The sequence below is a fragment of the Phytobacter massiliensis JC163 genome, assembly GCF_000321045.1.
GTDB lineage: Bacteria > Pseudomonadota > Gammaproteobacteria > Enterobacterales > Enterobacteriaceae > Phytobacter_A > Phytobacter_A massiliensis.
In genome coordinates, this window is the sequence record NZ_HE578949.1 from 43,662 (window position 1) to 85,651 (window position 41,990).

The following is a 41,990-nucleotide window of genomic DNA, read 5'->3' on the forward strand; positions in this document are numbered from 1 at the left end:
CGGCTGACGAGGCCTTTAAGACTGACAGAAGTCCATCAGGGGGCACATGCGCGCCACACCGGAGTGAAGAGTAGCAAGCACCGAATCCCTCACCCCTTCACCCCAACCTAAACGTATCCGCATCCTGCCATGCCGGGAACTTCTCCCGGTACTCGCGCAGCGCGGCCAGCGACAGCTCTGCGTCGATACGCGTTGCCTGGTGCGCCTCGGCGGTGGCGATGATTTCGCCCTGGGGGTTGATGACCCGGCTGTCGCCGCGGTAATGATGACCGTTGCCGTCGGTGCCGACGCGATTGCAGCCCGCCACGTAGGCCTGGTTTTCAATGGCGCGGGCGGTCAGTAGCGCCTGCCAGTGTAACGAGCGGGGCGCGGGCCAGTTGGCGACGTACAGGGCCAGGTCATAATCGTTGCGGTTACGCGACCAGACCGGGAAACGCAGGTCGTAGCAAACCAGCGGTAAAATGCGCCAGCCGCGAAACTCAAACACCACGCGCTCCTTGCCTGCTGCGTAATGGTGATGCTCATCGGCCATGCGGAAAAGATGGCGTTTGTCATAAACATGAACCGCCCCGTCTGGCTCCACCAGCAAAAAACGGTTTACCGGGCCGCATTCTGTCTGTAGCGCGGCGCTGCCCGCAATCAGCGCGTTAGCCTGCAACGCTTTCGCGCTCATCCACGCGACCACATCCTCTTGTGGAAGAGATTGTGTTGCCGCCTCCATGGCGAAACCGGTCGTAAACATCTCCGGCAGAACAATCACATCACGCCCGGTGATACCTTCAAGTTGACGATCGAAATGGCGCAGATTCGCCGGACCATCCATCCAGACGAGAGGTTGTTGCAACAGGGTAATTTTTAAGCCAGGCACGATTTAAACTCCACTCACACAGCATTTTTACACTGTAGCACGAGAAAAAGAGAAAATGTGGTAATAAAAAAGCCCCGCGCGAAGCGGGGCTCAGGGCTGTTTTTACCGTTATGCCGCCTGTGGTTTAGGCAGCTTCTCCTGCGGCTTTACCGGCTGTGTCGCCAGCTCTTCCGGGTCGAAATCGTCCACGTTAATACTGCGCAGGCGGCTCACTTCCGCTTTATTAAGCAGCGCAGCTTCCTCTTCATTAATCAGGCCGCTGGCCAGCGCCTCTTTCGCCAGCGCATCCAGACGGGTGAACGGCAGGTTTTTACCCAGCTCTTTACAGATACGCTGATGAATCGGGTCGGCGGCCATCACATCAACCAGCGCCTCTTCCAGCAGGCCCACCGGGTTATGCTTGCTCGGCTCCAGATACTGGCCGCGGCCAATACGTGAACGCGCGGCGCATGGGGTTTGCAGGATCTTCGCCACCTGATGATCCAGACGGTCAGACGGTGCAAGGTAGTGGCGTCCGGTCGGGAAAATCACCGCGCGCAGCAGACCCGCGACAATACGGTTCGGGAAGTTAGACAGCAGGTCATCCATTGCCTGCTCCGCCTGCCAGAGCGCATCCTGCACGCCCCAGTGCACCAGCGGCAGATCCATCTCATTACGCCCTTCATCGTCATAGCGTTTCAGCACCGCCGAGGCGAGGAAAATCTGGCTCAGAATATCGCCCAGGCGCGCCGAAATACGCTCACGACGCTTCAGGCTGCCGCCCAGCACCGCCATCGACACATCGGAGAGCAGCGCGAGGTTGGCGCTCAGACGATTCAGGTGCTGATAATAGCGGCGGGTGGAGTCACGGGTCGGCGCGGCGCTGGTCAGCCCGCGTGTCAGCCCCAGCCACAGGCTACGCATCTCGTTGCTGCCGACGTGGCCGATATGTTTAAACAGCAGCTTATCGAAGGCGTTGAGATCGTTATTCTGCGCGGCGGCCATCTCTTCCAGCACGTACGGATGGCAGCGAATGGCCCCCTGACCGAAGATCATCATGCTGCGGGTGAGGATGTTCGCCCCTTCCACCGTAATGGCGATAGGCGCGCCCTGGTAAGCACGGGCCAGGAAGTTGCCTTCGCCGAGCATAATGCCTTTACCGCCGGCGATATCCATCGCGTCGATAAGCGAACGCTGGCCGCGGTGGGTACAGTGATACTTCACGATAGCGGACAGCACCGCCGGTTTTTCGCCTTGCATAATGCCGTAGGTAATAAGCGAAGCGGCGGCGTCCATCACATAGGCGTTGCCCGCGATACGCGCCAGCGGCTCTTCAATCCCTTCCATCTTACCAATCGCCACTTTGAACTGGCGACGAATGTGGGCGTAAGCGCCAATACCCAGCGCTACGGATTTCAGGCTGCCCGTCGAGTTGGAGGGCAGGGTGATACCGCGTCCAACAGAAAGACATTCCACCAGCATACGCCAGCCCTGTCCGGCCATTTTCGGCCCGCCGATGATGTAATCAATCGGCACGAAGATATCCTCGCCGCGGGTCGGGCCGTTCTGGAACGGCACGTTAAGCGGGAAGTGGCGACGGCCAATTTCCACCCCTGGGGTTGAGGTCGGGATCAGCGCACAGGTAATGCCCAGCTCCTGTTCACCGCCAAGCAGTCTCTCAGGGTCGGAGAGTTTAAACGCCAGCCCCAGCACGGTGGCGACGGGCGCGAGGGTGATATAACGCTTGTTCCAGGTCAGGCGCATGCCCAGCACCTGTTCGCCCTGCCAGTTACCCATGCAGACGACGCCGGTATCGGGAATTGCCCCCGCGTCAGAACCCGCTTCCGGGCTGGTGAGCGCAAAGCAGGGGATCTCCTGCCCGCGCGCCAGACGCGGCAGATAGTGATTTTTCTGCTCTTCGGTACCGTAATGTTGCAGCAGTTCCCCCGGCCCTAACGAGTTAGGTACGCCGACGGTGATAGCCAGAATCCCGGAGACGCCGGAGAGCTTCTGCAGCACGCGAGACTGGGCGTAAGCGGAAAATTCCAGCCCGCCGTACTCTTTTTTGATGATCATCGCAAAGAAGCGGTGCTCTTTCAGGAATGCCCACAGCTCCGGCGGCAGGTCGGCCATCTCGTGGGTTATCTGGAAGTCATTCGCCATACGGCAGGCTTCTTCAACCGGCCCGTCGATAAACGCCTGCTCTTCGGCGGTCAGGCGCGGCTGCGGGTAGTTATGCAGCTTTTTCCAGTCGGGATTGCCGCGAAACAGGTCGCCTTCCCACCAGGTGGTCCCGGCGTCGATAGCCTCTTTTTCCGTGCGCGACATCGGCGGCATCACTTTACGGAAACCGCGAAAGACCGGGGCGGAAATCAGCGCTTTACGCATCGGCGGGAAGTTAAAGGGGATAAGAATAATGGCCAGCGGCACCAGTATCCAGATAGACCACAGGCCGGACGCGCCGAGAAGGGCTGTCCATGCCAGCAGGATGGCGCTGCTCAGCAGCAGGTTGACCCGGTGATAGAACAACGCGCCGATTAGCACTAATGTTGCGACAATACTCAAAATCATCATAGAAAAAAGCTCCCTTGCTTGTAGGAGGTCTGACCACTTGTGATGATATGGTTGTAGTGGATGTTATTTCTTTTAGCAATGCGTTTACAAAGTAATTACAACCTGGTTCACAATGTTGAGCTTTTCGTCGGCACGAAAAATCAAAAAGCCCGCGCTTTCGCGTGGCTTTGGCTTCTCGCCTGGGGCGCTTTTCGGTAAACTCGCTCAGTTATCTCCATTACTGAAGGATTATCCTCATGTACCAGGATCTTATTCGTAACGAACTGAATGAAGCGGCGGAAACGCTGGCTAACTTTCTGAAAGATGATGCCAATATCCACGCTATCCAGCGCGCGGCGGTCCTGCTGGCAGACAGTTTCAAAGCGGGCGGTAAGGTACTCTCCTGCGGCAACGGCGGCTCCCACTGTGACGCCATGCACTTCGCCGAAGAGCTAACCGGCCGCTATCGTGAAAACCGTCCTGGCTACCCGGCAATTGCCATTTCCGATGTCAGCCATATCTCCTGCGTCGGCAATGACTTTGGCTACGAGGCTATCTTCTCCCGCTACGTAGAGGCGGTCGGGCGCGAAGGCGATGTGCTGCTGGGGATCTCCACCTCCGGGAACTCCGCGAATGTGATCAAGGCTATCGAGGCCGCGCGGGAAAAAGGGATGAAAGTCATCACCCTGACCGGTAAAGACGGCGGCAAAATGGCGGGAACGGCGGATATCGAAATCCGCGTGCCCCATTTCGGTTATGCTGACCGTGTTCAGGAGATTCACATTAAAGTCATCCATATCCTGATTCAGCTCATCGAAAAAGAGATGGTTAAATAAGCGAGCGCTGGCAAATCCGGGGTTCCCGGGTGCGCTGCGCTTACCCGGGCTACAACTGCGGGTAGCCCGAAAAACCTGGTCAGTATCTTCGCCGGAGGTGACCTATGTGCGAACTGCTCGGGATGAGCGCCAACGTGCCGACCGACATCTGCTTTAGCTTTACCGGGCTGGTACAGCGCGGTGGGGGAACCGGGCCGCATAAAGACGGCTGGGGCATAACCTTTTACGAAGGCAAAGGCTGCCGCACATTTAAAGACCCCCAGCCCAGCTTCAACTCACCCATTGCCCGGCTGGTGCAGGAGTATCCGATAAAATCCTGCTCGGTTATCGCCCATATCCGCCAGGCCAACCGCGGGCAGGTGGCGCTGGAGAATACCCATCCGTTCACCCGTGAACTGTGGGGTCGCAACTGGACCTACGCCCACAACGGCCAGTTGACCGGCTATAAGACGCTGGAGACGGGCAATTTTCGTCCGGTAGGCGAAACCGACAGCGAGAAAGCGTTTTGCTGGCTGCTGCATAAGCTTACCGAACGCTATCCGCGCACCCCCGGCAATATGACGGCGGTATTTAAATATATCGCGCAGCTGGCAGGTGAGCTGCGGGAAAAGGGCGTGTTCAATATGCTGCTGTCGGATGGGCGTTACGTGATGGCCTTCTGTTCGACCAATCTTTTCTGGATAACCCGCCGGGCGCCGTTTGGGGTGGCAACGCTGCTGGATCAGGATGTGGAAATCGATTTTCAGACCGAGACCACACCCAATGATGTGGTCTCGGTCATCGCCACTCAGCCGCTAACGGGCAACGAAACCTGGCAAAAGATTATGCCAGGCGAGTGGGCTTTATTTTACCTCGGGGAGCGTATAGTTTGACGCCAGCTGCGGGTGAACCACTTCGTGGCTCAGCGGCTTGCTGACCACGTAGTTGCCGTCCACTACCGAGACAACCGGCGGTTTACGCGTCTGCTGGAAGAAGTCGTAACCCGGTTTCAGCTGCTGCCAGAATTTAGCGTAGGTCGAATACTTATGGCGCTGCATATTGGCGTCGGTCATGCGGAACGGGTAGATGCTCAGCTGCACGGAAGACTGGCCAAACACCAGCGCGCCGGTAACAAACTGGAAAATCTCATCAATCTGCGAGTCCGTCATGGCGTAGCAGCCCACGGAGACGCAGGCGCCGTGGATCATCAGGTATTTGCCTTCATAGCCGTGGGCGCGATCGTAGGCGTTAGGAAAACCGATGTTAATCGCTTTATAAAAGCGGCTGTCCGGTTTTAACTGGCTGCGCTGAATAGAGTAGAACCCCTCCGGGCTTTTGAAATCGCCCTGGCGCTGTTTCGGCCCCAGGCCGCCGGAGTAGTTACAGATCTTGTAGCTGTCCAGCAGCTGATACTGCTCGCCCATTTTGACATACAGATCGAGGGTGCGTTCTTCTTTGAAGATCTGGATATAGACCGGGGAGCCCATCAACTGCTGCTTATATTCTTTGCTGACCGGCGTGGTGGAACTGTCACTGCTGAGCAGGCCAGCAAACGAGACGCACGGCATCAAAAGCATCGCAATAAATAATGCGATTTTACGCATACTGCTTGTTTCCTTGATAAAACGATTACACGGCCAGGACGGCAAAGGATCCCAAATCGGACTAATCTGTATTTGGTGCGCTCACATTAGCACCACGAAAGTTTTTCGCAAGTGTCTCGTGGCGCGTTTACAAATATCCTTTTAGCGGGTATGGATTAACAGCCTGATCTAACAGGGTTAATTAATTAATAATCTATTATTAAGCCTGTCGGGCAGTCGCGGGCGCTACACTGCGGCTCCGATTGTCGTCAGGTTTTTGGTTATGCCTTTTTCACGCACCCCGCGCCCTTTTATTGCGGGCCTGCTGATATGCACTCTGCTTATTCCCGCTACGGCGTCTGCCAGCCATTCTTCCTCACACCGTGACCCGAGCTATGCCGCTCGCCTGCGAATGCGTAACCGTGCGCGCCTGTTGAAAAGCTATCACGCGCGGGTGGCTAAAGAGGCCGCCTTGATCGTCAAAGGCGATGCGCAAAGCCGCAAAGCGCTGCGACAGCACAACCGCGAACTGATTAAACAGCATCCTGAGTGGTTCCCCGGCCCGCTGAAAGCCAGCGATGAACGCTGGCAGACGTTAGCGAAAAACCATTCTTTCCTCAGCAGCGACCATTTGCATAACATCACCGAAGTGGCCATTCACCGGCTTTTGCAGCAGGTGGGCAAACCCTATGTCTGGGGCGGCGTCGATCCGGACCAGGGCTTCGACTGCAGCGGGCTGGTGTTCTACGCCTACAACAAAATTCTGGCGGCCAAACTGCCGCGTACCGCCAATGAGATGTACCACTACCGGCGGGCGAAGGTGGTCTCGAACCATGATTTACGCCGTGGCGACCTGCTGTTTTTCCATATCCACAGCCAGGCGATTGCCGACCATATGGGCGTCTACTTAGGCGACGGGCGTTTTATTGAGTCGCCCCGTACCGGAGAGACCATTCGGGTCAGCAATCTGGCCGATCGGTTCTGGCAGCAGCATTTTCTGGGCGCTCGCCGTATTCTGACCAACGAGACCATTCTTTAATAAATCATCAGCGCCAGGGTAATAAACAGAAACAGCAGCGCGCTGGCCAGCAGCAGATCGACGACGTCAATCAGCGGCGCAGGCTTAGTAGGGTGATTCTCTTTGCGTCGCTTTCTGCGGCACGCTTTGCTTTCATGGGGGCGCAGGCCTTTCTCTTCCTGGCGATGGATAAACTCCATGAAAGTGAGCCAGCGGCGGTTCGGGTGATAACGTTCAGGCAGGTTTTTCTTGCGCATAAATCCCTTTACTCCCCAGCTCTCAAACCGTTGTGCTGGTTTACGCCTGTTAAAGGCGGCAGCGAGAAGGTGAACTTAAACGCTGCCGCCTTTAACTTAATTCAACGAGCCGATAATTTTTAACTCCAGCTCGTCCGCGACCTCGTTATAAGAGAGCACATGCAGCCCCGGCGCAAAAAGCCGCGCATAGCGGGCCAGCAGCGGGCGCAGCTGCGGCGCTACCAGCAGCACCGGCTCCTTGCCCGCCGCCTTCATCTGCTCTTTCACCTGCGGCATATTGCTCTGGAACTGGTTGAGCATGTTCGGGTCCACCGGCACGCTATCGAGCATCACCTTCCCGGCCTGCTGCGCCTGGTTCACCACGTTCGACAGCAGGTTCTCCAGCTCGTTATTCAGGGTGTAGACGGCCAGCTCGCCTTTGCGCACAAACGGATGGGTGATGCTGCGGCGCAGGGCCAGCCGCACGTCGGCGGCAAGTAGAATGTGGTCTTTGGTTACGGCGCTGCTTGCCACCAGCACCGTAGCGATGGTGACGATATCCCGCAGGGAAACCCCTTCGGTCAGCAGCGCTCTGTACACCTTCAACAGCTGGCTGTAGTTCAGCGCGGCGCTGAGGTCTTCCGCCAGCCGCGGGGCCATAGAGGAGAGGCGGTTATGCAGCTGCGTAATATCATCATAATTAAACAGATCCGGAATAAAGTTACGCACCACCTTATTGACGTGGGTGGCGATGACGCTGGCGCTGTCGATCACCTGATACCCCATATTCAGCGCTTTCGCCTTCTGCGCGGGCTGGATCCAGGTCACCGGCATACCGTACGCCGGGTCGTTACCCAGAACGCCGTCAATCTCGCCGTAGGTTTCGCTGGAGGGCAGCGCCATCAGCTTATCAGAGGGAATATCCGCCTCGTCGGCTTTAATGCCGTTAATGAAAATCGCGTACTGACTGGGCTTGAGGCGGAAGTTTTCCCGAATACGGATCTCCGGCAGCAGCACGCCGTTGCCGTCGGAAATGACCTGCCGCACTCCGCGAATACGCTGGGTCAGGGGGTTGCCTTTCGCTTTATCCACCAGCGAAACCAGCTTATAGCCAAGGCTCAGACTAATGGGCTCAATCAGCGGGATAGTCTCCCAGCTAACCTGCTGCTCCGGGGTTTCGGCGATGGTCCTCGTTAGCGTTTCAAGGTTCTTCTCTTCCGCCTCGGCGGCTTTGGGCCGCTTGCTCATGCGCCAGGCGGTAAAGCCCAGCAGGCCGCTGAAGACCAGGAACGGGAAGTGCGGCATCCCCGGCACCACCGCCAGCACGAACATAATGGTGGTGGCGGTATACAGCACCGACGGGCTGGCCAGCAGCTGGCTGCGCACATCCGATGCGATATCGCCGTTATCACTGACGCGGGTGACAATGATCGCCGCGGCGGTGGAGAGCAGCAGGGAAGGGATCTGCGCCACCAGTCCGTCGCCGATGGTCATCAGCACGTATTGCTGGAAGGCGGCTTCGGCGCTGAGATCGTATTTAAAAATCCCGATGCACACGCCGCCTATCAGGTTGATCGCCAGGATCATCATCCCGGCGATGGCGTCCCCGCGGACGAATTTCGACGCGCCGTCCATCGCGCCGTAAAAGTCGGCCTCGCTGGCGACATCTTTACGCCGCGCCTGCGCCTGCTGCTGATTGATAAGGCCGGCGTTAAGGTCGGCGTCGATGGCCATCTGCTTGCCCGGCATGGCGTCCAGGGTAAAGCGGGCGGAGACCTCGGAGATACGCTCGGCGCCTTTGGTGACCACAATAAAGTTGATGATCATCAGGATGATGAACACCACGAAACCGACGACGAAGTTGCCGCCAATAACCACCTGACCAAAGGATTCAATCACCTTACCGGCAGCGCCCGCGCCCATATGGCCATGCAGCAGCACCACGCGGGTGGAGGCGACGTTCAGCGTCAGGCGCATCAGGGTGGTGATCAGCAGAATGGTCGGGAAGAGGCTGAATTCCAGCGGCCGCTTCGCCGACACCGCCACCAGCAGCACCATTACCGCCAGCACGATGTTAAAGGTAAACAGAATATCCAGCAGCGCCGGCGGCAGCGGCAAAATCACCATCGCCAGAATACAGAGTATCACCAGCGGCACGCCGATATTGCCGCTACGCAGCAACGCCGTGAGTTGTTTAATTATTTTCGGCATCCAGTTTAAGCACCTCTTTGGGAATGGAAATATGTCTGTTCAGTGAAGGGCGCGGCTGCGAACCTGCGCGCCAGTGTTTCATCTGCAATACATAGGTCAGCACGTGGGCAATCGCCCGGTAGAGCTGATAAGGGATCTGTTGATTAATCTGCGTGGTGTAGTAAACGGAGCGCGCCAGCTTCGGGAACTCGACGACTTCAACCTGGTGTTCCGCCGCCACCTGGCGGATATAAAGGGCTATCTCGTCGGTGCCTTTCGCCACCACAAACGGCGCGGCGGCGCGCGACTGGTCATACTGCAACGCCACGGCATAGTGGGTGGGGTTGGTTATCACCACGTTGGCTTTTGGCACCACTTTGCGGATCTGTCCCATCGCCATCTGACGCTGCAGACGGCGCACGCGGGCTTTAACTTCCGGTTTCCCCTCCTGGTTTTTGTACTCTTCCTTGACCTCCTGTTTGGTCATCTTCAGCCCTTTGGTGAACAGTTTTTTCGCCAGCGGCACATCCACCAGGGCAAAGAAAATAAACAGGATGACGAAGTTACGCATCACGCTGCTGTAGAGCGCCAGCCCGTCGCTGACCGCCTGTTTAAACCACAGCGCCTGCAGGCCAAGAAAGGCGGAAAAATTGTTGCGTACGCTCAGCCAGAGCATCACCAGCACCACCACCGCCTTCACGGCCATTTTGCCGGTCTCCACCAGGTGCTCAGCCGAAAAGAGGCGGCTGATGCCCTTCAGTGGGCTTAGCTTGCTGAAATCGGGCAAAATTTTCTTCGGCAGGAACAGCCAGCCGCCGGGCACCAGCGACGCCAGCAGCGCCGCGGCAGGCATTGGCAGCAGGGTCAGGATAAATTTCGCCATGATCAGCAGGTGGTGCTGGAGAAACTGGCCGATAACGTCCGGGTCATTAATGTTCTGCGCGTACTGGTGCACGCTGATAAAACTTTCGCGCACGAACTCCTCATACCAGGGAAAACTGCTGGAGATCACCATAAAGGCGGCAAACAGGCTGGCGGCCAGCCCCATGTCCTTCGAGCGGGGTATCTGCCCCTCTTCCCTGGCCTTACGCAGCTTTTGCGCCGAGGGCTTCTCTGTTTTTTCTTCGCTGCCGCTATCCGCCATAGTGTCCCTTTAGCGCATCAAGCTGCTTTAAAACGAAGTTCGCCAGGTGCAGGTAGTGGTCAGGCAGGTTGTAGAGCAGGGTGGCGAAACAGATAAGGCCGGCCAGCATGTTGATGGGAAAACCCAGCGAGAAGAGGTTGAGCGGCGGCGCGATGCGGTTGAGCAGGCCGAAGCAGCCCTGAACCACCAGCATGATAAAGGTGGTGGGCAGCGCCAGCAGCATCGCCGAGCCGAACACCCAGCTTAAGGCCAGCGAGACGGTACGCAGCGTTTGCGGATGCAGCGCATTGCCGATGGGCCAGTAAGTGAAGCCTTTATACAGCACGCTCACCAGCAGCAGGTGGCCGTCCATCGCGAAGAACAGAATCACCGCGTAGATGTTGATCATCTCCGCCAGCACCGTGGTAGACGCGCCGCTGCTGGGGTCGTTCATCACCGCCATGCTCATCCCCATATTAAAGGAGAGGATCTGCCCGGCCAGCTGCAACGCCAGAAACAGAAACTGAAACATCAGGCCGAACAGTACCCCCCACAGGATCTGCTCGGCGGTCAGAATCAGGCTGTTCATCGACAGCAGGCTCTCCGGCACCGGGTGTGGGATCATCGGGGTAATAATAATGGCCAGCGCCAGCGACAGGATAATGCGCACGCGCATGGTCAGGGCGGCGTTATCAAACACCGGCACATAGCGCATAAACGCCATGATGCGTACAAAGGGGAACCACAGTCCCAGCACCAGGTGGGTGAGCTGCGTGATATCGGTTTCGCGCATCTCAATGCACCAGAATGGCAGCCTGGGTGAATAGATGAATACAGAGATCGTCCAGCTGGACAATCATCCATTTTCCACAAACCCCCAGTACCGCCAGGGTGACAATCAGGCGCGGTAAAAAGCTGAGGGTCTGCTCGTTAATCTGCGTCACCGCCTGGAAGATGCTCACCAGCAGGCCGACCAGCAGGCTGGGCACGACCAGCAGGCACACCAGAATAATCACAACTTTTATGCCGCTGGCGACGATATCCGCCGCTACATCGATGCTTAACATAGTGGCCTCGCTTAGCCCAGTCCAAGGCCGCGGATGCTGGTGGTCAGCGTGCCGACCGTAAGCGACCAGCCGTCAATCAGCACGAACAGCATCAGCTTAAAGGGCAGGGAGACAATCAGCGGCGACAGCGTCATCATCCCCATCGCCATCAGGACGCTGGCGACGATCAGGTCGATCACCAGGAACGGGATGTAGATCATAAAGCCAATCTGGAAGGCGGTTTTCAGCTCGCTCAGGACATAAGCAGGCACCACGATCGACAGATCCTGATCGGCGGCTTCGCCTTTGGCATCGGCGATGGTCATGATCTGCGCCATCGCTTTTTTATTGGTTTGCGCCAGCATAAAGCGCTTTAGCGGCTGGGCGGCGGTACTCAGCGCGTCCGGCAGGCTTAGCTGGTCGTTTTCAAACGGCACGACGGCATGGTCGTAGATGTTGATCCAGATAGGGCGCATCACCAGCATCGTTAAGCACAGGGCGATGCCAATCAGAATGCGGTTGGGCGGGGTCTGCTGTAGCCCGAGCGCCTGGCGCAGCAGTGAGAGCACGATAATAAAGCGGGTAAAACAGGTCATCATCAGCACCAGCGTCGGCAACAGTCCGACAAGGGTCATCAGAATCAGCACCTGAATCTTAACGCTGTACTCCTGGCTGTTGCCGTGAGTGACCACGTTGAGCAGGGTAATATCGCCCCCCTGCGCGCAGGCGACCGGCGAGAGAGCGAGCAGCGCGAGCGCAAGCGTAAGCGTTAAAGCTGACGAACGTTTCATGGCGCCAGGTCGTTAATATCGTGAGCGTTGAATTCCAGCACGCGCAGGCCGTACTTTTCGTTGACCACCACCACTTCGGCCTTGCCGAGCAGGATATTATTGACCTTAATGTCCAGCGGTTCTCTGGCAAGCTTGTCCATCTCAATCACCGTGTCGTCGTCGATGTTCAGCAGGTCGGAGAGCATGATTTCCACCGAGGAGACTTCCAGCGTCAGGGTGACGGGAATACGCTTGAGCAGCGTCATGGATTCCGAAAAGCGGTCTTCCAGGCGCGTTACCAGCGACTCTGCATTTGCTGTCGCCGGTACGGCCGGGGTGTCATTAAGCTCAAAACCTTGCTCTAAAATATCTTCTTGCTTACTCATGGGATGTCTCTGTCTTACTCTTTAATTCGGATAAAAACAGCTTGTCTTTATCCTCGACAATCAGGGCGTTGAATAACTCGGACTTACCGATATAGACCGGAAAACTGTCAGGTATCGAGACCGGTAAAATATCGCCGGGCTTAATGGCGGTGAGATCCGCCACGTTAAGCGCCAGTTCGGCAATCTTGACGTTCATGGTCAGCGGCAGGGTGTGAATGATCTCCTGGAAAAGCTGCCTCTTATCGGTGCCTGGTTTTTCAATATCTTGTTTTTTCTGGTTATGTTCGCTGCGGCGAATTAAGTTGAGAATGTAATCCGTGTGCGCGTCATCCAGTAAAATGCGAAAGCCGCAGCTCTCGTCATCGCCAAGAACAAATGTGAGCTGATAGGCCCAATGGGTCAGCACCGTGCTGCTATCCAGCTTTAACGTCAGCGGAACGCCGGAGGTGCTTTTATTAAAAACCAGGTTGCCAATATCCAGCGCCAGCCTGCTCTTAAGCCGGCTTTCAGTCTTTGTGGGCAGGTTGTCCGTGGCGTGGTTATCCGTAAGGGAACTTTCCAGGCCATAAAAATTCGCCAGCAGCATGAGCAGCAGCGACCTGTCGATATCGAACGCCAGGTGGCCTACCTGCGAAACCATCAGCTCAGCGCTTTTATTGGTGACATCCATCTCGCAGTGAATTTTTTTCAGCGAAATATTCGTGCGATGTTTTTTTAAAAAATAGTTTCCAAGATGTGACTCAAGGATGTCGAAATTCCCCGTAAACATTGCTGGCAGCCGGTGATAGGGGCGTCCAAGCCTGTTGCCTTCAAGTTTGAAAATGCCGGGAGTTTGACTGTATTTCAGCATGGTACGCATTCTCTGCTGTCAGGTTTTGGGGCAGAAAGAGGGTTAGCACGTCGTCCGCTCAATAAATATTGTCGGTGGCTACTTAATAAAATACTCATCCCTGTCGCTATTCTCATATTGTCGAATCCGTTCTCCGTGGCGCTGTTCGTCTTTTCGCTACGCATCAGGGCGTGTTATTTAATTACCTGTGCGACTTTCCTGCAAATTATTAATCAGTGATGGCAATTATTAAAAAATAATCCTACCGCTTACTGTCCAGTGACTTTACTCTTGATAAACCATTTAAGCGCCGTTTTTCTGTTGTGATTTTCGTGTATCACGTTGTTTTTTATAGAGTAATTTTTTTATAACTGTTTAATTCGCAAAAGTTAATCTACCCGGTGGTAATCTCGCATCAGATTAATCCTAATAGCGTTTGACGCCCGGCGATAAGCCTGATGTCGCCAGGCGCTAAAACGGAACAGGGAACCAACAGGTCAAGGATGAAACTGCCATATCGCTCATTTTCGCCGGGCAAATTTTTGCTTCTCATCCACGATCGTTAATTTAATTACTGCTAAGTGTGACATAATTATGTATGAGCTAATTGCTGAATCCGCTTCCAGTATAAATGCATTTGCACTGGCCCGGCGGATAGCCTCTTTTAATGTTCCAGTTTTAATTCAGGGCGAGACCGGCACCGGTAAAGAGTGCGTGGCGAAATTTATTCATGCCGTCGCTTTCGATAAAAATGAAAGCGCGCCTTATATTGGCGTGAACTGCGCGGCAATCCCCGAAAATATGCTGGAAGCGACCCTGTTTGGGTATGACAAAGGGGCGTTTACCGGCGCGGTGGCAAGCGTGCCGGGGAAAATGGAGCTTGCTAACAACGGCACGTTATTGCTGGACGAAATTGGTGATATGCCGCTGGCGCTACAGGCGAAGATATTACGTGTTTTGCAGGAACAGCAGGTAGAGCGGCTGGGCAGCAACCGGCAGATTAAACTCAATTTCCGCCTTATCGCCTGCACCAATAAAAACCTGGAGCACGAGGTGGCCGCCGGGCGCTTTCGTGAAGATCTCTATTACCGGCTGTCGGTTATTCCGGTCACTATCCCGCCGCTGCGCGAGCGTACAGAAGACATTATCCCGCTGGCTGAATCCTTCATTAAAAAATACGCCACGACGCTGGTGAAAAATATCCGCCTTTCTGAATCGACGCGCCGCGCGCTGCTGAGCTACGCCTGGCCGGGCAATGTTCGCCAGCTGGAGAACGCCATCCAGCGGGGAATGATCCTCAACCGCGACGGCATGATTTACCCGGATACCCTGGGCCTGCCTGTCGTAAACGCCTGCGCCGATGCTGAGCCGCAATGGCAGGCATCGGCGGCAATACCGGTTTCCGAAGGCAACCTGGGGCAGCATGGCCGCAGCGCGCAGTACCAGTACATTGCCGACCTGATGCGCAAATATCAGGGCAACAAAAGCAAAATCGCTGATTTATTAGGGATAACACCTCGCGCGCTCCGTTATCGGCTGGCGTCAATGCGTAAGCAGGGTATTGAGGTTTTCTCCTAAGTCGTCCCGTAGCACACATCCATTAAGAGTAGGTCATGAGCATAACCAACATAAGCCCCGCCGGTACGATGCAGGCGCAAATGCTGCGGGAAATGCAGCAGATGCAGGCTGTCGCCCACGCCCCCGTTCTTTCTCCCATGCAGATTAACGCGGCGGGGGATACGCAGGCGGCCTCTGCGGTCTCCTTCGACCGCGTCCTGCAAGGGGCGCTAAGCCATGTCGACCAGTTTCAGCAGGTGGCGGAGCAGAAACAGACGGCTGTTGATATGGGGAAAAGCGACGATCTGGCCGGGGCGATGATCGCCAGCCAGCAGGCCGCGTTGTCGTTTTCGGCGCTGGTGCAGGTAAGAAACAAAATTGCCACCGGGTTCAACGACCTGATGAGCATGTCCATCTAACGCTATGAATGAACTGATTAAGAAGTTAACGCAATCCTTCCCGGCGCTCTCTTTCAGGCTGGATGGCAACAAGCGGTGGGCGCTGCTGGCCGCGGGCGCGGTGGCGGCAACGGCAATTATCGTCAGCCTGCTGTGGAACAGTAATCACGGCTACGTTTCGCTGTACGGTCGCCAGGAAAATCTGCCCGTTTCGCAGATCGTCACCGTGCTGGACGGCGAAAAGCTGGACTACCGCATCGACCCGCAGAGCGGCCAGATTCTGGTGCCGCAGACGGCGCTGTCAAAAACGCGTATGACCCTGGCCGCCAAAGGCGTGCAGGCGACGCTGCCCAACGGCTATGAGCTGATGGATAAAGACGAAGTGCTCGGCAGCAGCCAGTTCGTGCAGAACATCCGCTACAAACGCAGCCTGGAAGGCGAGCTGGCGCAGAGCATCATGACGCTGGATTCGGTGGAAAGCGCCCGCGTGCATCTCGCCCTGAACGAGGAGAGCTCGTTTGTAGTGAGCAATGAGCCGCAGAACAGCGCCTCGGTGGTGGTGCGGTTGCATTACGGGGCAACGCTGAATATGGATCAGGTGAACGCTATCGTGCATCTGGTGTCCGGCAGTATTCCAGGCCTGAAAGCATCAATGGTCAGCGTGGTCGATCAGACCGGCAACCTGCTGACGGACGGTATCGCTTCCGGCGAAGCGGTCTCCGCCGCGACCCGTAAGCATGACCAGATCCTGCAGGATATCCAGGATAAAACCCGCCAAAGCGTCGCTAACGTACTTGACTCGCTGGTGGGCAAAGGCAACTACCGCGTCAGCGTGATGCCGGATCTCGATCTGAGCAATATCGATGAGACTCAGGAGCACTACGGCGACGAGCCGAAGATCAATCGTGAAGAAAATATTCAGGACAGCGATACCAACCAGATTGCGATGGGCATTCCCGGTTCGTTAAGCAACCGTCCGCCGATCGCCCCTAATCAGGTGACGAATAACAACACGCCCGCGCCGAAAAATGAGAGCCAGCCGCAGGCGCTGTCGAAGCACAGCGAAAACAAGCGCGACTACTCCTATGACCGCAGCGTGCAGCACATTCAGCATCCGGGCTTTGCGGTGAAACGGCTGAACGTGGCGGTGGTGCTCAACCAGGCTGCGCCCGCGCTGAAAAACTGGAAGCCGGAACAGACCACCCAACTCACCGCGCTGCTGAACAACGCCGCCGGGATCAACACCCAGCGCGGCGACAACCTGACGCTGTCGCTGCTCACTTTTGTGCCGCAGGAGACGCCGGTCGAGCCGGTCATTCCGCTGTGGAAAGACGAGAGCGTGCTGGCATGGGCGCGGATGGCGGGCTATGGCCTGCTGGCGCTGTTGCTGCTGCTGTTTGTGGTGCGTCCGGTCATCAAACGCCTGACCGCCGTACGCGAGAAGCCGCTGATGCCTGCGCTGGAAGCGGCACCTGCCAGCGAGCCGCATTTCTCCGGGGAAGAAGAAGAGCGTAAAAACGCTGAACTGCCTTCATTCCCTGGCGATGACAGCCTCCCTTCCCAGAGTTCCGGCCTCGAAGTGAAGCTGGAGTTCCTGCAAAAACTGGCGATGAACGATACCGATCGCGTGGCGGAAGTTCTCAGACAATGGATTACCAGCAATGAGCGAATTGACAACAAATAACGGCAGTACCAACAGCTACCTTGAGCAGGCCGCGATTCTGCTGCTCTGTCTGGGGGAAGAGGCGGCGGCGACGGTGATGCAAAAGCTCAGCCGCGAAGAGGTGGTGCGCCTGAGTGAAAATATGGCCCGCCTTTCCGGGGTGAAAACCAGCATGGCGCGCAGGGTCATCAACAACTTTTTTGAAGAGTTCCGCGAGCAGAGCGGCATTAACGGCGCGTCGCGCTCTATGCTGCAGGGCATCCTCAACAAGGCGCTGGGCACCGAGATCGCCAGCAGCGTCATCAACGGCATTTACGGCGACGAGATCCGCTCGCGGATGGCGCGCCTGCAGTGGGTGGAGCCGCGCCAGCTGGCGATTTTAATCTCCGAAGAGCATCTGCAACTGCAGGCGGTCTTCCTGGCCTTTCTGACGCCGGAAATCTCCGCCACCGTGCTCTTTTATATGAATGAGTCGGTGCAAAACGAGATCCTCTACCGGGTGGCGAAGCTCAGCGACGTCAACCGTGACGTGGTGGATGAACTGGATCGGCTGATCGATCGCGGGCTGTCGGTGCTGTCTGAACACGGCTCGAAGGTCAAAGGCATCAAGCAGGCGGCGGATATCGTCAACCGCTTCCAGGGTAACCAGCAGGTTATCCTGGATCAGCTGCGCGAGCGTGATGAGAGCGTCCTCGAACAGCTGCAGGATGAGATGTATGACTTCTTTATCCTCAGCCGCCAGAACGAAGAGGTGCGCCGTCGTCTGCTCGACGAAGTGCCGATGGAAGACTGGGCGGTGGCGCTGAAGGGCACCGAAGCGATGCTGCGGCGTTCTATTTACGCCGTGATGCCAAAACGTCAGGCGCAGCAGCTGGAGTCGATCACTGCCCGTCTGGGACCGGTGCCGGTCAGCCGCATTGAGCAGGTTCGCCGGGAGATCATGGCCATTGCCCGTGAGCTGGAAGAGGCTGGCGATATCCAGCTCCAGCTCTTTGCCGAACAGACAGCGGAGTAACCTATGGCGATCGAAACATTGCGCGGCCGCTACCGCCTGCACCGTTTTCCCCCGCGTCAGCGGGCCATGCAGAGCGAACAGCTTTCGCCTGGTATGTCCCCTGCGGAGTATCAGCGTCAGCTGATGGAAGGCTTCCAGGAGGGGCTGCAAAAAGGCTTCGAGCAGGGGATGGGCGAAGGTCACGAACAGGGCTTTCAGGAGGGGCTGCAAAAAGGCTTCGACGAAGGACGCCGTAAAGGTTACACCGAAGGCAGCCTGGCCGGGCAGCAGGAGGGGCGTAAAACGTTTGAGCTGGCCGCCCAGCCGCTGGAGGCCATCTCCGGCAAAGTGAATGACTACCTGGCGCACATTCAGCGTAAACAGCGGGAAGATCTGCTGCAGCTGGTGGAGAAAGTCACCCGCCAGGTGATTCGCTGCGAACTGGCGCTCCAGCCGACGCAGCTGCTGTCGCTGGTGGAAGAGGCGCTCTCGGCGCTGCCCGCTACCCCGGAATCACTCCAGGTGCTGCTGAGCAACGAAGAGTTCAACCGCATTAAAAACGCCGCGCCGGAGAAGGTCAGCGAGTGGGGGCTGACGCCTTCGCCCGACCTGCAGGCCGGGGAGTGTCGGGTGATTACCGATAAATCGGAACTGGATATCGGCTGCGAACACCGCCTTGAGCAGTGCATGACCGCGCTGCAAGAGACGCTGGCGCCGGAGGCGCAGAGTGAGTGACTTTTCGCTCTTTGATAACGCGCTGCGTTCCATCGAGTCGATCCCGCTGGCCCGCGTCGCCGGGCGGCTGGTGCGCCTGAACGGTATCCTGCTGGAGAGCGTTGGCTGCCCGCTGGTCACCGGCCAGCTGTGCCGGGTCGAAAGCGCCGATCGCACCCTGATAGACGCCCAGGCGGTGGGCTTTAACCGGGACATCACCTACCTGATGCCCTTTAAACACCCCGTTGGCCTGATGGCCGGGGCGCGGGTCTTTCCGGAAGAGAAAGCGCAAGAGATCCTGATTAGCGACAGCTGGCTGGGCAGGGTCGTGAACGGCCTTGGCGAGCCGCTGGATGGCAAAGGCCGCCTGAGCGGCAATGACGTCCTGCCCCCGCAGGCGCCGTCCATCAACCCGCTCACCCGCCGGGCGGTAGAGGAGCCGCTGGACGTAGGGGTAAAGGCGATTAACGGCCTGCTGACCATCGGCAAAGGTCAGCGCGTGGGGCTGATGGCGGGCAGCGGCGTCGGCAAGAGCGTGCTGCTGGGGATGATCACCCGCCAGACCAAAGCCGATATCGTGGTGGTGGGACTGATCGGCGAGCGTGGCCGGGAGGTAAAAGAGTTAATTGACCACTCGCTGGGGGCCGAAGGGCTGGCGAAGTCGATCATTGTCGCCGCCCCGGCGGACGAATCGCCGCTGATGCGCCTGAAAGCCACCGAACTTTGCCACTCCATCGCCGCCTGGTTCCGCGACCGCAGCCATCACGTGCTGCTGCTGGTGGACTCTCTGACCCGCTATGCGATGGCGCAGCGGGAAATCGCCCTGTCGCTGGGGGAACCGCCCGCCACCAAAGGCTATCCGCCGTCGGCCTTCGGCATGATCCCACGGCTGGTGGAGAGCGCGGGCAACAGCGAAAGCGAAGGCTCAATGACCGCGATTTACACGGTGCTGGCGGAAGGGGACGACCAGCAGGACCCCATCGTCGACTGCGCGCGCGCGGTACTCGACGGCCACATCGTCCTGACCCGCAAGCTGGCGGAGGCGGGGCACTATCCGGCCATTGATATCGGCCAGTCGATTAGCCGCTGTATGACCCAGGTCACCAGCCGCGAACATCAGCAGGCCGCCCGTTTGCTTAAGCAGAACTACGCCACCTGGATGGAGATCAAACCGTTGATTCCCCTCGGCGGCTATGTGGCGGGCGCCGATGCAGGCGTCGATAAAGCTGTCAAACTCTACCCGGCGATTGAGCGCTTTCTGCGCCAGGAGGTCAGCGAACCCGCCTCCCTGGAGCTGGTGCTCAGCCGTCTGCAAAGCCTGTTTCCGGCCGGAAGAAAAAGCGAAGGTAAATAACGATGCGGCAAATCATTGATACCCTGGCGCAGCTGCAGCGCCTGCGGGACAAAGCGGTGAAGGATATGACGGCGCAGCTGGCAAAGCAGCAGCAGATCTGCGTCGGCTACGAGAACAACATCAAGGCGCTGGGCTACCTTGTCCAGAAAACCTCCGCCGGAACCGACGCCCCCTGCGTCGAATCCCTGAAAAACGTCTCCGGCTATAAGGGCACGCTGCGCAAAGTGATTGCCTGGCAGGAGCAGGAAAAGACGCTGGCGAAAATCAAAGAGGGGCGACTGCAAAAAAACCTCGTCGCCGCCGCCTGTAAGGAGAAGGTGGTTGCCATGACCCTCGACGAAAAGCGCCATGCCATGCAGTACGACGCCGACACCAAAGAGCAGAAAGCGGTGGATGAAATAGCGACCCGCTGCTGGCTGCGGCAAAAGAATTTAACGTGATTTGACTTGAGACAAGAGCCTGGCGATGAGCACCATAGACTGGAGTTACATTGATAAAGTTGTGTATATCAATCTGAAACGGCGGAGCGACCGTAATTATCGCATTAAAAAACAGCTCCAGTGTGTTGGCGTTGAGCCAGAAAAAATAGTTCGCTTTGAGGCCATTGAAGCGCAGCCTGGCTATATCGGCTGTACGCAATCGCACATTGCCGTGCTCGAAATGGCGATAAAAGCGCAGTGGCGCAACGTGCTTATTCTGGAGGATGACATCGCGTTTGTTCAGGACAGCGACGCCGTTGCCCGCACCAATAAATTCCTTACCGCGCTTGGCCGGGTTCCGTGGACGGTCGCTTTCCTTGCGGCCAATTATGCCGCTTTTACGCCGTTTAAACATATCGACTATATCGTCAGGGCGAATAAAGCCTGGTGCGCCTGCGCCTATCTCGTTAATAGCACCTATTTTTCTGCGTTATTAGACAATTACAAACAGGGATTAGCGTTTCTCCAGCAAACCAACTTGCAGCATAAATTTGCGCTCGATGTTTACTGGCAAAGCCTGATGGAGCGGGACTGTTGGCTGGGTGTTTATCCCAATATTGGCTATCAGACGCCGGACCGCAGCGATATCGAAAATAAATTTGTTGATTATAAGAAGCTGTTTTTTAAGTAAATCACGCCGCGGTGTCTGTTTGTAGCCCGGATAAGGCGAAGCCGCATCCGGGAATCCCGGCTCCACCTTATAATCCACCACTTACGACAGCCAATATTCCTCAAGCTTAGCGCTGTGGTTGAGAAACTGTCTGGCGATATCGGTTGGCACCGGCTCCTGCGCGCGGGTTTCGATGCCGGTAAACAGATAGTGATGGATGTATTTTTTCACCTCTTCATAGCTCAGGTTTTTGTAAAAGCAGCGTCCCAGTATTTCCAGCGGCTTTTTATAAAGCAGTGCTTCCAAACCCACCGTGGAGTTGATGGTGATCACCTTGCTGGCGCCCTTGATTAAATCGAGCGTATTTTCATTGCTGATCAGGAAACGATACCGTTGCTGAAGTTGAACAATCTGTTTGATTTCCCCTAGCTGGGTTTCCGCCGGATGGATTTTGACCACCAGGGGGATACTGGACTTTTTCGCTGCTGCGCAGGCATGCTTAATCGCCTCTTCATTGCGGAGATCGGCGTTAATCCACAGCTGGGTATCATAGGAAACCTGGAGCGGCAGGAAGAGGTAATCTTTGCCGCTGGCGAGGATCTTAGCCGTCGAGGCTTTGTTGATAAGCCCGGCGCAGGGGTTATTCAGCGCCTGCAGCGGCGGGTTTCTCTTTTCACGTTCATAGTCGACCATCCAGCGGCGATGAAACAGTTCATCCACCGCGGGCAAACGTTGCAGAATAGCCGGGTCTGCCGCCAGTCTGGAGAGCGCATTCGACCCCTGCGTATCAATGAACACTTTATTCGGGAAATTCGCCAGCTCAATATAATCGGTATCGATATTATTGATTTTACAGAAAAGCGACACCGGCTTCTCCGCCAGGCCATTCCCCGAACACATCACTATCTTTTTGATGTTCTTGAGAATGCCCGTGCGCATGATATTACCCAGTATGGCTAAATAGACCGACCAGCACTTTTCATAGGCGGTTTTTTGTACCAGATACTCCCGGCTATGTTTGATGTCATTATCGATGGCGTTAAATAGCGCGGCTTTGGCCTTTTTCATATTCTCCGCCAGCGGGATTTTTTCGCTATCCAGCACCAGATGGTGGCGGCAGAGGGGGTTGGCCGTTTCGCTGTAATTTTTGATATGTGTCCAGGGGGTGAGGATCAGAATCTCCTTCTGTTCCTGCGCGGGCAGGGCATTGATTATCCTGCTGTAGAACCTGGCGTTTTCTATGGTTTCCATATAAAAGCATAGCGTTTCGTCGCCGCTGACAGGTGTCTCAGGAAGCGGGGCGGATTTGGGCGTGATTTTATTAAAATAAGCGCCGATATTATCTGTTATGCAGTGTTCAATATCGCTATAACCCGCCCGCTGGTAGCTGAGACTCGGATAGCAGGCCAGCCATTTCCCCTCGCGCAGCAGCGGTTGCCACTGGCCTTCAGGGGTGTCGCAGGGGTCACGCTGCATCTGCTGCGCCAGGGTGGCGTAGTAGGCGCTATTCACCAGATAAGCGCACACCTTCTGGCAGTCGCGGGCGTGAATCATCCCGTTCAGGCTTTTTAGCACCGTCCCCTGCTTAACCTCACCGCCCAGGATCACCACCTCCCAGGGTAATTTCGCCAGCCCGTTCAGAAGCCGGTTCAGCACATTGATGTGCTTCTCCTGCTTGAGGATCACCGCGTCATCTTCCAGCAGCAGATAGTTGCGCCAGCCCTGCTGCTGCGCCAGCTCAAGCGCCCGCAGGTGGGACCGGCGTCGGCCCAGGCGACCATCGTTCTCTTCACTGGCGGCCAGGCGGGTGATCTTTTCCGCCGGGAATTTCAGCTGCAATAGCTCCTGCTGGATCTGGCTCAGGCGATCCGGGCGCTTGTCGAGGTTAATGATAATGGCCTGATCGACAATATCCCACTGCACCGGCCGGTGGTGCGTCGCGTTATGCAGGCTCAGATACCAGTTGCGCAGCAGCGGATCGGTAACGATCTGGTCAAGCGTGGTATCAAGTGGTTCGCTGGCGCCCAGCACGAAATCTTTATCAAAGGTGTTCTGGCTGTGGGAAACGCACAAAATCGTGCGCTCGCCGGGCAGCTGGAGCGGATTGGCGGTGAACTTATTGGTAAAGCCCGCCTCTTCACTCAGATTGCAGTCATCGTCGTAGCGGTGTTTGCGCAGGTAATTACGGTGATAGCAGAAGGTGCCGTTAAGAATATTTTGCGGGCCGAAGCTGCGAGTCTTAAAGAGGCGGTTGATATGGCTGTACCAGATGGGGATCTGATCGGAGCCGGAGATCAGCGCCCGGTGCTGCTGCATCATGGCGATGGTCCAGGAGATTTTATCCGCCGGGTAGTAGTCGTCGTCATCCATGCACAGAATGTACTCGCCCACCGCCAGTTCATTGAGCATGTTGCGCTTTCTACCCAGCGCCAGCCGTTCTGGATGGTGGATATAACGAATGTTGAACGCCTGCGGGTTGCCCTGGGTCAGCCGCTCAATGACCGGCAGATGGCTCTGGGGCGAGTCGTCGAGAATAACCAGTTCACGGCGGTCCGCCGGGTAATCCTGATAGCGGAACATATAGAGCAGCCACGGCAGAAAGGCGCTGCGGTTCCAGGTTGGAGTGACGACGCTGACAAAGGGTTTTTCGCGGCCGGTCTCCAGCGTCTTAACAATAGCTGTTGAGGCAGGATGCGCGGTATGGGATTTGGACATGGTGAGTTTCACAAAAAAAGCCGGGTTGCGGCCCGGCAAAAGGACACTAAGGAGTCAATAAGGAAAACGCGGACAGCATGACATCGCCGGGCAGCAGCGCCTGGATCTGCTGACGAAGGGCGGCAGCGGCGTCGCCGAGCCGCCAGCGTTCAAACAGCGCAAACGTCGCAAAAATCTCCGCAGGGTTCAGCGGCGAGCCGTCGAGGGTCCAGAGGCTGAACAGGGTGCGGATAAGAAAGAAGTCGGTCGTCAGTTCAAAGTAACGCTGGCCGACAGACGCCCCCTGGTGCTGGGGAAACATATCGTGGTAGAGGCGATAAATCAGATAGTTGCTGAAAACCCACGCCTGCGGGGCGAAGTACTGCTGGTGGGTTCGGTGCCAGTTCGCCTGCAACTGCTCCTGCAATAGCGCTTCGCTGTTCGCATCCTGCAGGGATAGCATAGCTACCTGCAGCGGCAGGCTGATTTTTCGTGCGCTGTCGGGCAGGATCTGCCAGTCAAAACCGATACTGCCCAGCAGAGTAATCAGCTGGCGTTGAAGCTGCAAAACCGGGGGCAGGCTGGCAAACTGCGCCTGCAATTCGCCATCCAGCGCGTAGCCTTCCAGAACGTCCGGCAGCGAAGCGACTTGCGCAAGGGTCTGGTCACTGTCGCCGGGCAACTTTTTGCTGTAGGAGAGCATGATCCCCAGCGCATACAGGCGCTGCTCCGGCGGCAGGCCGGGCAGGGTGACGCAGTTAAGCGCCGCCTGGTTCAGCGCCTGCTCGCGGCGGGTGAGCGGCAGGCTTTCCGCCTCGGCCTCGCACTCGCTAACGTGGAGCGTAAAGGCATGGGGATCGCCGAGGGCGGTTTCGCAGCAGTCGGCCTCCGTCAGCAGCAGACTATGGCGAACTTCATGTTGCCATGCCTTTCGGGCATGCAGGGGAGAGCCAGGGCTGCGGGATAAAAACGCGCGGACGAAGTCCGGCTCATAACATTCGATGGTACTCATTTCGTTTCTCAACAATCCCGGTATGGTTAGCTGGCGAAGACTAAGCAATTTGCATGCCGTCTCTGGTCTGCATACTTTTCAATAACTTATGACGACAGAGGAAAACGCGCTTCCCCTCAGCGGGAAGCCTCACGGCTGGTAGATAAAATTGGGTTCGGTGCCTAAAAAAGCCTGAATAAACTCATACTGGCGAATCAGCAGGTCGCCGTTTTTTTCATTCCACGCTTTGCAGCGCTCCGCTTTTTGTTCCAGATCGCGCCACCAGCGTCGGGCGGCGTTTTTTTGCGCTGCCGGCAGCCAGCTCAGCACCTCGTCAATCCCGGCGGCGTTAACGCTTACGCCAAGCTGCAGCAGCAGGTCGCGCCGCTGCTGGCTGCTGCGGTTGAGCGTTTCATAGTGCTGCTGGATGGTGTCATTCACCGCCAGCAGTTCGTCGCTGGCGCGGCGGATCATGCACAGGCGCTGCTGCTCCAGCAGCGCCCGCAGAGCGTCATAATGCGTGTTGTCTTCGCGGATCCCGGAAAGCAACGCTTTCACCTGCTCAAGCCTGGTACTCACTTCGCTGGCCTCTTACTGGCGGAAAAAATTGAGCATGTCGCCCGCAAGCTGGTCGGGATCAACGCTCAGCGTGCCCGCAGAGAGCGCGGCCTGCATCTGCGCGACTTTGTCATAGTCGACCTCGCTCCGGGCGTCGTTCAGGCTTTGCTGCGCGGCCTGTAAACCCGCCTGGGTTACCTCATCGGCGGTGGCGGGGGCTGCGCTGCTGCTTACGACCGACGCTTTCGCGGCGCGTTGTGTCCCACTGGACGTTGAGGCCGGGCGGCTGCCGGCCACTGTCGGCGTTATCTTCATATCAACCTCGTGTTTCGCGTCTGGCTGTCTCTGTTAATCAACAAAAGCGGCCGTGCCGGGCGAAAACTTAAGCCGCCCAGGCAATATTCGCCTTATTGCACGCTGGTGAGCGTGGTGACCACGCCGCTGTCGTCCACCACGCCGCTGATAATGCGCTGGCTGGTGGCGTTGCGGATTTTGATTACCTCGCCCTTACGGCCGTTTTTCAGCGCCACGCCGGGCATTGAGGCGGTGATCCCGCCCATATGGGTGACGATGGTGACCGGCTGGTCGCGTTTCACCAGCAACGGCTCCTGTAGCTGGGCGCGGGTCAGGGGTTTTCCGGGCTGCAGGGTACGCTTGCTGGTCAGGCCGACCACATCGCTGAGGTCCATCAGCAGTTCGCCGCGCCCGCTGCTGATGTCATATTTTTTGAGCTGCACATCGTCGGCGCTAATAACCGTATCGCGCTGAATCAGTGATTTTGGCATCACCACCGGGACGTAAACGTCCGGGCGTACCGACACATTCACCTTCCAGCCTCCGTTGCCGGGGCAGTTCACCTCAAAATTCATCCGGCTGAGCGCCGTCTGCGCGGGAGACGCCGCGTTGATGCGTGGCGCAGAAGGGCAGAGCGGGTCGTTGGCCACGGCCGAAGGGATAAAGACATTGAAGGTGTAGCGGTAGTCATGCCAGCGGGCCTTCTGCGCCAGCGCGTCGATTTGCCGGCTGGCGGCGCTCAGTACCAGCGCGTTGATCTGCTCGCGGGCGCTGTGCTGCACCGGCTGCGTGGCGGCAAACGCCGTCAGGGCGGGTGTTGATGCGAACGCCAGCGTAACGGCCATGCGGAAAAAGGTTTTCCGCCGAGTGAAAAGTGATCTCATAAAATCCTTTCTTATCAACTGCTTAATAATTGGCATGGTTATTGCTTATAACCGCAGGATCAATGCAGGAGTGATGGAAAGAATGGGAATCAGTTTTCAGCAGGCGTTGGGGGTACATCCGCAGGCAGTGAAGTTACGTCTTGAGAGGACCGAGCTACTGACTGCGAACCTGGCGAACGTCGATACGCCAAATTTCAAGGCTAAAGATATTGATTTTGCCGCTGAGATGCAACGGGCAAGCCGGACAAATGTCATGCCCGAAGTGGACGTGAAATACCGCGTGCCGATGCAGCCTGCAAAAGATGGCAATACCGTCGAGCTGAATACCGAACAGGCGCGGTTTTCGCAAAATAGTATGGATTATCAAAGCAGTCTGGCCTTTCTAAACCTGCAAATCAGCGGGATCAGAGAAGCGATTGAAGGGAAATAACAATGTCGTTTTCGGATATTTATCAGATTTCCGGCTCGGCGATGACGGCGCAAACCATCCGCCTGAACACCGTCGCCAGTAATCTTGCCAACGCAGAGGCGCCTGCCCACAGCGAAGCGCAGGCCTATAAAGCCCGCAGCCCGGTTTTCGCTGCGGTTTACAACAACAGCCTGATCGGCGCTCATCATCAGCACGCTATCGACGGTGCCAGCGTCCAGGTTGAGGATGTGTTGCAAAGCGGCGGCGCGATAAAGCGCTATGAACCTCACCACCCGATGGCCGACGGCAACGGCTACGTCTGGTATTCCCGATTTAATGCAGGAGTCTGACATGCAACACATACGCGGGCGCTGGCGGCAGGCGTTTTACGGCGTCGCTATCGCCTTCACGCTGGCGCTGCCCGGCATGGCGCAGGCGCAGTCCCTTGAGTCGCTGGTGAATGTCCAGGGGGTGAGGGAGAACCAGCTGGTGGGCTACAGTCTGGTGGTCGGGCTGGACGGCACCGGCGATAAAAACCAGGTCAAGTTCACCAACCAGACCATTACCAACATGCTGCGCCAGTTCGGCGTGCAGCTACCCGCCAAAATCGACCCGAAGGTGAAGAACGTGGCGGCGGTGGCGGTCAGCGCCGTACTGCCGCCGATGTATTCGCGCGGGCAGACCATTGACGTGACCGTCTCCTCCATTGGCGATGCGAAAAGCCTGCGCGGCGGCACCCTGCTGCTGACGCAGCTGCACGGCGCGGATGGCGAAGTGTATGCCCTGGCGCAGGGCAGCGTGGTGGTCGGCGGGATGAACGCCACCGGCGCCAGCGGCTCCAGCGTTACCGTCAACACCCCAACGGCGGGGCTTATCCCCAACGGCGCGACGGTTGAGCGTGAAATTCCCAGCGACTTTCAGATGGGCGACACCATCACCCTCAATCTCAAGCGCCCGTCGTTTAAAGACGCCAACAATATCGCCGGAGCGATTAACGCCGCGTTTGGCGGTATCGCCACCGCGCAAAGCTCCACCAGCGTGACCGTTCGCGCGCCAACCAGCCCCGGCGCTCGCGTGGCGTTTATGTCGCAGCTTGATGATGTGCAGGTGCAGGCCGAGCGGGTACGCGCCCGCGTCGTCTTTAATTCGCGCACCGGCACGGTGGTGATGGGCGACGGCGTCGTACTGCACGCGGCGGCGGTTTCCCACGGCAGCCTGACGGTTTCCATCAGCGAAACCAGCAATGTCAGCCAGCCCAACGCCTTCGCTGGCGGGCGCACCGCCGTAACGCCGCAGAGCAATATTTCGGTGAACCACGCCCGTCCGGGGATGATCAGCCTGCCGGAGTCGAGCAGCCTGAAAACGCTGGTCAACGCGCTTAACAGCCTGGGGGCCACGCCGGATGACATCATGTCTATTTTACAGGCGCTGCATCAAGCAGGCGCTCTCGATGCCGACCTGGAGGTGATCTAATGGCAGATATCCACATCAACCGCAGCGGCGGAACGTCTGGCCACGATGCCTTAATGGGGCCGGAAATCAAAGATAACGACCTGCAAAAAGCAGCGGAGCAGTTCGAAGCTATCTTCCTGCGCAATATGCTCAAGGAGATGCGGAAAACCAATGAGATCTTTGATTCTAAAGACAATCCGTTTAACAGCGACTCGGTGCGCATGATGCAGGGCTTTTATGATGACCAGCTTTGTAACACCCTGGCACAGCACCACGGTATCGGCATTGCGGCGATGCTGGTTAAACAGCTTTCACCCCATCACAAAGCGTAACGCGGCGGCGGCTTAAGAAGCCGTCGCTTTTCGCCGCTTTTAAGCTGCATGGTTGATAACGACAGACCGGCAAGGATTTTTTAATGGATATGATTAACATTGGCTACAGCGGCGCTTCTACGGCGCAGGTGGAGCTAAACGTTACGGCGCAGAATACCGCCAATGCGATGACCGATGGCTACACCCGCCAGGTGGCGGTAATTAGCAGCATCGGCGCCAGCGGCGGCTCGTCGAACAGCGCGGGCAACGGCGTGCAGGTAGACAGCATCCGCCGGGTCTCTAACCAGTACCAGGTCAACCAGGTCTGGTATGCCGCCAGCGATTACGGCTACTACAGTACGCAGCAGGAGTATCTGACCCAGTTGGAAACGGTGCTCAGCGATGAAAACAGCAGCCTGAGCGGCGGCTTTGACAACTTTTTCGCCGCCCTGAACGAGGCCACCACCAGCCCGGATGATTCGGCCCTGCGCGAGCAGGTGCTGAGCGAATCCAGCGCGCTGGCGCTGCGTATCGACAACACCCTGGATTACGTCTCCTCCCAAAGCAGTGAAATTGTAAGCCAGGAGCAGGCGATGGTGGCGCAAATCAACACCCTGACCAGCGGTATCGCCAGCTATAACCAGCAGATTGCCCAGGCCGAAGCCAACGGCGACAACGCCTCCGCCCTGTATGACGCCCGTGACCAGATGGTTGAACAGCTGAGCGGCATGATGGATGTGCAGGTCAATATCGATGACGAGGGCAACTATAACGTCACGCTACAGAACGGCCAGCCGTTAGTCAGCGGCCAGCAGTGTTCGACCATCGCGCTGGAAAGCAACCCTGACGGCACGCAGAGCATGTCGCTGACCTTCGCGGGCACGACCTCCTCCATGACCACCGATACCGGCGGTTCGCTGGGGGCGCTGTTTGATTACCAGAACCAGGTGCTGACGCCGCTTTCCGATACCATCAACAGCATCGCCTCGCAGTTCGCCGACGCGGTGAACGGCCAGCTTGCGCAGGGGTACGACCTTAACGGTAACCCCGGCGAGCCGCTGTTTATCTACGATGCCAATGACTCAGACGGCCCGCTGACCGTTAACCCCGATATCACCGCCGATGAGCTGGCCTTCTCCAGCTCGCCGGATGAGAGCGGCAACAGCGACAATCTGCAGGCGCTGATAAACATCTCTACCGAACCGCTGTCGATTGCCAACCTCGGCGACGTCACCGTCGGCGCGGCCTGCTCGTCGATCATCAGCGACATCGGCATTTACAGCCAGCAGAACCAGACCGAGGCCCAGGCGGCGTCGAATGTCTATTCCGAAGCGCAGAACCAGCAGAGCAGCGTCAGCGGCGTCAGCATGGACGAAGAAGCGGTGAACCTTATTACCTATCAGCAGATTTATGAGGCCAACCTGAAAGTCATTTCAGCCGGCGCGGAGATTTTCGACTCTGTGCTGGAGATGTGTAGCTAACCGGAGAGCACTATGCGCGTTACCGCCCAACAATCTTATGTTTCCATGACCCGGAGCTTTAACGATCTCTCAAACGATCTGGCGCACGTGGTCACCCAGATGGCGACCGGCAAAAGCATTTTGCTGCCGTCGGACGATCCTATCGCCTCCACCCGTATTACCCAGCTTAACCGCCAGCAGGCGGCGATCGACCAGTACCAGAGCAATATTGATGCCGCCTCGGCCGGCATGAGCCAGCAGGAATCCATTCTGGATGGCGTCAATAACGATCTGCTTTCCGCGCGCGACGACCTGCTGGAAGCGGCCAACGGCACCAATACCGCCGAGTCGCTGTCAAGCCTTGGGCAGGAGTTGCAATCCCTGACCGACGCAATGGTCGCGGCGCTCAATTACCAGGACGAAGACGGCCACTACGTCTTTGGCGGCACCGTTAACGACCAGCCGCCGATTGTGGCGATGGATGATGACGGCGACGGCGTCACCGATAGCTACGTTTACCAGGGGAACAGCGATCATCGTCAGAGCACGGTCTCCAACGGCGTTGAGGTGGATACCAACGTGGCGGTGAGCGACTTTTTCGGCAGCAGCCTTGACGTGCTGAACACGCTCAACACCCTGTCGCAGGCGTTGCAGGACCCGTCAGTCGATCCGGCGGACCCGCAGGTGCAGAGCGATATCGCCAGCGCTATTGATGTGGTCGACACGGCGTCGGATTCGCTGAACGCCTCTATCGCCTCGCTGGGCGAGACGCAAAACACCATGTCGATGCTGAGCGGCGCGCAGACAGACATTGCTACCTCGAACGACCAGCTCATCGGCTCGCTAAGCGATCTGGATTACGGCCCCGCTTCCATTACCTTTACCGGTCTGGAAGTGGCGATGGAAGCGACTTTAAAAACATACTCGAAGGTGAGTGAGTTAAATCTCTTTAGCGTGCTTTAACAGGCGGCGTTCAGTCAGGAACAGTATGCAGGTTGGTTTAAACACAACGTCCCTCTCCGCAAGCGGAGCCCATAATGCGTCGGTACAGCAACAGGCGGTGGCGCAAAACGCCCCTGTTCATCAGAAGTCGCCCGTTACGGCGAGCGACTATCCGGCCTCCCCGCTGATCGCCACGCGGCCACAACGCTATAGCGTACAGCTTAACGACCAGATCACCACGCTACAGCAGGCGGATCACTACCTGGGCCAGCTTGAGCAGCAGCTGCTGGATTACCGGCACGCGGCGCGGCGGCCAGGGGCTACAGGAGAAAAGCGCGGCGCTTATCCAGACGCTGGAGAAGCGCACCACCCTTTCCGGCGGCGCGGTTGACCGCCAGCTAAAACCGGTTCTACAGGGGGAGGCGAGGGTGACGTTTCATGCCCCGGAGCTGGCGCAGACGGTAGAACGCAAAGCGGCGGGCACCCGGATGTTCAGTATCTTTGACGGCAGGCAGACCCGGCTTTCCGCCGTGGCGGTGAGCGACGATACTGACGACGGCCAGTATCAGGTGCAGATGAGCAACGCCCTGCGCCGTATCGGCATTCAGACCCACGCAAGCCAGGGCGTGATGGCGTTTTCCGCCGCCGAAGCGCAGTGGCCGCAGATCGCGCAGACGTTGAGCGTCCATGAGGAGGGCGCGAAACCCGCCGCCTTTACCCCCATAAAAACCTTTGCCGAACCGTCGCTGGCCGATGAACTTTTGCAGGGCGTACGCCAGGGCGCGCCATCCGCAGACGGCGTACAGCAGGCGCTGGATGCCATTGGCGACAGACGCGCGCAGATGGCGACGCAGCAGGAGAAGGCCCGCCAGCTTATTGACGGCATGGCCCGTTTTCCGCAGACGGAAAGCGCGGTGCAGGCGTCAAAAACGCTGGGCGGCGTGCTGGACAACGCCAATCATAATTATCAGGTGTTGATGCAGGCGGTAAATGGTCAGGCGCGGCTCTCGGGCCAGACGGTGCGCAGCCTGTTGCGCTAGCGCCGCTGGCGTTCCCGGATGCGGCGTTGCCTTATCCGGGCTACCTCACGCTGGCGGGGTTAATGGGTTTTACAATTGCGGACGATAAGGCCAAAGGCATTGGGATCGAGGATCACCAGGCCGCCAAGATCCTGGTTAAAGACCAGGTTCTGTTTCTCGTTCAGGTGAATCCACCACGTCCGCATATTATTTTCATTAACGTAAGAACCAATACTGGATAACAACTCATCGGTCTTATCGGTATCGGCCTGGCTGAATTTAAATATTCCCTGGCGGGCCGTGCCTGCATGACGGTCGGTACAGGCGGAAACTTTAAATACGGAGGGCGAATTATTATTGCCGCCCAGCGGGCGCACCGTCACGACAGGCTCATCGCCCGGGTTACTGACCACCATTTGATAATGGGTGTTTTTCCCCGTCGACAGATCGTAATTTGCCATTACCGTCGATTCAATTTCCGCTCTGGCCAGCGAAGAGCATGACATTAATGCAATAAGTGCGAAGCTGGATAAATATTTATTAGCAAGACGGCATTTCATTTAACATTTTCTCCACTTCCTGAAACATAATAGCGTTCAGCTCTTTATCTTTGTTTTGCCAGTTGGAAAAATTCAGCGCCAGCTGCGTGCTTTTATCGCAAGACGAATTGAGCAGGATATCCAGCGACAGTTTTTGCAGCGAAGCCTTGTAATAGAGGTCCATCGTTGCATTATGCGTCGCTAATAGCGCGTTAACCTGATGCAGGGCAGGGCTAATATGGCGTGAAAATGTCGAGGGCTGCGCCTGCTCGGCAGGGGAGTGATAAAAGTGAAAAAGGGCAATGCGGCTGGCATCCTTGACGTTCTCTTTTACCAGCTGCGGTACATCCACAGCGGCCTGAGACGTGAAGCGGGGTAAAGCGAAAAAGACGCTGCCCGCTACGCACGCTAAGGCACAGAGCGCCAGCAGAGCGTTACGGCGACGATGGCTTGCAGGCGGGGCGGACGGGGTGATGACGCTCTCCGGCTCCGGCAAAGCGGGCGCTGGTGCTGAGGTCTCAACCACCGGCAGCGGCGCCTCTTCGGGCGGCGCGTTTTCCACCGCGTCTTCAACAAAAGTCAGATAACTTTTATTAAACAGATACCCTTTTTTCGGCACCGTTTTGATAATTTCCTGCTGCTTGCCATCATCATCAATGGCGACGCGCAGCGCATGAATCGCGGTAGGCAGACTATTGCCGCCGACGACCCGGTTCTTCCACACCTCTGACATCAGAAAAGCGCGGGACATCACCGTATCGGCATTCTTAGCTAATATTTCTAACAAAATAAAATGGTATTCGCCCAGGCGACGTGTTTCGCCTGTTTCACAATGAATCAAGGCATTGAGCGACGAATCCATTCGCCAGTTGTTGACTACAATACTCATGGTCTGGTTACCTGTGCACTATCCTTAATGAACGTGTGTGATTATTTGTGCTGTGGCCTGAAAGCGGGCATTTTTATTTTTGCCAATACATTAGCGTGACTAAAATGGAGGGCAAATGTAGCGAAAGCCCTGACCTGCTACAATACAAAAATACGCCGCTTTTGCAACTGAATGTAAATTAATTTTCCAGTAGCATTTTTTAATAAGTGCATGTCTTAAGGATCTACTTAAGGTTATCAGTAAATTATGCTTCATCTTTTTATCAACTTTTTTAAGCATTGGAATATTACTAATAATCTTTTTATAAGGTTTTTTTTGATCTGGATCTAAAGTACTTTTTTATTGCATCTGCCGTCACAACCGTGCCAGGAAAATTTTTTTCGTTGTCGCTTTAAGTTTTCGCATCAGGCTGTCGTTTTTACAGAGTGTAGAAACAAACAACGAGTATTCCTAAGGAGCAGGACCATGTTATCTATTAATACAAACAACGCCTCAATGGCAGCCGTTAACGCTATCAACAAAAGCAACGCTTCGCTCTCTACTTCTATGGAGCGTCTGGCCACCGGTAACCGCATCAACTCTTCTGCCGATGACGCCGCAGGCAAACAGATTGCTAACCGCCTGACCGCGCAGTCCAGCGGCATGGCCGTTGCGCAGAGCAACATTCAGGATGCGACCGCAATGCTGCAGACCGCAGACAGCATGTTCGATGAAATGTCCGACGTGCTGGGCCGCATGAAAGACCTTGCAACTCAGGCATCGAACGGCACCTACAGCGAAGACGACCTGCAGGCAATGCAGGATGAATACGACGAGCTGGGCCAGCAGATGTCCGATATGCTGCAGAACACCACCTACGGCGGCACCAACCTGTTCGGGGTTTCCGGCACCAGCAACACCGGTAAAGACGGTCTGTTCCAGAGCGGTGTGACCTTCCAGGTTGGCGCGGAATCCTCCGACACCATGACCGTCGATATCTCCAGCCAGCTGGGCGACCTGGTTGACGATCTGTCTGATGTCAGCAACTCCTTTAAAATGGATCAGGGCGTCAGTGGCGCCACCGCTTCTGGCAACACCGAACTGACCGCCTCCGGCTCTGCCAACGATATGATCACCACCATCTCCACCGCGATGGACGACGTGTCCAAAATCCAGTCCAAACTGGGTGCGTCTATCAACCGTCTGAACGACACCGCCAACAACCTGACCAGCATGCAGGACAACACTGAGGTGGCTATCGGTAACATCATGGATACCGACTATGCGACAGAAGCGTCCAACATGACCAAACAGCAGGTGCTGATGCAGACCGGTATCACCATGCTGAAACAGTCCAACAGCATGTCCAGCATGGTATCCAGCCTGCTGCAGTAATGTCTGCCCGGCGAGTCTTCGCCATTCGCAACACCGCCAGCAGGCGGTGTTGTGCTTTTCCCGGCGCGCGCCGGAAACCTTCCTCGCCAGAGGAAAATGCTTTTCCTTCCGGTTAATAACTTGCTGATTTATATCAATAAAATAATTGGCATGCTTATTGCTTTTGTTCTCGCAACGTTGACGGAGTCTCAGATGATCAATCCAAGAACTATTGCGCAAGAAATAGCCTATGCGGATGTCGCCACCCAGGCGACCAATCTGCAACAAAAACAGTCGGAGCTGGATGCAGAGAGCGCCGCGCTGGATTCCCTTAGCTCGGCGCTGAACGATTTTCAGAGCGCCATTGACGGGTTGAACAGCGAAACCGATGGCCCGGTCACCTTTTCGGCGACCAGCAATAATGACTCCGCGACCATTACCGCTAACTCCCAGGCGCAGGCGGGCACCTACTCTTTTTATGTCGGTCAGCTGGCGCAGGCGCAGCAGTCAACGTTTGACCTGAACGACGATACCTTCTCCGCGACCGGCACCTTTTCGCTGACCATGGGCGACAGCACCATGGATATTGACCTCGCCGCCGCCGATGACGAAGGGGATGGCGACGGCTTTATCGACGCCAGCGAACTGGTCAACGCCATTAACGACGCCGACGATAACCCCGGCGTCTCTGCGGCGCTGGTTAAGACCGATGGCGCGACCACGATTATGCTCACCTCGGACACGACCGGGGCGCAGAGCGCCTTTAGCGTCAATGTCGAAGGGCACAGTACCACCACGGACACGTCATCCACCGGGCCGACGCTGACGGAAATGACCGCAGCCCAGGATGCCGTTATTCATCTTGGCGGCGCAACCGGGCCGACTATTACCAACAGCACCAATACTTTTGATGACGTGATTCCCGGCGTCACCCTCACTTTTTCTGAGGTTTCCGACGACGACGACGACCTGACCACCTTCACCGTGGCGGAGGACTCCAGCGCCAGCCAGGCCAAAGTGCAGACCTTTGTCGACGCCTACAACACGCTGGTCGACACCGTAGATTCATTAACCACCAGCGGTAGCGAAACCTCCAGCGCGGGCGTGTTTGCTGGCGACTCCGGGCTTAAATCGCTGGCCAACCAGCTGGATGATATCGCCCACGCCACCTATGGCGACGTCTCCATCGTGGATTACGGCATTACTCTCGACTCCAACGGCCACTTGCAGATCGACTCCGACCAGTTCAACGAGGCGATGGAAGAGAACCCGGACGGTCTGAGCGCCATTTTCGTCGGCGAAGACAGCATGGTCGCGCAGATGGATGACCTGATGGACAGCTATCTCGACTCCAGCAACGGCATCCTCACCCTACGCCAGCAAACCATCGACGATCAGCAGGACAAAATTCAGGATGAAGCCGATCAGCTGACGGAAACCTACAACAACAACTACGAACGCTATGTGGAGGAGTACACCAATACCTTAATCGAGGTGTACACCATGCAAACCAGCATGGCCGCGTTTATGTAAGCAACGGATTAAGTAAAAAGGCAGACGGAAGTATGTACGACACGCAGGATGGTTATTCGCAATACAAAGAGATCGATCTGGCGGCACGCACGGCGGCGGCGTCGCCGCTGGAACTGGTGCTGGTGCTGTTCTCCGGCCTGATGGACGAACTGGAACGCGCCAAAAGCCATATCGAACACAAGCGCTTCGATAAAAAAGCGCAAAGCATCAATAAGTGCATCGACATCCTCAATGCGCTCACCAGTTCGCTGGAGTTTGAAACCGGCGGTGAACTGGTGGTCAATCTCTCCCGGCTTTATGACCACTGCGTCTACCGCCTGTATGAGGCCAGCGGCGAGCTATCGCTGGAGAAGATCGACGAAGTGATCCTCATTCTGACCAACCTGCGCGAAGGGTGGGACGGTCTGTCGAGCAAACTTGGTTAACGTGATGGAAAGAGAGAGCCAGCAACGGGCGCTTTTTGCCCTCATCGACGCCATGAACGAAGCGCTGGATAAGCAGCGCTGGCGTCGTCTTCCGGCGCTGCGCCAGCAGTTAATGCGCCAGTTTGAAAGCTATGCCGCAGCGGAAACCTCAGAGGCGGAGCTGCGGGTGGTGAAAGAGAAGCTGCACGCCGCCTTCGCCGCGCTGATCGCCCGCCGCACGCAGCGCGCGGAAGTGCTTAAAGCGCGCATGGATAAACATCAAAAGCTTTCAGAGGGCGTGCTGGCGTACTCGATGGTTAACTTAATTTCGGAGAAGGCATGAACCCTGTACTACTGGCCGCAACCAGCGTCCTGGCGGATGCCGCACCGGATACCGCCGCCGTGTCGTCAGCGGCAACCCGGCAGGAGGGGCAACCCTTTTCACTGCTGCAGATGGCGACGGAAAACGTCGCCGCGCGGCTGCAAAGCGCCAGACACAGCCAGCGTCAGGCCAGCGATGCGCAGCGCCAGGAGAGCGATCCGGCGGCAATGCAGGCGCTGATGGCCATGCTGCTGGCGCAGCCTGCGCCTGCATTGCCCGCAAATACGGCCCAACAGCCCGCGGCCGGGCTGCCTGAAAAGCTGGCGGCGTTGCACAGCGCAAGCGTGCTGTCTTCTCTCGCCCGCCGGGACACGCCTCAGCAAGCGCTGGCGCAGACCCACAGCCCGGCGCTGTCGCCCGCGGCGCAGGGGTTACTGGCTTCGCTGCGCCAGGCTAACCCGCAGGGGCAGGAGCAGGCCACGCCTGCACAGCAGGCGGCGCTGGCCCGCTTTTCCGCCGAGGATCTGCGCGCCATCGCCCCTGAGCCGCCGACGACGCCTGTGAGCCAGCGCGTCGAAGCGCGGGTGAAGCAGAGCGCTCACGGCGTGGTGCGCCCGCAGGCGGCGATGAAGCGCGTCGTTACCCAGGCGCAGGAGCAGCCAGCCGAAACGCAAAACCTGCTTAACGTGACGGCGCAGGTCTCCCAGCCCGCGAGCCCGCTTAACGGGCATAACGTGGTTGCCGCGCATGCGGCCTCGCCGACGGTTATGTCGGCAGATGAGCTGGGTGAAAAACTGACGGCGCTGCTGAAAGACCGCATCCAGTTCCAGCTAGGTCAGCAGCAGCAAACGTCCACGATCCGTCTGGATCCGCCATCGCTGGGCAAACTTGAGATTGCCGTACAGCTTGATGCCGGAAAACTGACGGTGCATATCGGTGCCAGCCAGAGTGATGTCTGCCGCTCCCTGCAGCAGTTCAGCGAGGATTTGCGGCTGCATCTGACGGCGCAGAACTTTATGGAGGTCAATGTTCAGGTTTCCTCGGAGGGAGGGCAACAGCAACAACAACAGTCAGGTCGTCAACAGGAAGAGGTGATGTCAGCCTTAATGCTGGGTGATGAACCGCAATATCAACAGAAAGAATCCGTACTGATCAAAGTGTAAACGCGATGAAGAAAATTGTTATAGCGAGTGTGATCAGTTCCGTCATTGCCCTGTTTATTGGCGGTGGGGCAGGGTGGGGCGTGTATCACTTCGTGGGAAATGGAAAGACAGCGACCGCGGCGCATGCCGTGGACGACGAGAGCATGGACGAGAGTAACAACCTCTTCGTTTCTTTACAGGAGACCATTGTCACGCTGCATGATGAGAGCGGCGCCGATCACTATATGTCAGCGGAGCTGGTCATGGTGGTAACAAATGACAAAGAATCAGAAAAAATTAAACAGCAGGAGCCGCTTTATCAAAGCATTGCCGTTGAGCGTCTTTCAGAACTGAATTACGAAGAAGTGCGTTCAATGAAAATTGCGGAAATAAGAAAGCTGATTGCCGATGCGCTAAAAAGTGAATTGAAGCTTCGCAAAATAACCGCGCCCTACAAGGATATTTTGGTGAAAAAAGTCGTATTTCAGTAAACGACATACCAGGTACACAGATGATACAGGATGTTTATGAGTCTGAGGCGTTTAGCGCAACGCCCGCGCTTACGCCCCAGCAGGAGAGCGACTATTTACAGGCCTGGCTGCCGCTGGTGAGAAAAGTGGTGCGCCAGCTCGCGCCTCAGTGCACCTGCGTGATGGACCGGCAGGATATGGAGCAAACGGCGTTGATGGGCCTGCTGGATGCCATCCGGCGCTACGGAATGCCGGATGAAGGGTTCGGCGGCTACGCCGCCCAGCGCATTCGCGGCGCCATCCTCGATGAGCTGCGCAGCCTTGACTGGCGGCCCCGACAGCTTCGTCAAAAATACCATCAAATCAAAGACCTTATTCGTGACGCGCGTAAAACGCTTGGGCGCGAACCCGCATGGGAAGAGCTTTCTCAACGGGGAATAACGGCGCAGGAATACCTGGAATACCAGCAGCTTGAGGGGGCGGAGGCGCTGGCCAGCCTGGATGAACTGCTGAGCGGAGAAAGCCATGTGGCGCACCTGGAGGGGCGCAGGCTTGAAGAACAGATCGTGACGCAGGACATGCTCAGCCATGCTCTACAGCAGCTGAGCGAAAAAGAGGGGCTGATTCTCTCAATGTATTACCAGCACGAGATGAATTTAAAAGAGATCGCGCTGGTATTAGGGCTAACCGAGGCCCGAATTTGTCAGATGAATAAAAAAATCACGCAGAAGATTCGTGATTGTTTATATCCAGATTAACAACGCGAATGGCTATGCGGAGGATGCAATGCAAAAGATTTTAGGTTTACTGGTAGTACTGGGCTGCGTATTCGGCGGCTATTTTGAAGCGGGCGGGCAGTTAATCGCCATCTGGCAACCGGCGGAAATCGTCATTATTCTTGGCGCGGGTTTTGGGGCGATGATCATTGGTAACCCCAAACACGTATTAAAAGAGATAGCCCACCAGCTAAAAGGGGTGGTCAGTAAAAAACAGCTGGGGCCGGAGTTTCAGCGCCAGCTTTTAATGTGCCTGTATGAACTGCTGGAGCTGGTGCAAACCGGCGGCCTGCGTATGTTGGATCAGCATATCGAACAGCCGGAAGAGAGCACCATTTTCCAGAAATACCCGCTGGTGCTGACGCAAAAACGGTTAGTGACGTTTATCGCCGACAACTTCCGCCTGATGGCGATGGGTAAAATCGATGCCCATGAACTGGAAGGCATTCTCGACCAGGAGCTGGATACCGCCGAAGAGGAGCTGCTGACGCCATCGCGCTCGCTACAGCGTACCGCAGAAGCGATGCCGGGCTTCGGTATCTGCGCGGCGGTGCTTGGCATCATCATCACCATGCAGTCTATCGACGGCTCCATTGCGCTGATCGGCCTGAAAGTGGCGGCGGCGCTGGTGGGCACCTTTCTCGGCGTCTTTTTCTGCTACTGCCTGATGGACCCGATGGCCAACTCAATGGAACAGCAGGCCCGTGCGGAACACTCGCTGCTGGAATGCGTGCGCACGGTGCTGGTGGCCCACGCGGGCGGCAAGCCGACGCTGCTGGCGGTGGACGCGGGGCGTAAGCTGCTGCACCTGGCCTCTAAGCCAACCTTCGCCAACCTGGACGCGTGGGTGAATGCGATGCTGGAGCAGGGATAAGCATGAGAAAAGGGGCTAACCGTCGCGATCGTGGTGGCAACACCACTATTATCCGGCGTCAGGTTAAAAAGAACCACGGCGGCCATCATGGCGGCGCGTGGAAAGTGGCGTTTGCCGACTTTACGCTGGCGATGATGGCGCTGTTTATGACGCTGTGGATTGTTAACAGCGTCAGTAAATCCGAACGCGAAAACATAGTCGCCGCGCTGCACGGGCAGTCGATCTTCAACGGCGGCGGCCTCGCGCCGTTAAATAAAATCGGCACAAAAATGATTGCGCCGACCACCAACAGTAAAAGCGGCAAGCAGCCGCGTCAGGATAAACCCGCAGTGCCGAAAGAGGTGGCGCAGGTTACCGCTGAGACGGCCAAAAAAGTCCATGACATTAATGAGAAGCGGGCGCTGCTGAAGAAAAAATCGGCCACGGAACTGGGGGAACTCGCCACCAATATCGACGCCATCGCCCGCAAAGCGCATATGGAAACCAATCTCGAAATGGAGATTGTGCCGCAGGGGCTGCGGGTACTGATCAAAGACGATCAGAACCGCAATATGTTTGAGCTCGGCAGCGCCCGGATCATGCCGTTCTTTAAATCTTTGCTGGTCGAACTGGCGCCGGTTTTTGATTCGCTGGACAACAAAATCATCATCACCGGCCATACCGATGCGCTGGGCTACAAAAGCAACGTTTATAATAACTGGAACCTCTCTGGCGACAGGGCGCTCTCGGCGCGTCGGGTGCTGGAAGAGGCGGGCATGCCGGAGGATAAAGTCATGCAGGTCAGTGCAATGGCCGACCAGATGCTGCTTGATGAAAAAAATCCCGCCGGGGCAGGCAACCGGCGCATTGAAATCATGGTGCTGACCAAAAGCGCCTCCGATACGCTCTATCAGTATTTTGGCCAGCACGGGGAGAAGATCGTCCAGCCGCTGGTCAGTAAACTGGATAAAGAACAACAGGTGACTTCACTGCATCAACATCCGCGCCCGGCGCGCTAGCGTTATCCCGGCCATCGCCTCCTTTTCAATAATAAGTAACACTGTATACTTAGCCAGTGTAAGAGGAGGGGGCGATGCGCAAAATCATACACGTCGATATGGACTGCTTTTTCGCAGCGGTTGAAATGCGCGACAACCCCGCCCTGCGTGATATTCCCATCGCTATCGGCGGCAGCCGGGTGCAGCGCGGCGTGATCAGCACCGCCAATTACCCCGCCCGCAAGTATGGCGTGCGCAGCGCGATGCCTACCGCCATGGCCCTTAAGCTCTGTCCGCACCTGACCCTGTTGCCTGGCCGTTTCGATGCCTACAAAGAGGCCTCGAACCATATTCGTGAAATCTTCTCTCGCTATACGCACCTGATAGAGCCGCTGTCGCTGGATGAAGCCTACCTGGACGTGACCAACAGCCCGCACTGCCACGGCTCCGCCACGCTGATGGCGCAGGAGATCCGCCAGACCATCTTCCGGGAGACGCAGCTCACGGCCTCAGCCGGGATTGCGCCGGTGAA

Annotated in this window: 43 protein-coding genes and 3 pseudogenes; 28 read left to right on the forward strand and 18 right to left on the reverse strand. The window is 56.9% G+C overall.

Features of this window, described 5'->3' with window-relative positions:
* Positions 1-97 precede the first annotated feature (97 nt).
* Together ENTHG_RS20175 and fadE are read right to left on the reverse strand one after the other, a co-directional pair.
* Positions 98-868: an amidohydrolase gene (locus ENTHG_RS20175; RefSeq protein WP_044184148.1), complete on the reverse strand. Its 771-nt coding sequence runs from the start codon at positions 866-868 to the stop codon at positions 98-100.
* Between the two features lie 108 nt (positions 869-976).
* On the reverse strand, positions 977-3,421 hold the full coding sequence (gene fadE / locus ENTHG_RS20180) for an acyl-CoA dehydrogenase FadE (protein ID WP_044184150.1): 2,445 nt from the start codon (positions 3,419-3,421) through the stop codon (positions 977-979).
* Positions 3,422-3,657: 236 nt separating this feature from the next.
* On the opposite strand from fadE, the gene lpcA reads away from it, so the two are divergent.
* Both lpcA and ENTHG_RS20190 read left to right on the forward strand, forming a co-directional pair.
* Positions 3,658-4,236, forward strand: a complete 579-nt coding sequence (gene lpcA, locus ENTHG_RS20185) for a D-sedoheptulose 7-phosphate isomerase (RefSeq protein WP_044184151.1) — start codon at positions 3,658-3,660, stop codon at positions 4,234-4,236.
* A 104-nt stretch (positions 4,237-4,340) separates the two neighbouring features.
* The gene (locus ENTHG_RS20190; RefSeq protein ID WP_044184153.1) at positions 4,341-5,108 is read left to right on the forward strand and encodes a class II glutamine amidotransferase; all 768 of its coding nucleotides are present in this window, start codon (positions 4,341-4,343) and stop codon (positions 5,106-5,108) included.
* Here ENTHG_RS20190 and dpaA read toward each other — a convergent pair.
* Positions 5,079-5,819 carry a peptidoglycan meso-diaminopimelic acid protein amidase gene (gene dpaA, locus ENTHG_RS20195; protein ID WP_044184157.1) on the reverse strand — a complete coding sequence of 247 codons (741 nt, stop codon included), beginning with the start codon at positions 5,817-5,819 and terminating at the stop codon, positions 5,079-5,081. The two genes, ENTHG_RS20190 and dpaA, sit on opposite strands and share 30 nt — an antisense overlap.
* Positions 5,820-6,081: 262 nt before the next feature.
* Here dpaA and ENTHG_RS20200 point away from each other — a divergent pair, with 262 nt between their 5' ends.
* Complete coding sequence (locus ENTHG_RS20200; RefSeq protein ID WP_044184159.1) at positions 6,082-6,837, forward strand: C40 family peptidase; 756 nt, start codon at positions 6,082-6,084, stop codon at positions 6,835-6,837.
* Here ENTHG_RS20200 and ENTHG_RS20205 read toward each other — a convergent pair.
* The 8 genes from ENTHG_RS20205 to ENTHG_RS20240 all read right to left on the reverse strand — a co-directional run bounded on the left by ENTHG_RS20205 (position 6,834) and on the right by ENTHG_RS20240 (position 13,417).
* Positions 6,834-7,073, reverse strand: coding sequence for a hypothetical protein (locus ENTHG_RS20205; RefSeq protein ID WP_044184160.1), 240 nt, complete (start codon positions 7,071-7,073; stop codon positions 6,834-6,836). The genes ENTHG_RS20200 and ENTHG_RS20205 overlap by 4 nt on opposite strands.
* A 96-nt stretch (positions 7,074-7,169) precedes the next feature.
* Positions 7,170-9,263: a flagellar biosynthesis protein FlhA gene (gene flhA, locus ENTHG_RS20210; RefSeq protein ID WP_044184162.1), complete on the reverse strand. Its 2,094-nt coding sequence runs from the start codon at positions 9,261-9,263 to the stop codon at positions 7,170-7,172.
* Entirely contained in the window at positions 9,247-10,386 is a 1,140-nt protein-coding gene (gene flhB / locus ENTHG_RS20215; RefSeq protein ID WP_044184164.1) for a flagellar type III secretion system protein FlhB, read from the reverse strand. The genes flhA and flhB overlap by 17 nt, the downstream gene beginning before the upstream one ends.
* A complete protein-coding gene (gene fliR / locus ENTHG_RS20220) occupies positions 10,376-11,158 on the reverse strand; it encodes a flagellar biosynthetic protein FliR (RefSeq protein WP_044184166.1) in 783 nt (260 codons plus the stop codon). The genes flhB and fliR overlap by 11 nt, the downstream gene beginning before the upstream one ends.
* A gap of 1 nt (position 11,159) precedes the next feature.
* On the reverse strand, positions 11,160-11,432 hold the full coding sequence (locus ENTHG_RS20225; protein WP_044184168.1) for a flagellar biosynthetic protein FliQ: 273 nt from the start codon (positions 11,430-11,432) through the stop codon (positions 11,160-11,162).
* An 11-nt stretch (positions 11,433-11,443) separates the two neighbouring features.
* Complete coding sequence (gene fliP / locus ENTHG_RS20230) at positions 11,444-12,202, reverse strand: flagellar type III secretion system pore protein FliP (protein WP_044184171.1); 759 nt, start codon at positions 12,200-12,202, stop codon at positions 11,444-11,446.
* Entirely contained in the window at positions 12,199-12,567 is a 369-nt protein-coding gene (locus tag ENTHG_RS20235; protein WP_044184173.1) for a FliM/FliN family flagellar motor switch protein, read from the reverse strand. The genes fliP and ENTHG_RS20235 overlap by 4 nt, the downstream gene beginning before the upstream one ends.
* Positions 12,560-13,417, reverse strand: coding sequence for a FliM/FliN family flagellar motor switch protein (locus tag ENTHG_RS20240; RefSeq protein ID WP_044185121.1), 858 nt, complete (start codon positions 13,415-13,417; stop codon positions 12,560-12,562). The genes ENTHG_RS20235 and ENTHG_RS20240 overlap by 8 nt, the downstream gene beginning before the upstream one ends.
* Before the next feature lie 573 nt (positions 13,418-13,990).
* On the opposite strand from ENTHG_RS20240, the gene ENTHG_RS20245 reads away from it, so the two are divergent.
* From ENTHG_RS20245 to ENTHG_RS20280, 8 genes are read left to right on the forward strand one after another with little or no spacing between them, the layout of a single operon-like run.
* Entirely contained in the window at positions 13,991-14,974 is a 984-nt protein-coding gene (locus ENTHG_RS20245; RefSeq protein WP_044184176.1) for a sigma-54 interaction domain-containing protein, read from the forward strand.
* A gap of 35 nt (positions 14,975-15,009) precedes the next feature.
* Positions 15,010-15,372, forward strand: coding sequence for a flagellar hook-basal body complex protein FliE (gene fliE / locus ENTHG_RS20250; RefSeq protein WP_044184178.1), 363 nt, complete (start codon positions 15,010-15,012; stop codon positions 15,370-15,372).
* Positions 15,373-15,376: 4 nt separating this feature from the next.
* Positions 15,377-17,035, forward strand: coding sequence for a flagellar basal-body MS-ring/collar protein FliF (gene fliF / locus ENTHG_RS20255; RefSeq protein WP_044184182.1), 1,659 nt, complete (start codon positions 15,377-15,379; stop codon positions 17,033-17,035).
* Positions 17,013-18,029, forward strand: a complete 1,017-nt coding sequence (locus tag ENTHG_RS20260) for a flagellar motor switch protein FliG (protein ID WP_044184185.1) — start codon at positions 17,013-17,015, stop codon at positions 18,027-18,029. Before fliF ends, ENTHG_RS20260 begins: the two co-directional genes overlap by 23 nt.
* Positions 18,030-18,032: 3 nt before the next feature.
* Positions 18,033-18,743 (forward strand): flagellar assembly protein FliH, encoded by a 711-nt coding sequence (fliH, locus tag ENTHG_RS20265; RefSeq protein ID WP_044184188.1) that lies wholly within the window; start codon positions 18,033-18,035, stop codon positions 18,741-18,743.
* Entirely contained in the window at positions 18,736-20,076 is a 1,341-nt protein-coding gene (gene fliI, locus ENTHG_RS20270; protein ID WP_044184191.1) for a flagellar protein export ATPase FliI, read from the forward strand. Before fliH ends, fliI begins: the two co-directional genes overlap by 8 nt.
* Before the next feature lie 2 nt (positions 20,077-20,078).
* Positions 20,079-20,516 (forward strand): flagellar export protein FliJ, encoded by a 438-nt coding sequence (fliJ, locus tag ENTHG_RS20275; protein ID WP_044184200.1) that lies wholly within the window; start codon positions 20,079-20,081, stop codon positions 20,514-20,516.
* 25 nt (positions 20,517-20,541) lie between these two features.
* Positions 20,542-21,186: a glycosyltransferase family 25 protein gene (locus ENTHG_RS20280; protein WP_044184203.1), complete on the forward strand. Its 645-nt coding sequence runs from the start codon at positions 20,542-20,544 to the stop codon at positions 21,184-21,186.
* Between the two features lie 240 nt (positions 21,187-21,426).
* Here ENTHG_RS20280 and ENTHG_RS26340 read toward each other — a convergent pair.
* From ENTHG_RS26340 to flgA, 5 genes and pseudogenes are all read right to left on the reverse strand, one after another.
* A pseudogene (locus ENTHG_RS26340) lies at positions 21,427-23,880 on the reverse strand (glycosyltransferase); the annotation flags it as partial.
* Positions 23,881-23,926: 46 nt separating this feature from the next.
* Entirely contained in the window at positions 23,927-24,871 is a 945-nt protein-coding gene (locus ENTHG_RS20290; protein WP_044184207.1) for a hypothetical protein, read from the reverse strand.
* 129 nt (positions 24,872-25,000) lie between these two features.
* Positions 25,001-25,429 carry a flagellar protein FlgN gene (gene flgN / locus ENTHG_RS20295; protein WP_044184210.1) on the reverse strand — a complete coding sequence of 143 codons (429 nt, stop codon included), beginning with the start codon at positions 25,427-25,429 and terminating at the stop codon, positions 25,001-25,003.
* 12 nt (positions 25,430-25,441) lie between these two features.
* Positions 25,442-25,723, reverse strand: a complete 282-nt coding sequence (flgM, locus tag ENTHG_RS20300) for a flagellar biosynthesis anti-sigma factor FlgM (protein ID WP_044184213.1) — start codon at positions 25,721-25,723, stop codon at positions 25,442-25,444.
* Between the two features lie 92 nt (positions 25,724-25,815).
* On the reverse strand, positions 25,816-26,586 hold the full coding sequence (gene flgA / locus ENTHG_RS20305; protein ID WP_044184214.1) for a flagellar basal body P-ring formation chaperone FlgA: 771 nt from the start codon (positions 26,584-26,586) through the stop codon (positions 25,816-25,818).
* Between the two features lie 82 nt (positions 26,587-26,668).
* Here flgA and ENTHG_RS20310 point away from each other — a divergent pair, with 82 nt between their 5' ends.
* From ENTHG_RS20310 to ENTHG_RS20340, 7 genes and pseudogenes are all read left to right on the forward strand, one after another.
* Positions 26,669-27,016 (forward strand): flagellar basal body protein, encoded by a 348-nt coding sequence (locus ENTHG_RS20310; protein ID WP_044185127.1) that lies wholly within the window; start codon positions 26,669-26,671, stop codon positions 27,014-27,016.
* 2 nt (positions 27,017-27,018) lie between these two features.
* Positions 27,019-27,333, forward strand: a pseudogene (locus ENTHG_RS20315) (flagellar basal body protein); the annotation flags it as partial.
* Entirely contained in the window at positions 27,332-28,468 is a 1,137-nt protein-coding gene (locus ENTHG_RS20320) for a flagellar basal body P-ring protein FlgI (protein ID WP_106403343.1), read from the forward strand. The pseudogene ENTHG_RS20315 and the gene ENTHG_RS20320, both read left to right, overlap by 2 nt.
* Before the next feature lie 8 nt (positions 28,469-28,476).
* Complete coding sequence (locus ENTHG_RS20325) at positions 28,477-28,779, forward strand: rod-binding protein (RefSeq protein WP_106403348.1); 303 nt, start codon at positions 28,477-28,479, stop codon at positions 28,777-28,779.
* An 83-nt stretch (positions 28,780-28,862) separates the two neighbouring features.
* The gene (flgK, locus tag ENTHG_RS20330) at positions 28,863-30,239 is read left to right on the forward strand and encodes a flagellar hook-associated protein FlgK (protein ID WP_044184220.1); all 1,377 of its coding nucleotides are present in this window, start codon (positions 28,863-28,865) and stop codon (positions 30,237-30,239) included.
* Between the two features lie 12 nt (positions 30,240-30,251).
* Complete coding sequence (flgL, locus tag ENTHG_RS20335) at positions 30,252-31,181, forward strand: flagellar hook-associated protein FlgL (RefSeq protein WP_044184223.1); 930 nt, start codon at positions 30,252-30,254, stop codon at positions 31,179-31,181.
* A gap of 25 nt (positions 31,182-31,206) precedes the next feature.
* Positions 31,207-32,200 (forward strand): annotated as a pseudogene (locus ENTHG_RS20340) (flagellar hook-associated protein).
* Between the two features lie 59 nt (positions 32,201-32,259).
* On the opposite strand, the gene ENTHG_RS20345 reads toward ENTHG_RS20340, so the two are convergent.
* Positions 32,260-32,739, reverse strand: a complete 480-nt coding sequence (locus ENTHG_RS20345; protein WP_044184226.1) for a hypothetical protein — start codon at positions 32,737-32,739, stop codon at positions 32,260-32,262.
* Positions 32,720-33,607 (reverse strand): winged helix-turn-helix domain-containing protein, encoded by an 888-nt coding sequence (locus ENTHG_RS20350; protein WP_044184230.1) that lies wholly within the window; start codon positions 33,605-33,607, stop codon positions 32,720-32,722. The genes ENTHG_RS20345 and ENTHG_RS20350 overlap by 20 nt, the downstream gene beginning before the upstream one ends.
* 465 nt (positions 33,608-34,072) lie before the next feature.
* Here ENTHG_RS20350 and lafA point away from each other — a divergent pair, with 465 nt between their 5' ends.
* The 10 genes from lafA to dinB all read left to right on the forward strand — a co-directional run.
* On the forward strand, positions 34,073-34,981 hold the full coding sequence (lafA, locus tag ENTHG_RS20355; protein WP_044184233.1) for a lateral flagellin LafA: 909 nt from the start codon (positions 34,073-34,075) through the stop codon (positions 34,979-34,981).
* 192 nt (positions 34,982-35,173) lie between these two features.
* Positions 35,174-36,493, forward strand: coding sequence for a flagellar filament capping protein FliD (gene fliD, locus ENTHG_RS20360; protein ID WP_044185134.1), 1,320 nt, complete (start codon positions 35,174-35,176; stop codon positions 36,491-36,493).
* Positions 36,494-36,525: 32 nt separating this feature from the next.
* On the forward strand, positions 36,526-36,918 hold the full coding sequence (fliS, locus tag ENTHG_RS20365) for a flagellar export chaperone FliS (protein WP_044184236.1): 393 nt from the start codon (positions 36,526-36,528) through the stop codon (positions 36,916-36,918).
* A gap of 4 nt (positions 36,919-36,922) precedes the next feature.
* Complete coding sequence (locus ENTHG_RS20370; protein ID WP_044184238.1) at positions 36,923-37,240, forward strand: hypothetical protein; 318 nt, start codon at positions 36,923-36,925, stop codon at positions 37,238-37,240.
* Positions 37,237-38,382, forward strand: coding sequence for a flagellar hook-length control protein FliK (locus ENTHG_RS20375; protein ID WP_044184241.1), 1,146 nt, complete (start codon positions 37,237-37,239; stop codon positions 38,380-38,382). The genes ENTHG_RS20370 and ENTHG_RS20375 overlap by 4 nt, the downstream gene beginning before the upstream one ends.
* Before the next feature lie 5 nt (positions 38,383-38,387).
* The gene (locus ENTHG_RS20380) at positions 38,388-38,852 is read left to right on the forward strand and encodes a flagellar basal body-associated FliL family protein (RefSeq protein ID WP_044184244.1); all 465 of its coding nucleotides are present in this window, start codon (positions 38,388-38,390) and stop codon (positions 38,850-38,852) included.
* 20 nt (positions 38,853-38,872) lie between these two features.
* Positions 38,873-39,589 (forward strand): FliA/WhiG family RNA polymerase sigma factor, encoded by a 717-nt coding sequence (locus ENTHG_RS20385; protein ID WP_044184248.1) that lies wholly within the window; start codon positions 38,873-38,875, stop codon positions 39,587-39,589.
* 28 nt (positions 39,590-39,617) lie between these two features.
* Entirely contained in the window at positions 39,618-40,481 is an 864-nt protein-coding gene (gene motA, locus ENTHG_RS20390; protein ID WP_044185137.1) for a flagellar motor stator protein MotA, read from the forward strand.
* Between the two features lie 2 nt (positions 40,482-40,483).
* Positions 40,484-41,479, forward strand: coding sequence for a putative lateral flagellar export/assembly protein LafU (lafU, locus tag ENTHG_RS20395; RefSeq protein WP_044184251.1), 996 nt, complete (start codon positions 40,484-40,486; stop codon positions 41,477-41,479).
* A 74-nt stretch (positions 41,480-41,553) separates the two neighbouring features.
* On the forward strand, positions 41,554-41,990 hold a 437-nt coding region (dinB, locus tag ENTHG_RS20400), incomplete at its 3' end, for a DNA polymerase IV (RefSeq protein ID WP_044184254.1).

Bases quoted from the DNA above. Each gene is read 5' to 3' on its own strand.
- fadE (WP_044184150.1), bottom strand. From the start codon at position 3,421: ATGATGATTTTGAGTATTGTCGCAACATTAGTGCTAATCGGCGCGTTG.
- lpcA (WP_044184151.1), top strand. From the start codon at position 3,658: ATGTACCAGGATCTTATTCGTAACGAACTGAATGAAGCGGCGGAAACG.
- ENTHG_RS20190 (WP_044184153.1), top strand. From the start codon at position 4,341: ATGTGCGAACTGCTCGGGATGAGCGCCAACGTGCCGACCGACATCTGC.
- dpaA (WP_044184157.1), bottom strand. From the start codon at position 5,819: ATGCGTAAAATCGCATTATTTATTGCGATGCTTTTGATGCCGTGCGTC.
- ENTHG_RS20200 (WP_044184159.1), top strand. From the start codon at position 6,082: ATGCCTTTTTCACGCACCCCGCGCCCTTTTATTGCGGGCCTGCTGATA.
- ENTHG_RS20205 (WP_044184160.1), bottom strand. From the start codon at position 7,073: ATGCGCAAGAAAAACCTGCCTGAACGTTATCACCCGAACCGCCGCTGG.
- flhA (WP_044184162.1), bottom strand. From the start codon at position 9,263: ATGCCGAAAATAATTAAACAACTCACGGCGTTGCTGCGTAGCGGCAAT.
- flhB (WP_044184164.1), bottom strand. From the start codon at position 10,386: ATGGCGGATAGCGGCAGCGAAGAAAAAACAGAGAAGCCCTCGGCGCAA.
- fliR (WP_044184166.1), bottom strand. From the start codon at position 11,158: ATGCGCGAAACCGATATCACGCAGCTCACCCACCTGGTGCTGGGACTG.
- ENTHG_RS20225 (WP_044184168.1), bottom strand. From the start codon at position 11,432: ATGTTAAGCATCGATGTAGCGGCGGATATCGTCGCCAGCGGCATAAAA.
- fliP (WP_044184171.1), bottom strand. From the start codon at position 12,202: ATGAAACGTTCGTCAGCTTTAACGCTTACGCTTGCGCTCGCGCTGCTC.
- ENTHG_RS20235 (WP_044184173.1), bottom strand. From the start codon at position 12,567: ATGAGTAAGCAAGAAGATATTTTAGAGCAAGGTTTTGAGCTTAATGAC.
- ENTHG_RS20240 (WP_044185121.1), bottom strand. From the start codon at position 13,417: ATGCTGAAATACAGTCAAACTCCCGGCATTTTCAAACTTGAAGGCAAC.
- ENTHG_RS20245 (WP_044184176.1), top strand. From the start codon at position 13,991: ATGTATGAGCTAATTGCTGAATCCGCTTCCAGTATAAATGCATTTGCA.
- fliE (WP_044184178.1), top strand. From the start codon at position 15,010: ATGAGCATAACCAACATAAGCCCCGCCGGTACGATGCAGGCGCAAATG.
- fliF (WP_044184182.1), top strand. From the start codon at position 15,377: ATGAATGAACTGATTAAGAAGTTAACGCAATCCTTCCCGGCGCTCTCT.
- ENTHG_RS20260 (WP_044184185.1), top strand. From the start codon at position 17,013: ATGAGCGAATTGACAACAAATAACGGCAGTACCAACAGCTACCTTGAG.
- fliH (WP_044184188.1), top strand. From the start codon at position 18,033: ATGGCGATCGAAACATTGCGCGGCCGCTACCGCCTGCACCGTTTTCCC.
- fliJ (WP_044184200.1), top strand. From the start codon at position 20,079: ATGCGGCAAATCATTGATACCCTGGCGCAGCTGCAGCGCCTGCGGGAC.
- ENTHG_RS20280 (WP_044184203.1), top strand. From the start codon at position 20,542: ATGAGCACCATAGACTGGAGTTACATTGATAAAGTTGTGTATATCAAT.
- ENTHG_RS20290 (WP_044184207.1), bottom strand. From the start codon at position 24,871: ATGAGTACCATCGAATGTTATGAGCCGGACTTCGTCCGCGCGTTTTTA.
- flgM (WP_044184213.1), bottom strand. From the start codon at position 25,723: ATGAAGATAACGCCGACAGTGGCCGGCAGCCGCCCGGCCTCAACGTCC.
- flgA (WP_044184214.1), bottom strand. From the start codon at position 26,586: ATGAGATCACTTTTCACTCGGCGGAAAACCTTTTTCCGCATGGCCGTT.
- ENTHG_RS20310 (WP_044185127.1), top strand. From the start codon at position 26,669: ATGGGAATCAGTTTTCAGCAGGCGTTGGGGGTACATCCGCAGGCAGTG.
- ENTHG_RS20320 (WP_106403343.1), top strand. From the start codon at position 27,332: ATGCAGGAGTCTGACATGCAACACATACGCGGGCGCTGGCGGCAGGCG.
- flgK (WP_044184220.1), top strand. From the start codon at position 28,863: ATGGATATGATTAACATTGGCTACAGCGGCGCTTCTACGGCGCAGGTG.
- flgL (WP_044184223.1), top strand. From the start codon at position 30,252: ATGCGCGTTACCGCCCAACAATCTTATGTTTCCATGACCCGGAGCTTT.
- ENTHG_RS20345 (WP_044184226.1), bottom strand. From the start codon at position 32,739: ATGAAATGCCGTCTTGCTAATAAATATTTATCCAGCTTCGCACTTATT.
- ENTHG_RS20350 (WP_044184230.1), bottom strand. From the start codon at position 33,607: ATGAGTATTGTAGTCAACAACTGGCGAATGGATTCGTCGCTCAATGCC.
- lafA (WP_044184233.1), top strand. From the start codon at position 34,073: ATGTTATCTATTAATACAAACAACGCCTCAATGGCAGCCGTTAACGCT.
- fliD (WP_044185134.1), top strand. From the start codon at position 35,174: ATGATCAATCCAAGAACTATTGCGCAAGAAATAGCCTATGCGGATGTC.
- fliS (WP_044184236.1), top strand. From the start codon at position 36,526: ATGTACGACACGCAGGATGGTTATTCGCAATACAAAGAGATCGATCTG.
- ENTHG_RS20370 (WP_044184238.1), top strand. From the start codon at position 36,923: ATGGAAAGAGAGAGCCAGCAACGGGCGCTTTTTGCCCTCATCGACGCC.
- ENTHG_RS20375 (WP_044184241.1), top strand. From the start codon at position 37,237: ATGAACCCTGTACTACTGGCCGCAACCAGCGTCCTGGCGGATGCCGCA.
- ENTHG_RS20380 (WP_044184244.1), top strand. From the start codon at position 38,388: ATGAAGAAAATTGTTATAGCGAGTGTGATCAGTTCCGTCATTGCCCTG.
- ENTHG_RS20385 (WP_044184248.1), top strand. From the start codon at position 38,873: ATGATACAGGATGTTTATGAGTCTGAGGCGTTTAGCGCAACGCCCGCG.
- motA (WP_044185137.1), top strand. From the start codon at position 39,618: ATGCAAAAGATTTTAGGTTTACTGGTAGTACTGGGCTGCGTATTCGGC.
- lafU (WP_044184251.1), top strand. From the start codon at position 40,484: ATGAGAAAAGGGGCTAACCGTCGCGATCGTGGTGGCAACACCACTATT.